The sequence below is a fragment of the Fodinibacter luteus genome, assembly GCF_039541575.1.
Classification (GTDB): domain Bacteria; phylum Actinomycetota; class Actinomycetes; order Actinomycetales; family Dermatophilaceae; genus Fodinibacter; species Fodinibacter luteus.
This window is the reverse complement of sequence record NZ_BAABGM010000015.1, coordinates 287290-344960: the sequence shown is the minus strand read 5'-3', so window position 1 is coordinate 344960 and position 57671 is coordinate 287290. Positions and strand designations below refer to the sequence as shown.

The window sequence follows — 57671 nt, the reverse complement described above, 5'->3', positions numbered from 1 at the left end:
GCCGGGCCGCAAACGCGGTGACGATCGGGATGATCGTGGCCGTCTCGGCCTTGTTGCCCTCAAAGCACCCGACCTGCAGCGGGAACCCGCCCCGGTCCACCAGGAGCCCGACCAGGACCTGTGGGTCGACCCGGCGTTCCTTGGAGTAGCCGACCTTGCGCAGGTCGTCCTCGTCCTCAGCTTCGAAGTACAGGGTCGTCACGTCGTACAGCACCAGCGATAGGTCCCCTGCGGTGGAGGCGTGTTCGTAACACGCGGCTGCGAGGGTGTCGCGGTACCCGCGGTCCTGGCAGCGCTTCAACGAGCGGAACATCGTGCGCAGCGAGGCGTGCTCGACACCGATCTCCTCCAAGACCCGCACCGAGTCAGCCTTCGACGTCGGCTCAACAATCCTGGCCAGCACCATCTGCTCGAACGCGTCATCACCCACCGCGTCAAACCCCAGCTCGCGATACCCGCCGGTGAGGACCTGCCACAGCAGCGCGCACCGCTTGCCGGTGATCACGCCACGGCCGACCCGGCCCGCGGGAAGCGTCAGCTCCAGCTCGCCCTGCCCGGGATGCAGCCGGGCCCGCGCGACCTCCAACAGGGCCACCAACTCCGCGGGCGTGCGGGCCGATCCCACGTGCTCAATCACGTTGTCGCGGTCCCCGACACGCTCCGCGATCTGCACCGCCGTGGCCCCCGAAGCTGTCGGGACTTTCCGCACAAACACCACGACCACCGACCCTATCGGCCCGATTAGTGTGTCAACCTCCACCCGGGCAAGCCGCTGACCAGCGCAAATGCTCGCAGCGACCCGGAATCACGCCGCGGTGGCACGAGTCAGGTCCTGGGTGCTGCTGGAGGGCATGCCTCGTTCTGCTGGACGGCATCCCGCGTGCTGGTGCACGGCATCCCGCGTGCTGGTGCACGGCAGAGATCCTGCCGGCCCAGAAGGCCGCCGTCAGCGCTCGAAGGCCCCGTGGACGTGCCGCTGCACAGCGACGTAGGTGGGGTGGTCGACGGCGACGACGACCCCGGGGCGCAGCGACCGCGGCGTGTACGGCGTGCCGTCGGGGTGCCCCACGGTGCCGCCGGCCTCGGTCACGAGGAGTGACCCCGGGACGTGGTCCCACGGGTTGGTGCGGCTGTAGAGGATGTAGTCCGCGGCCCCCTCGATGAGTCGCGGGTAGTCGACCCCGCAGCACACCCAGGACAGCCGCATCCGCGGCAGGCTGCCGAGCCGCTGGTCGCGCATCGACCAGATCGATGTCACCCCCTGCGGCTGCCCGTCGTTCGCGACGGGGGTGGTGTGCTGGCGCACCCCGTCGCGCCACGCGCCGGCTCCGCTCTCCGCGACCCAGCCGACGCCGTGCTCGGGCTGCCAGATCCACGCCCGCACCGGCTGGCCGGCGACGGTCTCCGCCACCATGACGGCGTGGTCGGGGGAGCCGTGGACAAAGTTCTTCGTGCCGTCGACGGGGTCGACGGTGAACGCGTGCTCGGCAGCGAGGTACCGGTCCATGAGCGCGTGGTCAGCGGCGTACGCCTCCTCGCCGAGGACGACGGCATCCGGGTAGGCGGCGGTGAGCCGCGCGGTGATGACGGACTCGGCCTCGCGGTCCGCGACCGTCACGAGGTCGCCGGGGTTCTTCTCCATGACCTCGCCTGCGGCGAGCGACCGGAAGCGAGGTGTGATCACCTCGGCGGAGACCTCACGCAGGAGGTCGAGAACGGCGTCTGTCGACAGGCCCGGCATGGGGTAACCGTCGCACACCCGTCGTGGTCGGCCAAACCCGCACCCGTCCGGGAGTGCGGCGTCCCCGGGATGGCGTGTATCGCCCGAGCCGGCGGGTCGGCGTGCTGGCATAGGGTCACCCGCATGCCGAGGTTGCGACGGGTGACGCCGCAGATGAAGGGGTGGACGCGGCGCCGCGCGGGGCGTGGCTTCGCCTACCTCGACGGCGACGGCGCCCGGCTCCCCGCGCAGGACGTCGAGCGGATCCGCTCCCTGGCCATCCCGCCGGCCTGGAAGGACGTCTGGATCTGCCCGTGGCCCAACGGCCACATCCAGGCGATCGGCACCGATGCGGCCGGCCGACGCCAGTACCTCTACCACCCGGTGTGGCGCGAGAAGCGCGACCAGCTGAAGTTCGACCGGGTCAAGGTGGCCGGTGCCCGGCTGGCCCGCGCCCGGGAGCGGATGATCGAGGACCTGCGGGCGGAGGGGATGCCGCTCGCGCGCGCCGCCGCGACCGCCACCCGCCTGCTCGACCTCGGCTACTTCCGGATCGGCAGCGACGCCTACGCCGATGCCAACGGCTCGTTCGGCCTGACGACCCTCGAGCGCCGGCACGTACGCCGCCGTGGCGCGGACCTCCTCTTCAGCTTCGTCGGCAAGTCCGGCATCGAGCACTCGATCACGATCAGCGACCCGCACGTCATCGAGTCGCTCAACCTCATGCGCCGGCGCCGCGGCGGGTCCGCCCGCCTGCTCGCCTACCGGGGGGAGGCCCGCTGGGCCGACCTCGACGCCTCGGCCGTCAACGCCTACATCGCGCAGATGGTCGCCGAGGACCTCACCGCCAAGGACTTCCGCACCTGGCACGCCACGGTGCTCGCCGCGGTCGCCCTCGCCGAGAGCCCGGAGAGGGGGACCACCAAGGCCTCGCAGAAGCGCGCGGTCAAGGCGGCGGTCGAGGAGGTCTCGGCCTACCTGGGCAACACCCCGACCATTGCGAAGAAGTCGTACATCGACCCGCGGGTCATCGACCAGTACGAGGCCGGGGTGACGATCGCGCCGACCCTGGCCCGCAGCTACCCCGACGAGGCGAAGCGGCAGGCGGCGATCGAGAAGGCCGTCGCCCGCCTCATCGACGGCGCCGACTGACCGCCGCGGGTCACGACCGACACCTGTCGCGGGGCACCGCTGGCTCTCCCGGGTCGGGACCGCCGCCACTCCCGGGTCAGGGCTGCCGGCCCTCGCGGGTCAGGGCTGCCGGCCCTCGCGGGTCAGGGCTGCCGGCCCTCAGTGCCAGCCCGCTGGTCCTCGCGGGTCAGGACCGCTGGCCCTCGCGGGTCAGCACGCGCCACAGCCAGCTCGAGGCGGCGGGCTCGTCGGACAGGCAGTACGCCGCCGAGGCGTCGACGTGCATCGTCGTCTCGAGCGCGCGGCGGGCCGCCGGCCTCCCGGCGAGCAGCAGGCGGTCGTCGTCGTGCAGCGGGTGGTCGTCGGGCGGCGCGAGCTGCGTGCCGTGCCCGCCCTCGACCATGAGGCACACGGCATCCAGCGGCTGGTCGCGGTCGAGCGGGTCGCGCAGGAGGTCCCCGAGCCGCACGTCGTGACCGCCCATCCGGCGCACGACGGCCGGCGCGTCGACGGCATCCAGGGTGACGTGCCACAGCTCGGGGGACCCCTCCCCGCACCGCTCGACGAGCCGGGCGAGCAGGGCCGCCGACCAGTCCTGCCCGAGGTGCGCCGAGGACTCGAGGAACTGCCACAGCATCGGGGCGCCGATGTGCGCGAGCGCCTCCTGCGCGACGACCGCGGTCGGCACGAGGAGCAGGTCGATCGGCAACGCCGCGAACAGGTCGGTGTTCGAGGGCTGGTTCTGGCGGGCCACGACGTACAGGCCCGGGTTGGCCCGCCGCGCCGCGCTGACGAGCGAGAGGTTCGTCGTGTCGTTGTCGGTACCGGCGACGAAGCCGACGGCGCGGTGGATGCCGGCACGGTCGAGCACGTCGTGGCTCGTGCCGTCGCCGACCATGACGTCCTCGACGCCGTCCGGGTCGTCGGGGTCGCCCGGCAGCCCCGCGTCCTTGTCGATGACGACGACCTCGAGGTCCTGGCGCCGCAGGTCGCGCGTCATCTCGCGCCCGAAGCGGCCGTAGCCGTAGATGACCCACAGGCCCGGCTCGACGGCGGGGTGGGCCGTCGGCAACGGGGCGCCCGGGGCGCGGGTCAGCCAGTTGGCCAGCTGCTCGGTGGCGGGGGAGCGCAGCGCGACGGCGAAGTGGTCGCCGAAGCGGTCGAAGGGGTCGATGACCGTGGGGGACCCGAACTGGCGCATCCGCGCGGTGATGCCCGGGGTCGCGCTACGGGCGATGACGGGCACGTCGGGGCGCAGCACCGAGGCGGCCATGGCGATGGCGAGGTTGGCCTCGTCGTCGTCGGTGAGGGCGAGGACCCCGGCGCAGCTCGGGTGGGTCAGCCCCGCCTGGACGAGCACCTGCGGGTTGCGGGCGTCCGCGACGAGGGCGGGGACGTCGGAGACGTACGAGCCGAGGTCGAGGTCGTCGACGGCCTGCTCCGCGCTGTCCACGACGACGAACCGACGACCCAGGTCGTCGAGCCAGGTGCCGAGCAGCTCACCGGTCTGGCCGTGCCCGGCCATGAGCCAGAACGGCTCGCGCAGCCGGGTGACCGAGCGGCGGAAGCGTTGCGCCGCGATCGCCAGCTTGAACGGGCGCGACTGGGCAAGCGAGAGCAGCGAGCCGATCGCGTACGCCCACCCGACGACGGTGAGGTAGATCGACAGGGTCACCCACAGCCGCTGGGCGTCGTTGTAGGCCTGCGGGATCTCGCCGTAGCCGATCGTCGTCGCGGTGTAGCTCATGAAGTAGAACGCCTCGAAGAAGCCCAGCCGCCACGGCCCGTCCTCGGAGCTCCCGGGGATGAGGGTCAGGCCGAGCACACTGACCGAGAAGATCGTGATGAGCACGATGAAGGGCACCCGCATCCGGCGCAGGACGAGGAAGACCGCCTCGGACGACTGCGGCCCGACGGCGGCGCGGACCTCGGCACTGCTCGGCGCCTGCTCCGACCAGGACATCGTGGCGGCCTAGCGGCGGCGGTACGAGACGGTCTCGATGACGAGCAGGACGACCGAGACGAGGTTGGCGAGCAGGGCGCCGCCGGACAGGGACACGACGCTCGCCGTCGACTCGGGCGTGAGGCCCGCTGCGCTGACGTTGTTCGCGTAGACGAGCACGACCGCCGCGGCGATGAGCTGCAGGTCGGCCACGAGGCTCGTCGCGAGGTGGACGGCGCCGATCTGGGTGCGGTCGCCGAACTTGAGCACCGTCGCGATGAGGTTGACGGCGACGGCCGCGAACAGCTCGTAGCGGTTGTGCAGGTTCGGGTCGGCGATGTCGCCGATGAAGAAGCCGAAGTTCAGCGTCGCCGCGAGCAGCACGAAGAAGCCGAAGATCACCTTCTCGAGGTTCACGGGCCTCACCCCTTCGCGCCGGCCGTCGCCCCGATGCTAGGGACGGTCCATCCGCAGGGGTGGGAGCCTCGCCGGGGGAGAGCCACCCCGTTCGGTCGGCTCACCCCAGCCCCACTCCTTGCAGATCACCCACGCCGACGGGCCCGGAACGGGCGGGTTCGGGTGGGAGATGTGCAAGGAGTCGGGGGTGCGGGAGGACGACCGACCGCGACCGGCCGGGACCGCACCCGCCGGTAGGCTCACGGGCGATGAACGAGCACCCGGACGCCGCGCCCACGGGCCCCGCCGACCACGACCCCGACACCGGCCGGGACTCCAGCCGTGACGCCGGCCACGAGGCCCTGCACGCCGCCCCGACCGAGAGGATCTCGGTGCGCCCGGGCGAGTCGGCGGGCCGCAGCGACGACCCCGCCGCACCGACCGAGCGGATCTCGGTGCGCCCGGGCCAGCCGGCGGGCCGCGGCGACGACCCGGCCCGCGCGGCACGCAGCGACGACCCGGCCGGCACGGCATCCGGCGTGAGCGCACCGGGTGCCCGCACCGGTCACCCGGCCTACCCCATCGAGGACGGCACCGCCGGTGCCGGCCCCGCGCCCTACGTGACGATCGTGCTGCCCTGCTACAACGAGGGCGCCCACGTGCTCGAGGAGATCGACCGGATCACCGCGGCGATGACGGCCAGCGAGCTCACGTACGAGCTGCTCTGCATCGACGACGCGAGCACCGACGACACCCTCGACGTGCTCCGCCACGCCCAGCAGCGCTACCCGCACCTGCGGATCCTGCCGTTCCGCCGCAACGGCGGCTCCGGCACCGCGCGGCGGATCGGCACCCAGCAGGCCCGCGGCGAGATCGTCGTGTGGACCGACGCCGACATGACCTACGAGAACGAGAAGATCCCCGACCTCGTGCGCATCCTGCGTGACGACGCCACCTACGACCAGGTCGTCGGCGCCCGCACGACGGAGCAGGGCACCCACAAGTGGGCCCGGGTGCCCGCGAAGTGGTTCATCCGCAAGATCGCCGAGTGGCTCACCAAGAGCCGGATCCCGGACCTCAACTCCGGCCTGCGCGCCTTCCGCCGCGACGTCTCCCTGCCCTACCTGCGCCTGCTGCCGGCCGGCTTCTCGTGCGTCACGACGATCACCATCGCGTTCCTGTCCAACCAGCACGACATCAAGTACGTCGACACGAGCTACGCCAAGCGCGCCGGGGTGAGCAAGTTCCACTTCGTCAACGACGCGTACCGCTACATCCTCCAGGTGCTGCGGATGGTCATGTACTTCGACCCGCTCAAGGTGCTCATGCCGCCCGCGCTGTGGATGGTCGTCATCGGGGTCGTCAAGGCGGTCGTCGACATGGTGCGCCACCCGTTCTACTTCCCGGCGAGCACGGTGCTGCTCATCGTCAGCGGCATCATGATCGCCAGCCTCGCGCTGCTCTCCGACCTCGTCGTGAGGTCGAGAGACGGTGTCTGACACCGCCTCGCTCAGGGTCGCTCTCGTCGGTCCGACCCACCCGTACAAGGGCGGCGTCGCGGCCCACACGACCACCCTCGCCCACGAGCTCGCCGAGGCCGGCCACGACGTCACCCTCGTGTCGTGGAGCCACCTCTACCCGTCGGCGCTCTACCCCGGCGAACAGGCGGTGCCGGGTGGCAGCCCCGACGTCGAGCCCTTCCCGCGCACCCTGCGGGTGCTGTCGTGGGCGCGCCCCGACACGTGGGTGCGCGCCGGGCGACGGCTGCGCGACGCCGACGTCGTCGTCGTCGTCCACGTCCTGCCCGCCGTCGTGCCCGCGCACCTCGCCCTCCTGCGCGCCGCCGGCGCCGGGCGCGCGACCCCGACGGGGCGCGGCCCCCGCAGCGTGCTCGTCGCGCACAACGTCCTCCCGCACGAGGGCCACCCCGGCGACCGCCGCCTCGTGCAGGCCCTCCTCGCCCGCGTCGACGCCGTCGTCGTGCACTCCGACGACCAGGCCCGCCTCGCCGCCTCGCTCGGCGCCGCCCACGTCCGCGAGCTCGAGCTCCCACCGCACCTGCCGGGCGGGGACCCCGAGCCCCGCCCCGAGCACGACGGCCCCGTGCGGCTGCTCTCGCTGGGCATCGTGCGCGACTACAAGGGCGTGGACCTCCTCGTCGACGCCATGCGCGAGGTCCCCGGCCTGACCCTCACCATCGCGGGCGAGCTCTGGGGGGATGCCGGTCGCAGGGTTCGCGAGCTGGCCGCCGATCCGCGCCTCGGCGGCCGCGTCGAGGTGCACCCCGGCTACGTGCCCGCCGACCGGATCGCGGGCCTGCTCGCCCGGCACGACGTCGTCGCGCTGACCTACCGGGCGGCGACGGCATCCCAGAACGCCCTCCTCGCGCTGCGCCACGGCGTGCCGGTGCTCGCGAGCGCCGTGGGCACGTTCCCGGAGCAGGTGCGCGACGGCGTCGACGGGCTCCTCGTGCCACCCTCGGACCGGGACGCCCTCGTGGCCGCGCTGCGCCGCCTCGCCGAACCCGGTGTCGCCGAGTCGCTCCGGGCCGCCGTCCGCCCCCCGGACCTGTCGGGACCGTGGGCGAACTACGTCGGCGGCATCGAGGCGCTCGCGGCGGCCCCCGTCGAGGGCGAGGAGGAGCCGCCGGCCGTGCCGCTCGGGCCGCTCGCCCGGGCCCGCGCGGGCATCGCCGGGCTGCGCGCCCGACGCGGCCCCGTCGTCGACCTGTCGCCCTCCGACATCCCCGAGTGGGTGCGCGCCACCGACCTGCTCGCCGTCGACGCCGACGCCCACGACGCCGTCGGTATCGCTCGCTTCCTCGGGCTCCCGCGGCCGGGGGAGCCCGTCGCCGCGTGGTCGGCGCTCGGCGCGCTCGCCGCGATCCTGCGGATCCGCGACGACGGCCAGCGCTCCTCGGTCGTCGTCGACGAGTCCGGCAGCGGCAGCCCGCTCGGCCGCTGGGCGCGGGCGGTGGGGTTCGCCCCCGTCGAGCTCGAGCTCACCGGGCGCCGGGCCGCCGTCGCGGCGCTCGACGTCGACACCGCGAGCCTCGACGTCATCACCCGACTCCACCCCGGCGGCTGCACGGCATCCGACGTCGACCTCGCGATCGGCCAGGCGTCGTGGGCACTGCGCTCCGGCGGCCTGCTCGTCGTGACGATCCCGATCGGCGACGACGACCCCGACTTCGCCGTCCGCCCGGCCGACGTGCGCGGCATTCTCGCGCGGGCCGACGACCTCGGGCTGCGGCTCGTCGGGGACGTCGACGGCGACGTCCTCGGCCGCATGCACGACGCCCGCCTCGAGGCGGCGGGCGGTGACGCCCCGGCCTACGCCGTGCTCCGGCTGACCTTCCGGCGCCGGTGAGGCGCCGGTGAACCGCTCGCGGGTGCTCGACGTGCTGCGCATCGTGCTGCTCGTCGTCATCCTCGTCGCGGTCGGCATCGCCCTGTGGACGAACTGGGAGGCGGTGAGCGGCGAGCTGCGGCGGCTGAGCTGGCCGGTGCTGCTCGGCGCGTTCGCCCTGACGACGGCTGCGCCCGTGCTCACCCTCATGGGCTGGCGCGTGCTCCTCGCCGACCTCGGGACCCACCTGCCCGCGGCGCCCGCGTCGAGCATCTTCTTCGTCGGGCAGCTCGGCAAGTACCTGCCCGGGTCGGTGTGGACCGTCGTCGCCCAGGCCGAGATGGGCGCGCGGCTCGCGGTGCCCCGGCGCCGGATGGCGGTCGTCGGGCTGCTGTCCATCGGGCTCGCCGTGCTCACCGGCTGCCTGCTCGGCATCCCCGCGGTGCCGCGACTGCTCGACCGCAGCGGCGAGAGCCTGTCGGTGTGGTGGGCCCTGCTCGCCGTCGCCCTCGGCGCGGTGCTGCTGTGGCCCCGGCTGCTCAACGCCCTCATCGCCCGGGGGCTGCGGCTGCTGCGCCGCGAACCGCTCGAGCACGAGCTGTCGGCGCGCGCGGTCGGGCTCACCTCGGCGTGGTTCGTCGCGGCGTGGGTGTCGACGGGTCTCGGCACGTTCGTCCTCGCCCGCAGCGTCGCGCCGGACGCCCCGGCCGGCGAGCTGCTCGTCGCCTGCGTCGGCGGGTTCGCGCTCGCGTCGGCGGCGGGGATGTTCAGCGTCCTCGTGCCGGCCGGCGTCGGGGTGCGCGACGGCATCCTCGCGCTGCTGCTCGTCACGCTCATGCCGCTCTCGGCCGCGACGGCCGTCGTCGTCGTCGCCCGCTTCCTCGCCGTGCTCGCCGACCTCGGCGTCGCGGCCTTCGGCTGGGCGTGGGGGCGGCGCCAGCACCTCCTAGGATCGACGGCGTGAGCGACGACCCGGGCACCCACGGCCGCGAGGAGCAGCTCGCCTACTCCGAGATCATGGCGAAGATGCTCGACGAGCAGGCCCGCCGCAAGAAGGCGGCCAAGATCATCGCCGTCGTCCGGCACGCCCTCGGGGTCGGCTCTCTCGACGGGCTCCGTGCGGTCGACGTCGGCTGCTCGGCCGGGTTCATCGCCGACGAGCTCGCCCTCGCGGGGGCGAGCACGAGCGGGGTCGACATCGACGAGCCGGGGCTCGAGAAGGCCCGGGCCCGCTTCGGTGAGCGCGTCGACTTCCGCCTCGCCCGGGGCGAGGACCTGCCCTTCGACGACGGGTCGGTCGACGTCGTCGTGCTCAACCACATCTACGAGCACGTCGTCGACCCCGAGGCGGTCGTCGCCGACATCCACCGGGTGCTGCGGCCCGGCGGGCTGCTCTACCTCGGCGTCGGGCACCGGTGGCAGGTCATCGAGCCGCACCACCGCCTGCCCTTCCTGTCGTGGCTACCTCGCGGCGCCGCCGACCGCTACCTGCGGGCGACGGGGAAGGGCGAGCACTACTACGAGCGCTACTACACCCCCGCGGGACTGCGCCGGCTCTTCGCCGACTACACGGTCTGGGACTACACGCTCCCGGTGCTCGCCGACCCGCGCACGTTCTCGGCCGACGACAACGTGCCGTCGTGGGTCGAGCGGGTTCCGACGCCGGTGCTCGCCGCCGCACGACCGCTCGCCCCGACGTACGTCTGGGCGGCCTTCGCGGGGGATGCCGTGCCGGCCGGCCCGCCGCTTCGGGTGCCGCCGCGCCGCGTCCACTGAGTCCGCACCACTCCCGCCCCCATGGCGCCGCCCCCGCCCCCGCGGGACGTCCGGCAGGTTGGGGCCTCAGGCCCCCAAGGTGCCGGACGCAAGCGAGGGGCCCGACGGCCAAGGCTCACCGCTGGTCGATGTCGCGGCGCAGGAAGCCGAGCGTGCCGGCGACGCCGAGCACGAGCGTGATGCCGAGCAGCACGATGAGCGGGGTCACCGCGAGGTCCTCGTAGGGCACCCGCGGGCTCGCCTCGATGGGGGAGAGGCTCATCGCCCACTCGGGCAGCTCGAGCAGCATCCCGAAGATCATCGCGAACAGCGCCCAGCTCACGAGGGCCCACGCGAGCATGACGAGCCGCGGCACGAGGCCGAACAGGGCCACGACGACCCCGACGAACACGAGCACGGCCGGCACCCCGACGAGCGAGTGCACGACGAGGTCGAGCGCCCCCGACCAGTCGCCGGTGTCGATGCCGAACCCGATGCCGAGCCCCAGGCCGCCGAGCACCTGGACGACGACCGTCGCGGCGGCGACGACCGCCACCCACGACAGCAGCCAGCGCAGCCGACCGGGCCCGTCGACGACCGCGACGGCGGCGGTCCCGGCATCCTCCTCGTGGTGCAGGTGCAGGGTCGCGGACACCGCGAAGGCCGCCGTGCCGACCGTGAAGTACGAGATCATCGCGGCGAGCAGGCTGTCGCGCACGGCACCGGGGTCGAGGGCCATCCAGTCCTGCATCATGGGCACGTCGGCCAGCGCCTGCTCCATCGTCGTCGTCAGCGCCCCGAAGAGGATGGCGAACGCCGCGAGGCCGGCGCCCCACGCGATGAGGTCGCCGCGCAGCTCGTGCGCCGCGAGGCCGGCCGGGGACGACAGCCAGGGCCGGGCGGTGCTCCGCCCGGCGCGAGAGGGCACGAGGCCGGCGCCGAGGTCGCGCCGTGCGCCGAGCACCGACGCGAGGCCGACGAGTCCCACCGCGGCGGCGAGGGTGAGGGCGAGCGGCCACCACCGCAGCTCGACCCACGGCCGCATCTGCTGCAGCCACGCGAGCGGCGACACCCACGACAGCCACGATCCGTCGACGGGGTCGCGCGCGTCGCCGATGCCGCGCAGCACGTACGACAGGCCGAGCACGGTGAGCGCCATCGCGCTCGCGGGGCGCGCGTGGTCGGCCACCTGGGCGGTGACGGCGGCGAGCGCACCGAAGACCACGCCGGCCGCCGCGATCGACAGGCTGAACGCGACGAGGTCGACCCCTGGCAGGCCGTGGCCCTGGAGCCCGAGGAACATGCCGGTCGCCACCGCGAGGTTGGCCACCGTCATCGAGCCGAGCGCGGCGACGGCCGGCGCGAAGCGGCCGTTCCCGAGCGCCCGGACGAGGTCGCTGCGCCCCGAGTCCTCCTCGGCCCGGGTGTGCCGCACGACGAGCAGGATGCTCATGACCCCGACGGCGAGGAAGGTCATCATCCCGAGCTCGCTCGCGATCATCGACCCGAGGGTGTCGTTGTCGGGTGCGAAGGTCGGGCCGTTGATGAGCACCGCGGCCGGGTTGCCCGCCACCGCGGCCCGCGCCTCCATGCCCTCCGCGCCCCCGTACGCGGACTCGACCGACGGCGCCGTGAACAGGGCCATGCTCGTGAGGCCGACGGTCCACAGCACGATGCGCAGCCGGTCCTCTCGCAGGGCGAGCCGCAGCAGCCGCCGCGACCCGGCATACGGATGCCGTGGGCTCCCGTGCGAGCCGCCCGTCCGGTCCCCGAGGAGGGCCGGACGAGGCGTGCGCCCCTCCGGTGCCCTGGTCCGGTGCGCCGCGGCGTGGCGACCGGGGGCGGGCTTGGTCCCCGAGACGATGCGGGTGCCGTGGGCCGTCATCGGGGGGCCGTCCCTCCGACCGTCGTGTAGTGCCGCAGGAAGAGGTCCTCGAGCGAGGCGCGTTCCCACGTGATGTCGGTGATGTCGAGCCACGTCAGGGCCGAGACGAGGTCGCGGATGTGCTCCGCGTCGGCCTCGAACGTCACGAGGTCGCCGTCGACCGAGAGGTCGTGGATGCCGGGTACCGCCGCGAGGCAGGCGAGCCCACCGGGGCGCCGGAGGTCGCAGCGGGTGCGCAGGGTCACCGTCGACCGGGTGAGGTGGCGCAGCTCGGCGAGGTTGCCGGCCTCGACCGCGCGCCCGTCGCGGATGATCGTCACCGTGTCGCACAGCCGCTCCACCTCGCCGAGGATGTGGCTGCTGAGCAGCACCGTCACGCCGCGGGTGCGCAGCGCGGCGACCTCGTCGCGGAAGGCGGCCTCCATGAGCGGGTCGAGCCCGGCGGTCGGCTCGTCGAGGAGGAAGAGCTCGGCGTCGGTCGACAGCGCCGCGACGAGGGCCACCTTCTGCCGGTTGCCGGTGGAGTAGGCGCGCACCTTCTTCGCCGGGTCGAGCTCGAAGCGCTCGACGAGCCGGTCCCGGCGCGCCGTGTCGACCCGGCCGTGCATGCGGGCGAGCAGGTCGAGCGTCTCACCTCCGGTGAGGCTCGGCCACAGTGCGACGTCGCCGGGCACGTAGGCGAGGCGGGGGTGCAGCTCGACGGCGTCCTGCCACGGGTCCTTCCCGAGCACCCTGGCCGTGCCCCCGTCGGCGCGGATCAGCCCGAGCAGGATCCGGATCGTGGTCGTCTTCCCGGCGCCGTTGGGGCCGAGGAACCCGGTGACCTCACCGGGCTGGACGACGAGGTCGAAGTGGTCGAGCGCCGTCGTGGCGCCGAAGGACTTCGTGAGCTGGTGGACCTCGATGGCGGGAGCGCTCATGGCGGAACTCCTCGGTGCGGCTGCCTCCATCGTCTCGCACCCGGGGCCTGTCGGCGCCGATCGGTGGGGGGAGTCACGCTGTCCGCTCACCCTGTCTGCCGGCCCGTCTACGCTCGTCGGGACGACCCCCGAGGAGATCGTCGGGACGACCCCCGAGGAGAGCCGTGACCGACCCCACCGCCGCTGGCCCCGGTGCCACGAGCGTCGCCGGTGCCGCGGGCGTCGCCGGTGCCATGGCGGATGCCGGTGGGTCCCGGGGCTCGGTGCGGCCTGCGCGTGCCGCGGGGGGCTCCACCCGGGTCGTGCGCACGTCGCGACCGGTGCCGCTCGGGGCGGTGCTCGGCGTCTTCCGGCGTGGGGCAGGCGACCCGACGAGCCACCGGGACGCCGCCGGGTGGTGGTTCGCGTGGCGCACGCCCGACGGCCCGGTCACCCTGCGCCTGTCGGCCCAGCCCACGGCGAGCGAGGTGACGGCCGACGCGTGGGGGCCCGGCGCGGCGTGGGCGCTCGAGCAGGTCCCCGCCCTCCTCGGCGAGCACGACGACCCCACCGGCTTCGCGCCCCACCACTCGCAGGTCGCGCAGGCCTGGCGGGCCCACGGCGGGTGGCGCGTCCCCCGTTCGGGCCTCGTGCTCCAGGCGCTCGTGCCGTCGGTCATCGAGCAGAAGGTCACCGGGCAGGAGGCGTTCGCCGGCTACCGGCGGCTCGTCCGGCGGTTCGGGGAGCCCGCCCCGGGTCCGGGTCGCGAGCTGCGCCTCGTGGTGCCGCCCGACGCGACCGGCTGGGCCGGCATCCCGTCGTGGGAGTGGCTCGCCGCCGGCGTCGACCCGCAGCGCTCGCGCACCGTCGTGCGGGCGGTCCGCCACGCGGGGCGACTCGAGGAGTGCGCCGACCTGCCCACCGACGCTGCGCGCGCCCGCCTCCGGGCGCTGCCCGGCATCGGGCGCTGGACGTGGGCCGAGGTCGCGCAGCGGGCGCTCGGGCTGCCCGACGAGGTGAGCTTCGGCGACTACCACGTCGCCAAGGACATCGGCTGGGCGCTCACCGGCACGCCCGTCGACGACGACGGCCTCGCCGAGCTCCTCGAGCCCTATGCCGGCCACCGCTACCGCGTCCAGCGCCTCCTCGAGCTGTCCGGCGCGTTCCGGCCGCGCCGGGGGCCGCGGATGGCTCCGCGCACGCACCTCCCGGTCCGGGGTCGCTGACCGGCGTGAGGCCCGCGGATGGCTCCGCGCACGCACCTCCCGGTCCGGGGTCGCTGACCGGCGTGAGGCCCGCGGATGGCGCCGCGCACGCACCTCCCGGTCCGGGGTCGCTGAGCGACCCGGGCGCGGTGATCCACGAGTGGTGAAGCCCTCGACGCCGAGCCGACCGTCACCCGCGGATGACCGCCGGCTCGCACCGGGTGCCCCCTCCGGCATCCGGTACGAGACGGCGTCACCGACGACATACGACCTGGCGGGTCGCCAGCACGACGAGGTCCCCCGTCGTCGTCGGGCCCATGCTCGACCCGCGACGGTCGCGGCCCTCGTGGACCGCGACGGATGAGACGCTAGCCGAGTCCGCGGCCCGCTCTCGACCCCGAAAGCCCCGGGCGCGAAACGGTGGCCGAACGGCCCATCCACACCCCCGCCGACCGGCTGATGGGGCGCTGACCTGCAGCGATTCGCTCACTACACCATCGCGCCGGCGCAGCGGACTTTCGCTGCACAACGAACCTGCGACGCCCCGGGGCTCAGCCCCGGGACAGGGCGACGGTGACCGAGCGGACCCCTCGCGCGGTCACCCGGGCACGCAGCCGCTCGCTGTGGGCCGCCACCTCGCAGCGCGTCACGAGCCGCCCGAGCTCGTAGTCGTCGGATGCCGCGAGCGTCACCTCGGCCCTCCCGCTCGCCTCGTCGACACCGACGTCCGCCGACCCCTCCGGCACGTCGTGCAGCGCGAGCGCCACGACCCGCCCGACCCGGGGCCCGAGGTCCTCCTCCGGTCGCGCCGGGACGACCCCGACCTCCGTCGACGCCGCCGACCCCGGTTCCACCCCGAGCGCGGCCCGCACCGCCTCGACGTCGCCGAGCGCGAACCAGTCGCCGGGGCCGGTCCGCACGAGCGAGCGAGCCCCCGGGGCCTCGTCCGCGAACCACCCGGCATCGAGCCCGCGCACCAGGGCCGCGGGGATGCCGTCCGCCTTCCCCTTGACGAGGTCGGCCGCGGCGGCCACCTCGTCCGCGACGGCCCGCACCGTGACCGCGAGCAGGCGGCCGTCGTGGTCGTGTGCACCCCGCAGGTCGTCGAGCACCCTCAGCCCGGCGCTGCCGAGCGCGAGGTCGGCCAGGCCGGCGCGCCACGGCCGCCCCGCGGTGTCGCTGAGCACGACCGCGAGCGGCGCGGACGCCTCGAGGCCGAGCCGGTCGAGCACCGCGCCCCGCAGCCGGGCCGCCTCGGCGTCCGGGTCGTCCGGCAGCACGAGTAGCGCATCCGTCGGGCCGGTGTTCGAGGCGTCGACCCCCGCCGCGGCCATGACCGGTCCGGCCACTGCCTCGACGACCCGGGTCACGTGACCCTCGCCCGCGCGCTCGGCGACGACGCGCACCGTGCCGGCCGCCACGGCATCCTCGCGACTGCCCGTCCACGTGAGCCCGAGCGCCTTCGAGACGACCTTGCTCGAGACGACGAGGCAGTCGCCCGGCTCGACCGCGACCTCCGCGCCGGCGAGGGCGTCGAGCAGCACGGACGCGAGGTCGTCACCCGGGACGACCTCCCCGACCCCGGTGACGGGCACGACGGTGAGGGTTCCCGGGAGCCGGTGCGCCGGCATCCGGGATGCCGTCACGCGCGCCCCGTCTCGGCGAGCCGCAGGGCGTGTGCCGCGATGCGCGCGCTCGCCTCGACGTCGGACATGAGGAGCGGGCCGTCGAAGACCTCGACCCGCGCCCGGCGCAGGGTCGTCGCCGCGTCGGCGGGGTCGACGAGCCAGCCGTCGAGGAAGTCCTCGTAGAGCCCGGCGACGGCCTGGGCGGTCTGCTCGACCCCGATCGCGGCGAGGCAGGCGTCGGCGTGCCCGCGCACCGGGCGTCCCGAGATGAGCGGCGAGACCCCGACGACGGGGGCGTTCGTGCCACGCAGCGCGTCGCGCACCCCCGGCACGCCGAGGACGATGCCGATCGACACGACGGGGTTGCTCGGGGGCAGGAGCACGACGTCGGCGCGGCGGATCGCGTCGAGCACCCCGGGCGCCGGCGTGGCCCGGTCGAGACCGGCGACGACGAACCGCCTGGCGTCGATCGCGGCCTGGTGGCGCACCCACCACTCCTGGAAGTGGATGGCCCGCTCGCTCCCCTCGCCGTCGTCGACGACGACGTGGGTCTCGACCGGCACGTCGGTCATCGGCAGCAGCTCGATGCGGCGCTCGGGCAGCCCCCAGCGGGCGGCGAGGTGGGCCGTCACCTCGCTCAGGGAGACGCCCTGCCCGAGCCACTGTGAGCGCACGACGTGGGTGGCGATGTCGAGGTCGCCGAGCGCGAACCACTGCGGCACCGCACCGTAGGCGGCGAGCTCCGCCTGCACGCGGTGGCTCTCGTCGGCGCGGCCCCAGCCCTGCCCCTCGTGCACGCCGTCGCCGAGCGTGTAGAGCAGCGTGTCGACGTCGGGACAGACCCGCAGGCCGAACAGGGTGATGTCGTCGCCGGTGTTCGCGACGACCGTGATCGTGGAGTCCGCGAGCCCCGGCGTCGTGTCGAGGTGGTGGCGCAGTCCGCGGACGAAGCGGGCGCCGCCGACGCCGCCGGCGATGGCCGTGATGTGCATGGCGGACAGTCTCCCAGCCGCGGCGAACGGGTGGGTGCCCGGGCGGGTGCCCGGGCGGCACCGGGGGTGGGTGAGCGGTGCTGCGAGCCCGAGCCCGCGGCGTCCCGCAGGTGCTCGCAGGAGGATGACTCGCCGACGACTCGCCGGGAAAAGCAAGGTATTTACACCATCCGGCTTGACTCGGAGCGTATGACACGCTTGTAATTCCATGCATGTGCTCCGGCTCTCCATCCGGCGGCACCGGGTCGAGGGTCGAGGAGGGAACGATGCACGAGCTGTATCTGATCGACGGTTTGCTGGACGACGAAGGTGGCGACGAGAGCGGCCTGTCGTGGCAGGAGCGCTCGCTGTGCGCCCAGACCGACCCGGAGGCGTTCTTCCCCGAGAAGGGGGGCTCCACCCGGGAGGCCAAGAAGGTCTGCGTCGGGTGCGAGGTGCGGGCCGAGTGCCTCGAGTACGCCCTCGAGAACGACGAGCGCTTCGGCATCTGGGGCGGCCTGTCCGAGCGCGAGCGTCGCAAGCTCAAGAAGCGTGCGGTGTGACGACGGGGACACCCGTCCACACCTGACCGCATGACTCTGGCTCCCGCGCGTCCCTCGCCAGCCCCGCCCGACCCCGGCGGGGCCGAGCCGTCGGTGACCGCGGTCGTCATCACCGCCCTCGACCCGGGCGGCCTCGCCGAGCTCCTCACCGCCGTCCTCGAGCAGTCCCTCACGCCGGATGCCGTCCTCGTCCTCGACCGCACGGCCGGCGCCACGTGTGCCCCGGCTGAGCCGGCCTCGCAGCAGGGTGCGCACTCGGCCTCGTCGGAGGGCGACGACACCGGCGGCTCCGGCACCGAGGTCCTGGACGTCGCCGCCGTCGTCGAGCAGGCCCGCCGCACCCATCGCGTCCCCATCACCGTCCAGGCCGCCGACCGCCGCGCCCCGTTGCGCGCCGTGGCCCACCGTGCCCTCCTCCCGCACGACCTCGACGGCATCCCCACGACCCTGGCCTGGCTGCTCCCCGTCGGAACCACCCCCGAGCCCGGCGCCCTCGTCGCGCTCGTGGACACGTGGCGGCGCTCGCGCTCCACCGGCCTCGTCGCCCCGAAGCACGTCGACGCCGAGCAGCCCCACCTGCTGCGCGCCATGTCGATCCGCACGACCCGCGGCGGACGCCTCCTGGGGCGCCCCACCCCCGGTGAGCCCGACCAGGGCCAGTACGACCGGATGACCGACGCCCTCGCCGCACCGTTCGCCGGGTCGCTCGTCGAGCGCGAGCTGCTCGTCGCCCTGCGCGGGTGGGAGACCTCGTTCGGCGACGTCGGCGCCGACCTCGACCTCGGCTGGCGCGCCCACAACGCCGGCCGGCGCGTCGTCGTCGTCCCGACGGCACGGATGCGCACCGCCCCCGGTGTGGCCGTCGGCGCCGCCTCGACCCCGGCCCGCCGTCGCGCCGCCCGCCGTGTCGCCCTGGCCCGGGCCCCGTGGTGGGCCGTGCCCTTCCTCGCCCTGTGGATCGCCGTCACCTCCGTCCTCGCCGCGGCCGGCCTGCTGCTCCTCAAGCGGCCGCGCGCCGCCTGGGCCGAGCTGTCGTCCATCGCCTCGCTCGACCCCTTCCGCGGCACCGCCTCGCGCTGGCGCACCCGGCACCGCCGCGAGGTCGGCCGTCGCGATCTGCGCCAGCTCTTCGAGCCACGTCGTGCCGTGCTCAGCGAGTGGGGGGATGCCGTCCACGACGCCCTCGTCTCGCCGCGCCCGCCGATCGGCGACGAGGCGCACGACCTCACCCCGCGCTCGTGGTTCGCCAAGGTCGTCCGGCACCCCGGGGTCTTCGCCGCCGCCGCCGCCACCCTCGTCGCCGCGGCATCTGGCCGTTCGCTCGGGGTCGGCGTGGTCACCGGTGCCGGCTCGGGCCTCAGCGGGGGCGAGCTCGTCGGCAACCGCGCCGACGCGAGCGTCCTGTGGCACGCCTGGACCGACGGCTGGACCGGCGCGGGCCTCGGCGGTCCCGACCCGGTGGGCCCGACGGCGGCCCTCCTCGCCGTTCCCGCCTGGCTCGTCGCCCACCTCCCTCTCGTCCCCGACCCCGCCTCGCCGGCTGGGCTCGTCGCCGCCCTCCTCGTCATCCTCGGGATGCCGCTCGCGGCCGTGAGCGCGTACCTCGCCCTCCGTCCGGTCGCCGCCGCCCGGTGGGTCCGTGGCGTCGCCGCGCTGGCCTGGGCGACGACGGGGGTGGCGTCGGCCGCGGTGGCGCAGGGCCGGCTCGGCGCCCTCGTCGCGCTCGTGCTCCTTCCGCCGCTCGCGTGCGGCCTGTGGCTGCTCGCCACCCGCCGCTCGACCGCGACGTCGGCGTTCGCGACGGCCCTCGCCGGGGTCGTGCTCGGGGCGTTCGCGCCGGTGCTCCTCGCGCTCTTCGTCGTCCTCGCGCTCGTCATCCTCGTCGTGCGGCGCGGGGCGCGCCTCCACGCCCTCGTCGTCGCCGTCGTGCCCGTCATGGTGCTCGGGCCGTGGCTCGTGCGCTCGGCCGAGGCGTCGTGGCCGGTGCTCGTCGCCGGGGCCGGGCTCGGGCAGTGGGGCGGCACCGTCCCGCAGCCGTGGGAGCTCGCGCTGCTCAACACCGGCGGCCCCGGGGCGCCCATCGTCTGGACCTCCGTCCCGCTCATCGCCGTCGCCACCCTCTCGCTCGTCCGCGGCCGGGCGTGGGGGAGCGCCTCCACCTCCCTCGCCGTGCTCGCGCCGCTCCTGCTCGCCCTCGCCCTCGTCGCGCCGTCGGTCCGGCTCGGCACCGTTCCCGCCGGCGTCGACGGAGCCGGCGAGCCGATCACCCTGTGGTCCGGCACGATGCTCCTCCCACTGGCCCTCGTCGTCGTCCTCGCGCTTACCCGCGGGCTCGACGGCATCCCACTGCGTCGGCCCCGGGCCGGCGGTCGGGTCCGCGCCCTCTCCCGCCGAGGGGCGGCGACGTTCGGGGTGCTCGCGGTGCTCGCCTCCGCCGGCGGGGTCGTCTGGGCCACCTTCGGAACCGAGCTCGCGCCGTGGCGTGACCCGCGGCCGGCGGTCTCGGTCGACCAGGCCGAGGGCGCCTTCGCCACCCGGGCGCTCTTCGTCTCCCCGGGAGAGCGGGGCGCCGGGTACCGCTTCGTCGGGCGCGAGGCGTCCGACGTCGTGCGCCCCCTGCCCGCGGTCGCCGACGCCGACGGCGCGCTCGCCGAGCGGGTGAGCACCGTGCTCGGCGACGCCTCCACCGGCTCCGCGCTGTTCGCCGACACCGCCACCGACCTGCTCGCGGTGCGCTCGGGCGTCGTCCCGGAGGTCACCCGCCGCCTCGACGCCACCGAGGGACTGCAGCGCATCGCCCCGCGCGACGGTTGGGAGATGTGGCGGGTCAGCCCCACCGGCGGTGACCAGGCGCTCGTCGCGCCGCCTCGCCTTCGGCTCGAGACCGATTCCGGTGCACCCTCGCTCGTGACGACCACCGGCCAGCACGCCGCGACCTCCACGACCGTCGACGCCCCCGAGGGCGGTCGCCTCGTCGTCGCCGAACCGCAGGGGTGGGCCGAGCACGCGGTCGTGACGGCCGACGGCGTCGTGCTCGCACCCGTCGCCGGGACCGCCACCCCCACGTTCGAGCTGCCCCCGGGCAGCAGTCGGCTCACGATCACCGTCGCCGACCCCGCGTTCTGGTGGCACGTGGGCCAGGTCGTGGCCGTCCTCGCCCTCGCCTTCCTCGCCGTCCCCTTCGGCCGTCGCGAGTCCCGGGTGGGTGCGCGATGAAGGGCCTGAACCGGGTGGGCGGAGCCCTCCGCCGGCTCAACGCTGCCGGACTCACCCGCGTCGTCCTCGCCTCGGGTGCCGCGGTCGGTGTCGTCGCCCTGGCTGCGGCGCACCCCCTCGACCTCGACCTCGTGTCCGCGAGCGGGGACGAGGACGTGTCGGTCGTCGGCTCCGCGCTCGCCACCCGGGTCGTCCAGGTCTGCCCGGGGCCCGAGCTGAGCGGCATCCCGGGCGTCGACGACGTCGAGGTGCCGGCCGCTCTGACCGCCGCCACGGGCCCCGAGGAGCTCCTCCCGTTGCCGGCCACGGGTGAGGGTGCCCTCGTCGCCGTGGCCGGGAAGGCCAAGGTGCTCACCGTCGACACGCGCCCCGGCGCAGCGACGGCCCCGCTCGAGGGTGCCGCCGCCGTCCGGCTCACGGGCACGGGCGCCCTTGCCCCCGCGGTCGCCGGCACCCAGGAGTGGCGGGCCGACGGCAAGGACCTCCGCGGGCTCGTCACCGTGCCCTGCGCCGCCGGCGGGTCCGACCTCTGGCTGCTCGGCGGCGGCGCGGGGCCGGGTCGCCAGGAGCGGCTCGTGCTCACCAACCCCGGCGACAACCCCGTGACGACCGACGTCACCGTCCACGGCGCCGCCGGACCGCTCGGTGCCCCCGTCGTCGAGACCGTCCCCCCGGGCGGGCGGGTCAGCCTGCTCCTCGACGCCCGGGCCGCTGCGGAGACCATGCCCGCGGTGCACGTGCGCGCCGACGGCGGCGGCATCCAGGCGACCCTCACCGACACCTGGATCGAGGGCAGCACCGCGCTCGGCGCCGAGACGACCGCGCCGATCGCGCAGCCCGCAACCGTGCAGGTCGTGCCCGCTGCGGTGGTCGGCGGCGGCGCGACGACCGTGCGGGTCGCCGTCCCCGGCGAGCAGGATGCCGTCGTCCGCGTCACCGTGCTCGGTGGCGACGGCCTCGTGCCGGCATCCGGCGACACCGTGCTGACCGCGGCCGCGGGCTCGGTCGGCGAGCTCACCCTCGAGGGTGTCCCCACCGGCACGTATGCCGTCATGCTGCGGTCGGACGTGCCGGTCGTCGGCTCGGTGCTGAGCCGGGTCGGGGACGGCTCCGCGCCGGGCGAGTTCGCGTGGTCGGGGGCCGTGGACGGGGTGCGCTCGCTGGCGGGTGCCGCGGTGGAGCCCGTCGCGGACGTCGACCGCAGCCTGCACCTCGTCGCGACGGGCGGGAACGTGACGGCCGAGGTCGTCACCGTCATCGACGGCACGCCGCGCACCCGCTCCGTCGACCTGCTGTCCGACCGGGTCGCGATCGTGCCGCTCGACGTCGCGGAGTCGGTCTGGGTGCGCCGGACCACTGGCAGCGGGGAGCTGCGCGGCACCGTGCTCAGCTCGCAGGGGAGCGGGCCGGAACGACTTCTCTCGTCGATGCCCTTGCAGGAGAGCGTCGTCACCTCCGCCGTGAGCCGCGCCTTCCCCCTGCCGTGAGCCGCGGGCGTCAGGTGTCGGGATCGATGCTCGGGTCGATCTCGTGCGGAGGAACCCCGAGGAGCGCGGCCACCTGCTCGGTGACGACCTCGCGGACGATGTCGGCCAGGTCGAGGTCGTCCTGGGCCCGCGCCTCCACGGGTCGCCGGTACACGACGACTCGGTGCGCCCTCGTGGCGGTGCCGCGCAGCAGCCGCCCGAGCGGTGCCGTCTGCTCCTCCCAGGGTGCGGGGTCCTGCGGTGGCACGTCCTCCACGGCGAACTCGAGCTCGGCGTAGCGGCTCCCGAGGTGCGGGCGCACCCGGTCGGCAGCGTCGAGCACGAGCGAGTCGAACCGGGAGCGGCGGCTCTCCATGATCGGCACGGCTGGCCAGGCCAACGGACCCCGCAGGCCGCGGCCATGGCGGTCTCGGCGTCGCGGGTGGGGCACGTCCGGAATGCTACGACGTGCGGCACGGGCCGAGCTCGCGATGGTGGGTGTGGTGGCTGACTCGCGTTGGCGGGGCGTGGTGGCTGACTTGCGTTGGCGGGGCGTGGTAGTTGACTCGCGTTGGCGGGGCGTGGTAGCTGACTCGCGAAGGTGAGGAGCGGCGACTGCGGCGTGCCTACGCCGGGCGGTCGGCAGCTCGGCCTAGAGTCGTTGGCGTGAACTTGTCGCGTCGGTGCTCCAAGACGGCCTGCCGCCAGCCCGCGGTGGCCACCTTGACCTACGTGTACTCCGACCGGGCGGCCGTCCTGGGCCCGTTGGCGACCTATGCGGAGCCCCACACCTACGACCTCTGCTCCGAGCACGCCACCCGCCTCACGGCCCCTCGGGGCTGGGACGTCGTGCGCCTCATCACCGACTACCCGGAGCCCCAGCCGAGCAGCGACGACCTCCTCGCCCTCGCGGATGCCGTGCGCGAGGCCGGGCGGCCCCGAACCGCGAGCCCCGAGCCCGTGGACTCGGCACCCGCTGTCGTCGCCGGTGAGGTCCGCCGCGGCCACCTGCGCGTGCTGCGCGGCAGCGCCGAGGGCTGAGAGAAGATCGCCCCGGACGCACCGCGCGGCCCAAGAGGGCGCCGAGCCCGTGGACTCGGCGCCCGCTGTCGTCGCCGGTGAGGTCCGCCGCGGCCACCTGCGCGTGCTGCGCGGCAGCGCCGAGGGCTGAGAGAAGATCGCCCCGGACGCACCGCGCGGCCCAGGAGGGCGCCGAGCCCGTGGACGCGGCGCCCGCTGTCGTCGTCGGTGAGGTCCGCCGCGGCCACCTGCGCGTGCTGCGCGGCAGCGCCGAGGGCTGAGAGAAGATCGCCCCGGACGCACCGCACGGCCCAGGAGGGCGCCGAAGCGGGCGAAGGCGTATCGCCGGAGGTGAGCTCGAGCGCTTGCCCGCGTCGCCCGACCCCCGCACGTCGAGGCGCGAACACCACACCCCGAACCGCCGACGGCCGCACCGCGAGCGCGAAGGCGGACTCCCGGAATCCGAGCGCGAAGGCCGACACCCGGACCCCGAGCGCGAAGGCCGACACCGGAAGGCCGAGGCGCGAAAGTCGAGGCACGATGGCGAAGACGCGGACGTTCGGCTCGAGCGCCCAGGCTCGGCCGACGTCGGAAGCGGGCGTGCGTCAGCAGCGGGGGAGGGGTCATGGCCGTCGGCGCAGCACGAGGGACTTGCGGCAGTCGGAACCCGTCCGGATCGTCGCCTCGTACCGGGGGTCGTGGGCTCGCCGATGGTGGAAGCCGCACAAGGGCACGGCGAGGTGGAGGTCGGTGCGGCCGCCCTTCGCCCACGGGTCCTCGTGGTGCAGCTCGCACCAGGCATATGGCCGGTCGCATCCCTCAGCGGCGCACTCCTCGTACGTCGTGGCGAGTGCAACCCGCTGTGCCTCACTGAAGAACCGGTTGACGCGCCCGAGGTCGAGCGGCAACGACGTCCCACCCAGCACCGCGGGCAGGATCCCCGCGGAGCAGGCCAATCGCCGGGCCTCGCTCGCCGACAGGTCATGGCCGGTGTCGAGGTGCGCGGCGCCGAGGCTCTCGATCAGCCGGTCGTGGTCGATGGTGACGACGACTGTCGCGGCCACCTTGCCGTTGAGTCGTTCGGTGTCGAGGTGCTCGAGCAGCTCGACGAACGCCTGCCCCTGTCGCTGGGCCCAGTCGAAGCCACCCCATCCTGTGGCGCTCTCACCGCGCCCGGATGCTGCACCGTCACGACGAGCGGTCTTCCCGAATGCCGCTCCGGCCGAGCTGCTCTCGGGCGGGAGGTCGCCCCGCCCACCCCCGGTGCCATCGAAGAGGTCGGACGCCGCGTCGGTGTCGGAGCCCGCCCCGGAAGGGCGCTCCTTCCCATCCCCGGAGCCGGAGCCGGAGCCGGAGCGAGAGCCACAGCCAGAGTCGGAGGCGGGCTGAGGCTCGGAGTCGGAGCCCGCCCCGGAGGAGCGCTCCTTCCCATCCCCGGAGCCGGAGCGAGAGCCACAGCCAGAGTCGGAGGCGGGCTGAGGCTCGGAGTCGGAGCCTGCCCCGCCGAACCCTCCGCCGGACGACGACGCGCCGCTCGAACACCCATCGCCCCGCCCGCCGGCGGCACCCGCCTCGGAGCCCGAACCGCCCGGCCCCTGCCGCCGAGGAGAGGCCATCTGCTGGATCACCTTGCGCAGGATCGACGCCGCCAGCGCCGGGACCGTGAAGTGACCGGTGACCGTGCCGTCCTGGTTGTCGTGCATCGTCAGCCGCACCCGCGCCTCGGCACGAGCCTCCTCGGACCGTAGCTCGCCGTCCTCGTGGGCCGCGGACTCCTCGGCTGATCGCTCCGCCGCGGCCAGGGCCCGACGCGCTTCCCGGCGCAGCCGAGCAGGGTCGACCCGCCGCGCCAGCGCCACGAGCGACGACTCCACCTTGTGCCGCTCCTCCTCGGTCATCGTCTCCGGCATGCGCGACACCGCCGACGCGATGACCGACGCGTGTGCCGTGCTCAAGGCACCCTCGGCGAGGGCCTGCTTGGTCAGCGGCAGCGACTCCTCGAGCGCGGTGGCGAGCGAGACGTCCGCCGCGGCCTTCCCGCCCCACGAGCGCGTGTGCGACGCGAGCCACGCGGGGGTGCCGGTCATGCCCGCCTGCGACGCGGCATCCTGCCGGTCCGCAGCGGCGACCAGCCTCAGACGCAGCGCCTCGAGCCGAGCGATCGCCCGGTCGGCCTCGGCGACGTCGTGCCCCGTCACGTGGCCCACCGCGCCGGTGCCGACGCCGTCGAGCACCTCGTGGACCCGCGCCACCCCGGCGACAACCGGCAGGGTGCCGGTGTCGGGGGAGAAGGCGATAACGGTGGCCATGAGAGGAGATTATTAGAACAAACGTACGAGCACAAGCCGGAGTTTGCCACTGTTTACGGTTGTTCGCTGACAGCAGAACCGCGAGGACGCCCGACCCCCACGGCATCCCTGCGACCTGCCCGCACCCTCCCGTAGGCTCACCTGCCGTGACCGCCACCTCCCTCGCCGACGTCGTCAAGGCCTACGACGTGCGCGGCACCGTCCCCGACCAGCTCGACGAACGCGTCACCCGCGCCTTGGGCGCCGCCTTCGCAGAGGTCGTCGTGCGCGCGGAGGGGGCACCCGGCATCGTCATCGGGCACGACATGCGCGACTCGAGCCCCGCCCTCAGCGCCGCCTTCGCCGACGGTGCCCGCAGCCGCGGCGTCGACGTCACCCTCATCGGCCTCGCGAGCACCGACGGCCTCTACTACGCGAGCGGCGCCCTCGACCTGCCCGGCGCCATGTTCACTGCCAGCCACAACCCCGCCGAGTACAACGGCATCAAGCTCTGCCGCGCCGGCGCCCGCCCGGTCGGGCAGGACACCGGGCTCGCCGACGTCCGAAGGCTCGCCGAGCAGATCCTCGACGGTGCCGCGACGGATGCCGTCCCCTCACCTGCCCCGGCTGCCGCCCCGTCACCTGCCCCGGCTGCCGTCCCGTCCCCCGCCGCGGATGCCGCGGGGTCGCCTCTCGCGGATGCCGCGGGGTCGCCTGCCGCGGATGCCGTCCCGTCACGGGCCTCGGCTGCCGCCGGGTCGCCTGCCGCGGATGCCGTCGCCTCGCCTGCCGCGGACGCCGTCCCGTCCGACGCAACCCACGCCCCCGGCATCCTCATCGAGCGCGACCTCCTCCGCGACTACGCCGCCTTCCTCCGCGGCCTCGTCGACCTCAGCGCCATCCGGCCCCTCAATATCGTGGTCGACGCCGGCAACGGCATGGGGGGCCTCACCGTCCCAGCCGTGCTCGGCACCGCCGCAGGCCTGGAGAAGCTCCCCCTCGACGTCGTCCCCCTCTACTTCGAGCTCGACGGCAGCTTCCCGAACCACGAGGCGAACCCGCTCGACCCGCGCAACCTCGTCGACCTCCAGCACGCCGTCCGACAGCACGGTGCCGACCTCGGGCTCGCCTTCGACGGTGACGCCGACCGGTGCTTCGTCGTCGACGAGCGCGGCGAACCGGTGAGCCCCAGCGCGATCACCGCCCTCATCGCCCGTCGCGAGGTGGCACGCGCGGTCGCAACCGGTGCCACGGCATCCGACGTCGCCGTCGTGCACAACGTCATCTGCTCCGCGCAGGTCCCCGAGGTCATCGCCGCCACCGGTGCCCGCGCCGTGCGCACCCGCGTGGGCCACTCCTTCATCAAGGCCGAGATGGCGCGGCACGACGCGGTGTTCGGCGGCGAGCACAGCGCGCACTACTACTTCCGCGACTTCTGGTTCGCCGACACCGGCATGCTCGCGGCGATGCACACGCTCGCGGCCCTCGGCGAGCAGGACGCACCGCTGAGCACCGTCATGGCCGACCTGCACCGGTACGCCGCGTCGGGCGAGATCAACTCGACCGTCACCGATTCCAGTGCCGCCACCGACGCCGTGCGCGGCTGGGCCGCCGACCAGGGCGTCACGACCGACGAGCTCGACGGCCTCACCCTCACCCACGCCGGCAGTGGCAGCGACAGTGACCCCATGTGGTGGCTCAACCTGCGCGCCTCCAACACCGAGCCGCTGCTGCGCCTCAACGTCGAGGCCGCCGACGCCGCCACGATGGAGCGGGTGCGCGACGCGGTGCTCGCCGTCATCCGCGCCTGAGGCGCCCTGTCCGGGCCGTCGGCCGGATGCCGTACCGCCTGCGGTCCTCGCCGCGGATGCCGTACCGGCCTGCGGTCCTCGCTGTGGATGCCGTGCGTCCTCGCCCACCCCAGGGCCGGCGATCCACCGTGTGGGAGGATCGGCAGCGACCACCGCGAGCCCCTCGGAAGGACCCCATGAGCGAGCAGGCCACCCCCGCTGCGCCGATCGAGCCGTGGCTCCGCGAGATCCTGCGCTGCCCCGCGTGCCGCAGCGAGCTGCGTGACGACACCGGCCCCACTGGCGATCCGGAGCTGGTCTGCACGTCGAGCGAGTGCGGGCTCGCCTACCGCATCGACGAGGGCGTGCCGGTGCTGCTCATCGACGAGGCCCGACGACCGGCCTGACCCGGCATCCCGGAGGCACGACGAAGGAGACGAGCACGATGGCGTGGGTCGACGAGAACCGCCTGGATGACCCTGAGGCCCTGCGCACCCTCGACTCCCGCGACTCGCTGAGGTCGCTCGCGTCCGCCGGCGCCCAGGTGCGGCGGGCGGTCGTGTCGGCCCAGGAGGCCGGCGTCCAGCGCGTCGCCGGTGGTGAGCGCCCGCGCTCGGTGCTGGTCGCGGCCCTCGGCGGATCGGCGCTCGTCTGCGACGTCCTCGAGCTGCTCGCCGAACCCGGTTCGCCCGTGCCCGTCGCGGTGCGCCGCGATGCCCCCCTTCCCGGCTGGGTCGGCCCCCTCGACCTCGTCATCGCCGTCTCGCAGTCGGGCCGCGCGTCGGGCCCGCTCGCGCTCGCCGCCGAGGCCGCCCGCCGCGGCGCCTCGCTGCTGACCGTCGGCGCCTCCGAGTCGCCCCTGGCCGACGTGTGCGCCCGCGCCCACGGGGTGCACGTGGACGTCGCCCTGCCCACCCCCTCGTCGCGTACGGCGCTGTGGTCCCTGCTCACCCCGGTGCTCCTCGCTGCCGACGTCCTCGGCCTCGTCCCCTGCCCGACCCCGACCCTAGAACGCGTCGCCGACATCCTCGACGAGGTCGCCGAGGAGTGCCGCCCGAGCTCGGAGTCGTTCGTCAACCCGGCCAAGGTGCTCGCGGTCGGTCTCGGCGGCACCGTGCCCGTGGTCCTCGGCGACGGCCCGCTCACCGGGGTCGCCGCGATGCGGGCCGCGTCCATGTTCGCCCGCACGGCTCGGGTGCCGACGACCCACGGTGCGCTGCCGGATGCCGCCTCCCAGGTCGTCGCGTGCCTCGACGGGCCCTTCGGCTCGGGCCCCGACGAGGCCGCCGGTCCGGCCGGGGGAGGCTCCGACATCTTCGCCGACCCCTACATCGACGGCCCGAGCTCACCACGCCTCGGCCTCCTCGCGCTCCGCGACCCGGACCTCCCACCGGATGCCGTCGCCCTCGCCGACGCCGTCGTCGCCTCGGCGCGCGAGACCGGCATCCCCGTGCTCGAGCAGCAGGCCCGCTCGGGGGCGGCCATCGAGCGGCTGGCCTCCCTCGTCGCCCTCACCGACTTCACGGCGACCTACCTCGCCCTCGCCCTCGGCCTCGACCCGTCGGTCTCCCGCCACGTCACCGAGCTGCGCGACCGTACGAGCTGAGGGCCCGCCCTCGCGGACGCTCAGCACCTCCTCGACACCGAGCTCCGGTGCCGCCGGTCGACGTCACCGGACGTCACCGGACGTCACCGGACGTCACCGGATGTCACCGTGCTGGTCCTGACCCGTGCGGCCCCGGCGCGGGCGCCCCGCCCGGGCCGACAGTATCCCGACGAGGAGCGCGACCGCGAGCACGGCCAGGAAGACGGTGAGCCCGTTGACGAACCTCAGCGCAAGGGCACCGGTCGCGGCGTAGGCGACAGCGGGCACGACGTTGCCGAGGGCTGCTGCGACGGTGACCTTCCACCAGGGCATCGTGGAGCTGGTGCCGGCGAGGATCCCGACCGTCTCGGCGAGCATCGGAACGGGTCGGGTGGCAACGATGGCCCACATACCGTGCCGCTCCAGGAGCCGAGCGCCCCGCTGCTGCTGCTCGTCGGTCACGAGCCGATCGACGAGCCCTCGGCTGCGCCCACCCACCACGTAGGCCGTGAGGGTGGCGCCGGTCCCACCCACCAGGGAGAGCAGGGCGCCGGGGACGAGCCCGAAGGCGGCGCCGTGCGCGATCATCACCCCGCTGGAAGGGACGGGGAGGGCGACGTCCGACACGAGGAGCAAGGTGCCGAGCAGCGCAGCCGGCCACGTCGCGGACTCCAGGTGGGGCAGCGGGTCGGAGACCAGCGGGATCCTCAGCTGTGCCGTGACGGCGAACATGGCGAGGAACAGCATGACGAGGGCCAGGCCCAGCACGAGGAAGCCGTGCCGGCGCGCCCAGGTGGCCCGTGGCGGCCGTGCCTCAGACGTCGAGGGGTTGGTACTCAAAGGAGAGGCCGGTCTGCTTGAGCGCCGTCACCGAAGGGTCCGCCCACTCCGCCGGTGTCGCGAGGACCTGCTGCGAGAGCAGCCGCAGCTCGAACATCAGGCCCATCGCGGCGTCCAGCTCCTCGGGGTGCCCGTTGAAGCTGCGGTGCAGGCTGTCCAGGAGCCGCGTGTACGAGGCGTTGAACTGGTCCGCCCGGTACCGCGAGAGGCTGCCGGCCCTGTACCTGGCCACCTTGGGGTCGTCGTCCATGTCCCAGACGTCCTGCTCGTCGAGGACGACACGATCGCCGCCGTACACGTAGGGCGGCGTCGCGCCGGGTCGCGGGACCAGACGACGTCCGGTGACGATCTCCTCGAACCGGTAGTAGTGGGCCGGTGCGCCGCTGCCGTCGAAGGGGTTGGTGGCGGTGCCTTCCCCCTGGTCGATGATGACGTCGATCGCCTGCACGGCAGTCCTGACGTCACTGATCGCGAACATCTCCTCGGGGTCCGGGAACCACCTCGACGCGACGACCTGGTGGGCGGGGTTCCCGACGAAGGCGCTGTCGCCCAAGGTCCGGATCTTGTCGGCGAGCGCGTGGTAGAACGCGCCGATGGTCTCGAACGCCGGTGCCGCGAGGCCCTCGTCCTCGGTGGCGACCGGGATGGTGATGGGGTGCTCGGGCTCCTCGATCGCCATGAAGACGTCCCGCACCTGCGCGACCGAGCACTTGCGCAGGTGCACCTGGAGGTGCTCCCCGATCCCCATCGGCAGTCCGCCCGGGTAGTCCGGGACGAATGACGGCCCGCTGAGGCTCGGACTGCCACCGAGGGAGACCATCAGGTTCGAGGCGATGACGAGGTGGAGCATCTCCTCGACCACGATGCTCCGGATGATCTGGCCCACGGCGGAGCCCGACCCGTTCCTCAGCGAGAAGTAGGCACACAGGTACGGCGGGATGGTGGCGTGCTCCAGCTCGATCGCGGCCTGGAGGAGCGGAACGAGGTCCTCGCCGGACGTCGCGTCGTGCACCTCCTCGACGTAGCGGCTGCTGATCCGGATCATGAGCCCTCCCCGTCCGGTGGCGAGAGTCGTGACCGCAGGTGGCTGCGCATCGCCGTCGTCTTGCCGTCGTAGCCGTCGCCGACCTCCCCGAGCATCCTCTCGACCACGGAGTCAGGGATGGCCTCGAGCGCCGGCATCCCCTCGGTCGTGGAGGGGCCGGCCGCCCCGGCTGTCTCGGGATGCCGCCGCTCCGCCCCTTCAGCCGCCGCCCCAACCGCCTCAGCCGCCCCAACCGCCCCAGCCGCTTGGGCCGTCTCGGTCGTCTCGATCGCCGCCGCCCCCTCCTCGGCCGGAGGATGGTCACCGAGGTACTGGGCCAACCACGCCAGCACCGCCCGGCGCTTCCCCTCGGAGAGGTCGCGGGTCACCGGCATGTGGTTGGGGTCGTCGATCCCGCGCTCGAAGGCGAAGGCGAGCAGCGCGGCGTGCTGCTTGGCGACGGCAGGGTCCGCAAGGCTGAACAGTCCCTTGCTCATGACCGGGTAGAGGTTGCCGAACTGCTTCATGAACGGGGCGATGTCGGTCTTCCAGACCGGTGTGGAGGGCGGGTCGTACGCGTCGCGGACGTGCAGGACGATCTGCTCGACGGGTGGAGGAGGGGACGCGCCTGCAACGGCCAGTCCGTACGTGATCCGGTAGATCTGCCCGTCCAGGTAGCCCCGGGGGTTCTTCGGGTCGGCTGCGGTGATCACGATCGTCGCCCAGCCATCCGCACCGGTCACCGCGCGGCCGTCGAAGGCCACCCGGTCCGCGGGGAAGTTGATGTCCGGTATCGGCGCCGTCGGCGGGGTCGGGTCCTGAGGGCTGCCCCCACCTCCCCCCGGCTGCCTGGGGTCGAGCCGGAAGCCCACGGTCCAGCCCTCAGCCGGCTTCCCCCACTGGGTGCATCGCACGCGGGCGGTGTCCGCCACCCGGCCGGTCGTCGGTGCATCCATGCGGAACTGGAACTGGTCCGCGCGCGCCCACAGGCCGCCCAGGGCCTCCCGGATGGCCACGACGTAGGTGCCGTCGGGGTTCGGCTGGACGAGCGCGATGGGGTGGTCGGTGATCAGGGTGGCAGCGTCCGGATCGAGCTCGCAGTCGACCACGCCGGAGGTGTCCTGGAACCACCCCTGCTCGAGGTACGGGATCTCGTCGAGCAGCTTGAGGTCGGCGGCCGGGACGGTCTCGCCCTCGCCGACCCCCGCGGACACCGCCGGCGCGGAGGCCGACCCAGGACCGACCACGGTGTCCGGTGTGCGCAGGATCGCCGGGAACAGCGGCCCCGTTCCGACACGGCTCGGCACGGCACCGGCTCCGGCCTGCAGGGGCAGCGCGTTGGACAGGTCGAGGGACAGCACCTCGCCGTGGACGTCGGCATCGAACCAGCCGATGCCGAGGGACGTGGCCATCCCACCGTCGGCGACGGCACAGCGCCGGCCGGAGAGGAACGTCTCCGGGTCCCCGTCCTCGTAGGCTCCGATGGACCCCGTCAGCGTTCCCATGGTCGTGCGGGCGGAGAACCCGACGGTCATGAGGGTGACCGCCAGACGGCGACCGTTGGCCTCGGCGGCTGCCTTCAACGCCTGCAGGGTGGCCGACCCCTCGGCCGCCGGCGTCCACGCGACGTCGGTGAGGATGGAGGTGAACCTGGCCGAGGCCGAGCCGCTACCTCCCGCCCCCGCCTTGCGTCCGAAGTAGATGTCGCGGAACGCCGCGCTTCGGAACGTGCCCCGCATGAACTCCCGGATGCCGTCGCTGAGCACGATCTCGAGGCCGAAGATCGTCGAGCCCATCTGGAACTGCGGGTCGAGGTCGACGAGCTTGGCGGAGGTCCGGTTGCTCTGGCCGTCGACGAAGAGACCGTGCGCGAGATCGCTCGTCCCGTCCCCGCCCGCGGTGGTCAGGGCCCGGTTGACCCGCACGCCGGCCAGCCGGAAGGCCCCGGTGCCCTCGGGGTTCCACCATCCGTTGAGCGAGGCGCCCGACTGCGGTTCCTGGAAGCGCCCCTCGAACGACTGGTCGTCGTAGTGACGGACGTCGTTGTTGACGGTCGACACGTCGGCCTGGAACTGACCGGAGAACGTGAGGCGCGGAAGCGTGCAGTGACTCATGGGTGCGCTCCAGGGTCGGAGAACGACGGAGGGAGAGGCAGGTGAGGCCGACGGGCCCGGGAGGATGTCAACCGTCCCGCTGACACCCACCGCTGTCAACCGGAGCGGCCGGTCCTCGACGAGGCCGGGATGCCGGTCGCGTTCCATGGCCGTTGACGGGTCCACCGCAGGCCGTCATTCTGGGGTGGATCCTCGACGGGGGCGTGTTCCGAGCGAAGGACATGGCGATGCCCGCATCCGCAAGCACCGACGTCCGCCCACCGCCGCTGCGCAGCGAGCTGAGCGTGAACGACCTGGCCGCCGTCGGCGACGACCTGTTCGCCGTGGGCATGAAGGGCGCGCCGGCGCCGGCGCGGGTCGCGCACACCAAGGGCGGGACCCCGTGGCTCGTCGTGGCGTACTCGAGCTCGGACGGCGCCGTGCACACCCAGCTCGCCGGGGTGCACGCCATCGCCGGCGACGACGTGTGGGCTGTCGGCTGGCGAGGGCTGTTCCAGTCGCACACCGAGCACACCCACATCACGCACGGCGACGGGGCGTCCTGGCACCCGGTGGAGAGCCCCGACTTCGGTGACGGCAGCCACCTGTCCGGCGTTGCCGCCTGGGGTCCCGACGACGCTCTCGCGGTCGGTGCGCGGTCCTCCCACTCGTTGCCTGCCGGCGGCCCGGTCGGCCTGTCGCCGGTCGCCCTGTGGGAGGCGCTCGGGGTCTTGTGGGACGGCGCCCGGTGGTCCGCCGTGCCCGGCCCCGGTCGCGGGACGTTGCACGACGTCTGCGCCGTCGGCCCCGGCTCCTACTGGGCGGTCGGCTCGAGGGTGCACCCCGAGCGTGCGGGCAACGTTCCCCTGGTGGCCCTCTACACCGGCGGAGCCTGGCAGCAGGTCGGCGCCGCGGGGGTGGGGCCGCTGTTCGACGTCGCAGCCACCGGCCCCGACGACGTCTGGGCGGTCGGCCAGGACCAGGACCCCGGCCATGCCGGCGGGGCGTTGGTCCTGCACCACGACGGCCGGGACTGGGAGCAGGTCGAGACCGGGGTGACCGGTCAGGCCTGGCTGAGCGGCGTGGCCTGCGCGCGGCGCGACGACGTCTGGGCGGTGGGGACCCGACAGCGGGAGGACGGCGCCTTCGGCCCGCTCATCCTGCACTTCGACGGCACCGCGTGGGCCGCGGTCGAGCCGCCCGCGACCGCGGCGCCCCAGGGCCTGAGCGCCGTCGCCGCCCTCCCCGGTGGAGGGGCGTGGGCCGCTGGTGGGTTCAGCGCCACGGGTGAGACCGGCTTCACCATCCTGCCGGCCGCGACCACCCCCGGAGGCCCGTGAGATGCGCCTGCTCCTTCCCGCACCCGGGTTGCGGCCGCTGTTCTACGAGGTCAACGTCTCGGAGGAACCCGCCGCGCTGTCGATCACGGGGTTCAACCACTCCCACGGCGTCGTGTCCCAGGCCGACGTGGTGCCGGACGGCGAGTTCGGCGTGACGTCGACGTTGATCCTGGGCGAGGATGCGGTCGCGGTCCGAATCGCCCTGTCCCAGTCGGGCGGAGGCTTGGCGGCCATGGAGGGCACCATCAGCGGCCAGCCCTTCGCGTTCGTCAACACGCCCTCCCGTCGGCCGCAGGTGGCCCGGGCACCGACGTTGGGCGAGTCCGACACGGCAGTCCTCGGGCACTGGCAGCCTGTGGCGAGGGGCCTGCGGATCCTCGCCTTCGCCCTGCGCAGCTACGAGTCGATCGACGAGGGGTGGAGCGCCTCCCCGTGCCGGCTGGTTCTGGGCGCGATCGCCGTCGGCGCCTCGGCGTTCCGGACCGCCGACACCGACCCCCAGGCCCTGGACGACTACCGCGAGGCGATCCGGGCTGCCGACGCCTGGCTCGTCCAGGGCAACTGCGTCGACCGCGTGGCCCCGCTCTCGCACCTCGAACCCACCTGACCGGGCTCGGCGGACGAGGACGCGCCGCCAAGGCCGAAGCCCCGACGGCGCGCCCCCCACTTCGGGCCGGGCCGCCAGCAGCAGGCCCGTACGCGAGGGTGTCTCAGCCCAGGAAAGTGTTGACCCAGTCGAGTGCCCACGAGCGGTCCATGCGGAACACCCCGCCGGTGCCGCCGCACGTGCTGTTCATGCCGAACGACGTGACGCCCGCGACGACGTTGGTGTTGCCCAGGAAGTTCGGGCCGCCGGAGTCGCCGAAGCACGTGCCGCCGGTGTTGGCGTTGTTCGACAGCAGCATCGAGAAGTCACCGGTGAAGCCGGGGGCGTTGAGCTGGATGAGCCGCGGGGTGGCGACCATCCGGATCTTCAGGGCGCTCTCCTTCCACGCCGCCGCATCCGGGAACGACTTCTGCAGCCCGTAGCCGACCGACGTGAAGGTCTGCTTCGTCAGGCCGCGCTTGGTCTTCAGCGCGTCGAGGCTGTCGAGCCTCGGCAGGGCGCCGTACGTGACCTTGTCGACCGGCTTGTCCAGCACGACGACACCGAGGTCGCGCACGAAGAACGCGTCGGGGTTGTAGTCCGGGTGGGTGTAGGTCGTACCCGTCGCGTCGTAGCCGCTGTTCGGGTAGCCGGCCAACGACTGGACGTCGGCGGCGAAGTAGATGACGGCCGACTTGGCGGGGGCCTCGGTGCAGTGACCGGCGGTCAGATACACATTTGCCGAGATGAGCGTGCCGGAGCAGCGCCACAGCGGGGCGCCGGAGGCATCCCGGGCGACCATGAGCCCGACGTAGGGGTGACCGTCACCGTCGAGGGCGCCGTCGGTGACGGCGTTCGCGGGTGCGGCGGACAGTGCGGCGAGCAGGCCGGCGGCGAGGGTTGCCACGCCCATGGCCCAGCGGCGACGTGGGCGACGTGAACTGCGCATGCGGTTCTCTTTTCGGTGATGGGGGTCCGACGTTTCGACAGTAGGCCTGGTCACCGACGCTGTCCCCGGGTCTACGGAGCCACACGCCGGATGCCGTGTGAGGCCTGTCACCGTCGCCCCACCTCCCAGCGTTGGAGCGGAGGAGGACACGGGCTGACCGCGCGCCAGCCCTCCCGCTCAGCCCGCCGTAGGTTCCCCCACGAAGTCAGCCCAGCGGCTGGGCCAGGGCGAGGTGCTCGGCTCCCGGCAGCCCCAGCAGGTCGGCCCCGGTGAGCAGCAGCTTGCTGCGCCGTAGCCCCGACCCGACGACGACCTCCCCGGCATCGACGACGGCCTCGTCGACGAGCACCGGCCACTCGTCGGGCAGCCCGAGCGGTGTGATGCCGCCGAATTCCATCCCGGTGAGCCCGACGGCATCCTCGTGGGGTGCGAACGAGATCTTCCGGGCGCCGAGGTGGCGGCGCACGATGCCGTTGACGTCGGCGCGATGGGTGGCGAGCACCATGACCGCGGCGTAGGTCGTCACCTCGCCGCGGCGGCCGGCGACGACGACGCAGTTCGCGCTCGCGGCGGGCGCCACGTCGTAGGCCGCGCAGAAGGATGCCGTGTCGGCGAGTGTCGGGTCGATCGGCGCGACGAGGGCGTCGGGCACCGCACCGACCGCCGACGCGACCGGGGGCGCGAGCAGCTCGGGGTGCGTCGCGGCAGGCGACCAGGGGAGCGTTCCACGGGCGGAGGGCATACGCACGACGGTAGCCGTCGCGGCGGGCGCATCACGAGGGCAGCGCTCGTGCCCGATACCGCTCCTCCCGCGCCCAGTCGGGGCCGCGGGACGTGACCGACGGGTCACTCGCAGCACTGGGCACCGCTCGAGCGCGGCGCCTACGATGAGGTCAGGTGCAGGGGGCAGCAACTGGGGGTGCGATGTCCAGCAACGACCAAGCGTTGACGCCTCAGGACGAGCAGGACCTCGTGCGCCTGCTCGCCCACCAGGTGGTCCAGGTGACCGCTCCGGAAGAGCTGCTCGTCTTCGACGAGACGGCGGAGGAGTACTTCGCCGACCCGCACGGCGTGCTCGCCGCCACGGGCCGTGACGAGGCTGTGGGGTTCGGCGTCGACATGGCGCTGCTCACCCCGTACATCCTCGCGGTGGCGACACCGGTCATCCAGCTGCTGGCGTCGATGGTGGGGGACGCCCTCAAGAAGGAGGGGCAGCCCTCGGTCCACGCGTTCGTGCGGCGCCTGCTCCGCCGCGACGAGGGCACGCAGCCCGCCCCCGCCGCTGCGCGGCCGGAGCCCCTCACCCCCGACCAGCTCGCCCGGGTGCGCCAGGTCGCGACCGAACGGGGGAGGGCCGTCGGCCTCCCGCAGGACCAGGCCGACCTGCTCGCCGACGCGATCGCCGGCGGCATCTCGGTGACGCCGACGACGTGAGGGGCGGCGACTGCGATGGCCACCCCGCTCGCCAGCGACACCCCGCTCGTGACTACCCGCGCGCGTCCGAACGTGCTCGCGATGCCGTCGTCGACGGTCTCGCGCTTCGTCCTGCTCGTGGCCGCACTCCTCAGCTCAGGGTTGTTCGTGGGCACGTGGATCCACAACGAGACGGCAGCCTTCGGGGACTGGCTGGCCAGGGTGCGGGAGTGCGAGGCGCTGCGACCGCCGGTGGCACCGGGTGCGAGCGCCTCCGAGGTGCTGCTCGCCGAGCAGGTGGTCCTCCAGTGCCTCGAGGGCGCTCAGCAGCGGCTCGCCTGGTTCGCCGTCGGTGGCGTCGTGCTGACCCTCCTCGCCGCGTGCGTCGTGCTCGCGGTGGTGCCCGCCGTCATCATCCGCCGGCGCCGGCTCCGGCCCGCGGGGCCTGAGCTCGCCGCCGCGTCCGAGCGGCTCACGGCCCTCGCGGGCGAGTGCGGCCTGCGTCGCGCTCCCCAGACGATGGTGGGCTCGGCCAGGCTGCGCGACGCCTTCAGCCTCGGCCTCCCGGGCCGGTACCGGGTGGCGCTGCCGCCCGCCCTGGCGGTCCGCAGCACCGGCCGGGCCTTCGAGCCGATGGTCCGGCACGAACTGGCGCACGTGGCCCGGCACGACGTGACGATCGCGTGGTCGGCTCGCGCCCTCTGGTACGTGGTGGGGGTCCTGCTGCTGCTCCCCGTCGTCGTCGCGATCGCACAGGCCGACGTGAGCCTCCTGCCGGCGTACCTGTGGCGGGCCACGCTGCTGCTGGCCGCCACCGTGCTGGCCTCGGCCGGCATCCTGCGCTCGCGGGAGTACGACGCAGACCTCGGCTCCGCCACGACGAGTGCGCGTCGTGAGGCGCTCACCTCGGTGCTCGGCACGTCTGGGCGGGCGCCCGCCACCGGGTGGAGGCGCCTGCTGGCCCACCACCCCGCTGCCTCGCAACGCCTGTCTGAGCTCGCGGACCCGGGCCCGCTGGCGCGCCCCTCGGCGGTCGACGGTGCGGTCGCAGGCTTCCTCGCCGGCGTGACCGTCCCGATGCTCGTCGCGCTCATGGCGACGGTTCCCTCCGTGACCCGGTGGGCGTACGTCCTGCCCGCTGCGCTCGTCGGGCCGATGCTCGGGGCCACGGTGGGCCTGGCGCTGGGACGCCCGGCAGTCGTCGACGTCGTCACGGGCTCCCGGATGCTGCCGCCCTCCTCGCGCGTCGTGGCGGCCGCCCTGGCGGCGGGCTACCTCGTCGGCCAGGCCGCGTCGCTGGCAGCCGTCGGGAGCGAGACCGTCACGGGTTCGACGACCCCGCTGCCTCCGCTGCTCGGCGCACTGGCCTTGGCCGGAACCACCTTCGTCGTGGCCGGACTGGCCGCCCTGGCCGCCGACCGCTCCGCGCACCTGTCGGCCCGCGGCTACACGACCGCCACCATCATTGTGTCCGCGGTGCTCTTCGCCTTCGTGCTGTGGGCTGCCACGACGCTGACGAGCGCGCTCGACCTCGGCGGGTGGTCGCTGGCCACCCAGGTGGCTGCGACGCTGCTGAGCCGACCTCCCGCCGTCGCCCTCGTCGTCGCCCTCGCCGTGACGGTGCTCCTTCTCGTGGCCCGTCGCGAGTCGCATCCCCCGAGGTGGGCCGTGGAGGGTGAGCTCGAGACGGTGCAGGCGGCCGGCGGACCCTCGGTCCGCCCTTGGCAGGCGCTGCTCGTGGCGCTCGTTGCCGGGACGGTCGGCGCGTCGACGATCCTCGCCTTCCGGCTCGCGGCCGGAGCGGCCCAGGGCGAGGACGAGCAGTTGCAGCGGTTCGAGGTGTACACGTACGTGTTCGCCGCCGTGGGAGCAGCAGCGGGACTGACCCTCCTCGTGCTCCACGGGTTGCGCGGCACGGGCCTCGGCCTGCTCGCGGCGCCCGCCGGCTCGGCCGTGGCAGCCCTCGGCTTCGTCGTCGTCAACACCGCCTTCGGAGGGGCGCCGACACCGGCCTTCGTCCTCGAGGTCGTCGGTCGCGGGCTGCCCGTCGGCGTGCTGCTCTTCGTCGTGGGCTCCCTCATGTGCCTCGTCGTGCCCGAGCAGGCCGGCCGCCGGCCGGTGTGGCTCCTCGTCGGGGTCGCCGCGCTCCTCGCCTTCGTCGCCGCCGTCGCCCCCATCGCCGCCCGCGACGCGATCAGCCCACTGTCCCGGGCCTCCGCCCCCGGTACGGCGGTCGAGGAGTACGTCGTCGGCTACGCCGCGTCCGTGACCGCTCGGCTCTCTGCCGTCGACCGGGCCACCACGGCGATCGACGCCGACGTCGGCCTGACCGGTCCGGAGCGGGCCCAGCGGATCCGGGACGAGCTCGTCGCCCCCGTCGACCAGCTGCTCGTCGAGGCCGCGGCGGTCGCCCCCGCGGACGAGGGCCTGGCACGCGCCCACGCGCTCCTCGTCCAAGGTCTGGAGGGCACGAGTGCGGCGTTCGTGGGCTTCGCACGCGCCTTCGAGACCGACGACCCCGCCCTGTTCCAGCAGGCCCAGGCGGACCGGGCCGCGGCTCAGCAACTGCTCGGGGCGTGGCTCGAGGAGGTGGGCGGGCGGCAGGCCGAGTGATGGCGGAAGCCACGGAGTTTCAGAGACGAGAGAGTCAGGGGGAGCTGCCATGAAGCGCAAGGCGACGCGCGACGGCATCCGGAGGGTGCGTTCAGGATCGGTGTCGCTGGGCAGGTTGCTGGGCGTCGCCGCCCTGGCCGGCGCAGTGCTCATCGCCGGCTGCGGGACGAGCATGGACACGCCGGCCGGCGACGACGTCACCAGCGACGGCACGCAGACCTGGGCGCCGACCGAGGACCTCCCCGCGGACGACGGGACGCCCACCGTCCACCCCTCGCCTGCCCCCGAACCGTCCCTGCTGGAGCCCCCAGAGGCGCAGGGCGACTCCGCCTGGTTCGCTGCCGCGGACAACGCGTGCGGCCTGGCCATCGACATGTACCGCTCCTGGAAGGCGCAGGCGGGCTCCGACGCGGCACCCGAGGTGCTGGCGCTCGGTGCGGCATCGGCCGCGACGCAGGCCGCCGACACCATCGACGCGATGCCGCAGCCGATGTCCGCGGAGGCCCTGGACCTCCGCGAGTCGGTCGTGGCCTGGGCCACCGCCTACCGGGACCTGGCCCTGGCCATGGACAGCGGAACGTACTCGGAGGTCATCGCCGCGGGGGACGACATCGAGGTCGCCGCGGACGGGGTCCGCGGCGGCGCGGGCACCGCCGCGCCGTCCTGCCTGGCGATGATCCACGACGTGTAGCCGCGAACACGAGCAGGCCGGCACCGAGCCGCCGCACCCCCCTGCGGGTACAGCGGCCCGGCAGCCTGTGCAGGCGCCGAGCACGGCACGGACTCCTGGGTGGCGTGGTGGGGGCTCCGGTCGCCGGCGGCGCGTGCGGCCCCTCCAGCGCATCGTCGACGGCGGGCGGGTGGCCCCCACCGATCGCCTCGCCGTCCTCTACAGCGCCGTGCCGCAACGACCCAAGGGTGCGCGGCATCCCGCATATTCAACCTCAACTCGCACCGGCTCGGCAGCCACATCGAGAATCTGGGCGGATCCCGTGGGAAGCCAGCGTCCAAGGTGACCAGCGGGTTCGTGGGCTCACCGCCCCACTGCGGTATTCTGGCCCTCTGCCGGCGCGGGTGATAACCCTCCACGCACGTGCGGCCCAGAAGGGCGACGCCGGGTCAACTCACCTTCTGACTCCGAGGAGCTCACGCATGTCCGTTGACCACAAGGTCCGCGACCTCACCCTGGCCGAGGCCGGCCGCCACCAGATCCGACTCGCCGAGCACGAGATGCCGGGCCTCATGGCCCTGCGCGCCGAGTTCGGCGACTCCCAGCCCCTCAAGGGCGCCCGCATCGCCGGCTCGCTGCACATGACCGTGCAGACCGCGGTGCTCATCGAGACGCTCACCGCGCTCGGCGCCGAGGTCCGCTGGGCCTCGTGCAACATCTACTCCACCCAGGACGAGGCGGCCGCCGCCGTCGTCGTCGGGCCGAACGGCACCCCCGAGGACCCGCAGGGCGTTCCGGTCTTCGCCTGGAAGGGCGAGACCCTCGAGGAGTACTGGGACTGCACCGAGCAGATCCTGACCTGGCCCGGCGGTCCGGGCGAGGGCGCGAACATGATCCTCGACGACGGTGGCGACGCCACGATGCTCGTCCACAAGGGCAAGGAGTGGGAGGCCGCCGGCCAGGTGCCCCCCACGACCGAGGAGGACTCCGAGGAGTTCGGCGTCTTCAAGGCGCTCGTGCGCCGCACCCTCGCGCAGGACCCGCAGAAGTGGACCACGGTCGCCGCCGGCATCAAGGGCGTCACCGAGGAGACGACGACCGGCGTGCACCGCCTCTACCAGCTGGCCGAGGCCGGCGAGTTGCTCTTCCCGGCGATCAACGTCAACGACTCGGTCACCAAGAGCAAGTTCGACAACAAGTACGGCTGCCGCCACTCCCTCATCGACGGCCTGAACCGGGCAACCGACGTGCTCATCGGCGGCAAGGTCGCCGTCGTCGCGGGCTACGGCGACGTCGGCAAGGGCTGCGCGGAGTCGCTGCGCGGCCAGGGCGCCCGGGTCATCGTCACCGAGATCGACCCGATCTGCGCGCTGCAGGCCGCGATGGACGGCTACCAGGTCGCCCGGCTCGACTCGGTCGTCGACCAGGCCGACATCATCATCACCTCGACCGGCTGCTTCAACGTCGTCACGGCCGAGCACATGCAGCAGATGAAGAACAAGGCGATCCTGGCCAACATCGGCCACTTCGACAACGAGATCGACATGGCCGGGCTGGCCCGCGTCCCCGGGATCACCAAGACCGAGATCAAGCCGCAGGTGCACGAGTGGACCTTCGAGGACGGTGAGTCGATCATCGTGCTGTCCGAGGGGCGCCTCATGAACCTCGGCAACGCCACGGGGCACCCGAGCTTCGTCATGTCGAACTCGTTCTCGAACCAGACGATCGCGCAGATCGAGCTGTTCACCAAGACGGACGAGTACGTCGACGAGGAGGGCGCCCCGACGGTCGAGACGCTGCCCAAGCACCTCGACGAGAAGGTCGCGCAGCTGCACCTGGACGCGCTCGGGGTCGAGCTCACCGAGCTGACCAAGGAGCAGGCCGAGTACCTCGGCGTCGACGTCGCCGGCCCGTACAAGCCGGAGCACTACCGCTACTGACTTCCCGTCACGCGCGCAGGTGAGCGCCCGGCGTCCTGCATCGGATGCCGGGCGCTGACGTCCTGAGTTGGGTCAATCGGTTTAGTGCCTTGAGGCCGGGTGGTGCAGGGCGTTGAGGATGGTGGCCTCGTCGGGTCCGAGCGCGGGCGGGATGGTGGTGATCACGCCGTTGATCTCGACGGTGGCTGAGCGCAGTGGGCCCAGGGTGCGCAGGACCCGTCGTAAGGACAGCCCGGTGCGGTTCTGCACGACGCGGGAGATCGCCAAGGCGGCGAACACGATGGTCAGGTGGGCCTCGATCGCGTCGCGGGTTCTGGCGAACATGGGCCTGGCGCGTAGGTCGGTCTTGGACATGCGGAAGGACTGCTCGACCTGCCAGAGGTCGTGGTAGCTGGCGATGACCTCACCGGCGGGCATCACGTGCGCGCGGATGTTGGTGACGTAGCCCTTGAGCCCGACCAGGGCGCGAGCTCGGGCCAAGGCGGTGTCGTCCAGGGAGCGCGAGCCGTTGGTGGTCTTGACGAACCGCGGCGTGCGGGCGGCCTTCTCACCGGCGACCACGGCCTTGGCCCGGTTCTCCTGCAACGTCAAGGTGACGCTGTCGCGGGCAGCGCGTTTGCTCGAGTAGGCCCACACCGCCCGCCACGACCCCGGATGCTCTTGCGGGTTCCAGGCCGGTTCGGCCTTGACCAGCCGGTCGTTCTCCGGTCGTCGACCGGCGTGCCGGGGGGTCAGGGTGTCGATGATCTGCCCGTCGGTGAACGCGTCGCCGTGCCAGCGGAAGTGCGACGCCAGGTCCTTGGGTGCCTTGGTCACCCGCGACCCGACGATGAACCGCAGCCCAGCCTCGTCCAGCGCTTTGAGGTTGGCTGAGGACAGCATCCCGGCGTCAGCGACCACGACCATGTCGGCCAGGCCGTGGCGGGCCTGGAAGGCCTTGACGATCGGCACGATCGTGGCCGTCTCTGCCTTGTTGCCTTCGTAGCAGCCGATCTCCAATGGGAACCCTTGGCGGTCCACCAGCAGCCCGACCACGATCTGCGGGTCGACCCGCCGCTCCTTGGAGTAGCCGACCTTGCGCAGGTCGTCCTCCTTCTCCGCCTCGAAGTACAGGGTGGTGACGTCGTAGAGCACCAACGACACATCCCCCGCGGTCCACGCGTGCTCGAAGCAGGCCGCGGCGATCTGCTCCCGGTACGAACCCCGGTGGCAGCGACGCAGCGTCCGCTTGCGCGTCGACAGGCTCACCGCGCGCCGTCCCAACCCCGCCAGGACACGGTCGATGTCGAGCAGGCTGGTCGGCTCCACGATCCGGGCGATCACCAGATCGCGGAAACTGTCATCGCCCACGACGTCGAACCCCAAGCTGGTGTACACCCCGGCCAACGCCTCGTACAGCACCCCCGAGGACGTCTTGAGCACCCGCGACCGCGGCACCATCACCCGGGCCGGCGACGGCGACGCCGGGTCCGCGAACAACCCCGGCAACCCAGGCGGGGCCACCATCACCGCCTTCGCCGCCATCGGCGTGAGCCCCAGATCCAGCACCCCCTGCCGGTCATCGGCCAGCAGACGCCGCGCCTGCTCCATCAGCAGCCCCAGCTCAGCCTCGTCCCGCGCGGAGCCGACATGCCGCACGATCCGACGCCGACCACCGACCGACTCAGCGATCTGCACCGCCGTGGCACCCGAGGCCGTCCGCACCCGCCGAACCCACGCCACCGCCCGATCCTACCCACCCGATTAGTGCCTTGGAGACACACTAAGGAATCGCATCACTGCAGGTCAGCGCGATCCGGCCGTCACGAAATCGCTCACGTGACCCAAGTCAGGCCGGGCGCTGACGTCACCGCCGTCGCAGCCAGCCGCGCGCCCTCATGTGGTCGCAGGCAGACCACCCTCACGTTCCCAGACGGCCCACTCTAGGGGATCAATCAGAAGTGCTCGTCTCCCGAGGGAGTGGCACGTGCAGTATCCGCAGTGCCGGCGGTCCGGAGGTGATCCCCCCGCGGTCCGACAGCGAGGGAGAGGCTACGGCGTGGCTGCCATCGGCCACCGATGCGCCCTTGGTAGCTCGGAACGCCACTCTAATCCGGGGCTCATCCCAAACGAAGGTGTAGTTGGGGTCTGAAGCCACCGGTCTCGAGTAGGGATCTGGCGATGTAGTTGGTCAGGTTGCGGAACCCCAGAGCGGAGCCGCGCAAGTGCTCCAAGCGCCCGTTGAGCGCCTCGGTCGGACCGTTGCTTGTGCCGGGTCGGTCGAAGTAGGCCAGCACGTCGCCGGCGCGCTGGGTCGGGGTCCATCCTAGCCGCCGCAGCTCGGTCAGCGCGGCGGGGACGCCCTCGCGCAGGCAGTCGATCAGGGCGGTCATCGCCGCACGGGCTCGGGCGCGGTCGGGGTCGCGGTACGCGGCGATCATCCGCTGATAGACACCCCAGGTGGCCTCGACCTCCACGTGCTCGGCGTCGGCGAACAGGACCATCAGGCGTTCGCGTTGCCGGTCGGTGAGCAGCTCCTCACCGGGGTGCAGGGTCCGCCGGGCCCGGTACAGCGGGTCCCCGGCCAGGCCGCGGTGGCCGTGCAGCTCCTGCTGCACCCGGCGCCGGCACCGGTTCACAGCGTCCCCGGCCAACCGCACGAAGTGAAACGGGTTATGCCGACTTCGGCATAACCCGTTCCACCTGGTGCGCCTGGCCAACGACATGCCCACCCAGGTCCGCCAGCACGCGACCCGCCACGTGCGCGGACGCCGTGGTCGCAAGCGCGACCCCGAGTGGGCCGGCCGGCGCAAGCTGCTCATCGGCCACGAACGCCTCGACGAGGGCGCGTTCGCGAAGGTGTGGAACGCCCTCATGAACGGCGGCGACCCCGGAATCGAGATCCTGCACGCGTACACCGTCAAGGAACGCCAACGCGCCCTGCTGGCGCTGTCCGGGACCAACCCCGACCGCACCCTCATCGGCGAGCGGCTCTGGGCGTTGCACGAGCAAGCCGCGACCACGTCCTCCCCGGAGGTGCACCGCTTCGCCGCGACCATCGAGCAGTGTGGCCGGCCATCGAGGCCGCGATCATCACCGACTACTCCAACGCCCGATCCGAGGGCTACAACCGCCTGGCGAAACACCAAGGCCGCAACGCCTTCGGCTACCGCAACGTCCACAATCACCGCCGCGTCATACGCTGGGCCTGCACTCGTCAACACCGACGAGCCTCAGCTGCGATCAGCGAGGTGCCCGGTCAAGTTCGATGAGCCAGTCAACCGCTATTGGTGATCGGCCCGGCGGGCTGGTTGCGCGGGTCGGGGCCTCGCTCACAGGGCATGGCCGACCGGGTCTGCGGTCAGGTCAGCTCCAACTCGCCCTGCCCCGGATGAAGCCGGGCCTGCGCGACCTCCCAGCAGGTCGACCGGCTCAGCCGGCCTGCTGAGAATTCCGCCGGGGCGAAAAGGAGAACTACGTGGTGTTCGGGCGCCGTGGCGGCTCATTGCTTCGCTCGCGGCATGCGGTGATTCAGTCCGTGTGCCTGACCGAGATGACGGCCGAGATTGAATCAGCCTCGTCTGCAAGCCTGACTCCGCATGAGCAAACCAGCTGCGGGTAGTCGAAGGTGGTGGAACCACAGCGGTAACAGGACAGTGGTAGCGTCGCGCGACGGTACAGTTCGATCGAATCAATCTGATCAAACAGTGTACGCACGTCAGACGGAGTGAAGAGGGAGCGCCTCGATAGTGCATCCACCAGGCCGTCGCTGAGGCTACCTCCGGTGCTCTGTATGTGCTCAAATGCCAACAGCAGTTGATAGCTGTTGGTCGACCGTCGGTCCTGACGGCTCATCGACGGGTGGGCCGGATGCGACGTATGGAGGTCCTCAAGGATGTACACTCCACCGTCGCGGACAAATGGCAGGGCTGCCACGAGACAATTGCGTTGATGTTGCGGTAGGTGGCTGCCATCGTCTATGACGAGATCATAAGGCCCCGGCCGCTGCTCGAAGAGGCGATGGAGTTGGCTTGAGTCCCCTTGGTCTACGCGCACGTAGTCGATGCGCTCGGACCTAGGCCAATCGTCCTGCGTGGGCAGGATGTCGCAGCCCACGATTATTGCCGCGGGATAGCGCTCGGCGAGGTATCGGAGGGAGGCGCCGTGAAAGACACCGAACTCCAAGACCCTCTGTGCTCCGGTCAACCGCTTGAGGTGCGGCTCGTAGAAGTCGATGTACCGGTGCCATGTCATCTTGTCTGAACTGGCGAGGTGAGCGGCTGCAGTCACAGACCCAGAGTGGCATAGGTAGGTCCAACATGGGCGCATTCCGGCAACGAGCGGTGGGGCGACGGGGCTGACCGTCGAGCCTGGTCTGCTCGCGACACCTCAGCGATGCACCCTGCAACACAGCGTCATCTTGAGCTTTCGTTGTTCGCTTGACTATGTTCCGAGAATGCCCCTTGCCCGCTCGCGGTCGTTCTCCCCGACCTGCTCCTCAGTTCCCACTTCCAGGAGGAGGCGCTGCTTGCTGAATACGAGAGTCCGGTATGTGAGCATGAGCACTAGTAGAGACAAGCCTCGCCAGCCGTCGCGCCAGATGCCGTCACGGACAGCACGATTGACGAATTCGCCCGCCAGATCCCTTGCGAGCCGTGGAAGCGACGGCAGCACCCCCGCAGTGTCACGTTCTTGAGCCTCCACAGTTGTGTATCGGTTCATCTTCGACACAAACTGTTCCCAACTCACGTAGTTGAAGTGATGGACCACTCCCGCATCTTCGCCGAGCCGTAGCAATCGCGCTGGGTCCTCAGCGCAGATTCCTCCGTGAACGTCAGGGCTCATGCGCACTCGATCTTTGCGGAAGAAGCGGACGTGTCTTTCGCGATTTGGGGACCAGCCGGTACCGCGTAGTCGCTTCCCCATCATGTAGGTGTGAAACGTCATCTCGACTACATCGAAGTCTTGGCTGTACGAGGCAGCGTCGAGTGCGCGAGATAGCGCGGGATCGACTACCTCGTCCGGATCCAGAAGTAGCACCCATTCTGCGGTAGCTTGGGCGACGAGGGTCGGCCGCAGCATCTCGACCGCGTCCGCCCGCGGCAGGTTGACAACCCGGGCACCGTACCGGCGAGCAACTTCGGGGCTGCCGTCGTCGCTACCCAGGTCCGCCACCAAGATCTCCGTGGCGAGGTTCTGGACCGAGGATAGTGACTCGGCAAGCAGTCGGCGCTCGTTGAGTGTCACCATGACCACACTGATTGAAGTCATACCCGTATCCCTCTTGCGGCGTCAAGGACCATCGTGCGCACGCTACGGCGTGCCAGCATGAAACCGGCGTAGGCCATGAGCATTATCAGCAGAGCGCTGAGTAGACGCCACAAGCTGGGGCCGGGCATGATGGCGTACGCCGTCCTGCCTATGGCGGCGGCGGCCACGGCCATGCACCACGGAACGACGGCAGTGCGAATCCAAGGGAACTCAACGCGGCGGGTCACCACGCGAAAGAGCAGCAGGTTGGTCACTTGCACGAGGAGGTTCGCGACCCCGAAGCCGATGAACCCCAGCCACGCTATGAGCGGGACGCCGAGGGCCCAAGTGGCAACCATCCAAACCACGGCAAAGACAAACGTCGTCCGCGATTCTCCAAGGGCGTTCAGAGCCGCCATCCCTACAGCGGCAGCCGGGACTAGGATGTTGGCAGCCCAGAGCCACCAGAAGACAGGCAGTCCGGGTGCCCACTGTTCACCGAAGACGTCTTGGACGATGGGCTCGGAGAACACGAGTATAGCCATGGCGAGGGGGGCGACCAATCCATAGGCGGCGAATAACGATGTGCGGACCGCGGTGCGAAGATCATCGTGCTCGAACTGGAGGCGGGCGAACCAGGTCAGAAGCAGACGTTGCATTGCGAACAATGCGAAGAGCGCGAACGCAGCGAACCGCTGGGCCCACTCGACAAGGCCCACCTGTGTGGCACCAGCTATAAGACCGATCATGAGTGGATTAATGCTGTCCTTCGCCACTGAAATTAGCGCGATGCCCTGGTAAGGAAGGCCGAATCGCAGGTGGTGGCGCAGTCTCTTGGTGCTCAAATACAGCCTCGGTCGCCAGGGTGACGCGACAAGTAGCCAGCCAGTGCCAACCAGGGTGCCGGCTACAATGCCGAAGCCGAGGCTTATGGTGCCCCGCCCCATTCCTGCCATGGCGACCGCCACGAGGTTGAACGTAATCACTTCAGCTACGCTGGCCGCACCAATCGGCCCAAATTGAAGTTGACGTTCGAGCCGGACGATGGGCACAGTCCTCAGTGCCGCGATGAGAGGGGCGACAAGGGCAAGAGCGACCACCTGCGTTCCATCTGGGGAGAGTGAAAGCGCGACGCCAAGGCGTGGGATGGCAAACCAAGCCGCGGCAGCGAGAGTCAGACTGACTGCTAGTTGAAAAGTGAAGGCTAGTCTTAAGTCGGGGGTGCTGGGAGGCTCGGACTCGCGAATAAGACTGGCTCCGATCCCACCTTCGCTGATCACCATCGAAAGCGAGACGGCGAGCGCGGCGAATGCATAGTAGCCAAAGTCCGCTGGCTGGAGGAGGCGGGCAAGGGCGATCCCGCCGAGGAGCATGGCGGCGCTGACCAAGACTTGTCGTGCACCCAATACCAAGGCGCCGGCGAAGGCACGCCTAGTGAGATCCGGAATGGCCGGCAGCGGTCCCTCAGGGCCCATCAGCAAGCCGCACGCAGAGGCGGCTTAAGCGCCAAAGCGGATACGTAACTGCCCCGACAACGCATGTGCCAAAGAGATCGCGACTCACCTGCACACAACGCGCTCAGAGTTGAGGCATCCATGTTCCCTCGACCGTGCGGGCGGGAAGTCGCTGGTGTCCGGCTGTGGCGGTCATGCCAGCGGGCCCACGGAAGTGCTTGTTGGCGGTGAGGGCGGCTGCCGCCCGAGAAAAGGGTGGTGATGACACCCGAAAAAGTAGATGCCATGCGTTGTTTCGAGGGCCGCCTGCGCCGCTTTGTCGTCGCCAGCCGCAGATTGAAGAACCTCGGAGCCCCGGGCGCATGGAGTTGACAGTGCCCGCAGGGGGCAGGAGCACCAGCCGCATCACCCCATTCCGCGAAGCCTGGTCGCCTCCACTCGTCGTTCTGCAGGATCGGGTGGAATTGGAGGTAGAAGGCAAAAGAATGTTGATGGGGTGCATTCGTCATGTCGCCGTATCCCGCGCTGCCGTTGGCCTTTCCTCCCACCCCGGTGAGTAGCCGGCCACGCGTTCAGCGCCGGGTTCTACCGGCTGCTTCGTCCGTCGTAGCGCAGCGTAACCCGCAAGCAGCCCTCGGACCCCTGCCGCCACGTTGTCCCATTCACGACCTTTGGCAGCGATCGCCATGGCGCGAAGAAGGAAGTAGGGAGGAGCGAGAATCCGCGATAGTGCCGTGCCGTGCGCCCCTTGAAAAAGAACCACATTCCTGCTTGCCCAGTAGGCGGGCATCCCGGCCGAGTGTTGATGTGCAGACGCTTGAAGCGCTGTGACGACGCGCCACCCATTTGCCCGCAAGCGACAATGCAATTCGGTCTCCTCGAAGTAGAGGAAGAAGTCTTCTCGAAAGGGTTGAGATTCCAGGGCCTCAATGCGATACGCAACGCAGGCTCCATCCAGCCAGTCCACATCGCGAACAGCCGCCGCCGATGAGGGCCCGTCGAGAATGTGGCGAGGGAGGCGGAGTAGCCGTGTCAGTTCGCCCCCCTCAGACCAGATCCGGCCGGCGCTTGTCGTGAGCCGACCGGGCCCGACTGCGGCGATGCGAGGATCTTCGCCAAGAGCGGCCACCATCGTGTGAAGTGATGCTGCATCAATCAGCGCCTCGTGTGTGAGGACGAGCACGACCTTGGAACCCGACGTGACGGAAACCCCCCGGTTTACAGCGGCCCCATATCCGCGGTTACGCATCGAATGGACGTGCCATCCCTCGCTCGTCCGATTGAGCGCCGACCGAATCCCCTTGTCCTCACTGTTGTCCACAACCACGACAGACTCCGCACGAACTCCAGCGGAGATCACTGCTTTCACTGTTTGGAGTACGTCCGGGAATCGTCGATGGTGCACCACAACCGCACACACGGAATTGAGCAGGTTCCGTTGCGGGTCGATCGCCGGGGTGACGGAGACCCGCGGGTCACTCGATGGCGGCTCCTGCCCGAACATGACCTTGAGTGTAGGTGCCGGCGGGTCCGGGGCTAGGCCGCCGACTCTCGGTACCACTGTTGTGCACGGCGATGAGCGGCTGACCCCGGGCATCGATGAACGGATCTGCGTCGGCTCGGCTCGAGCCTGGGCGGTTCGTGGCGTGCTCAGCCCACGGGACGGTCGTAGGGCCTGACTTGGCTCATTCCGTTAGTACGTGAGGATCGTGCGATCCGGGCCCCTGGCGCCGATCGACGGCGTCGAAGGGGCACCCTCGGACCCCTTGGTGGGCTCTGTATGTCCGTGGCCATGGAAAAGTCCCCGGTAGTGGCCAAGTAGAGGTCCCCGGTGGTGGCCGTGTGAAAGTCCCCACTCCTTGCTCGTCGTGTCGATCCGGAGCGTGAAGCCCTGAGCGGTGGAGTAGCGGTGTCTAGCCAGCTACGCCACCGCCCAGGAGGGCTCCATTGTGATGTCTGCGAGGGAACGAATGAGCATCATCTCCGCCTACCAGCAGGTGGGCACTTACCGTGGGGCCGCAGCGATCTGCGGGACCACGCACAAGACGGTCAAGCGGGTCGTGCAGCGTGCGGAGGCCGGTGACGAGCCGCCGGTGCGTGAGCGGCGGCCGTCGAACTACGAGGGTGTGCGCGCTTTGGTCGGCCAGGCGGTGACGAGCACGCAGGGGCGGATCAGCGCGAAGCGGTTGCTGCCGCGGGCCCGCGCCCAGGGGTACACCGGCTCGGACCGGAACTTCCGTCGTCTGGTCGCGCAGGAGAAGAAGGCGTGGCGTCGTGAGAACGGTCGGGGCCGGCGGCCGGCGGTGTGGAGCCCGGGTGAGCACCTGGTCATCGACTGGGGCGTCATCGCCGGGGTCCACGTCTTCTGCGCGGTGCTGGCGTGGTCGCGGGTGCGGTTCGTGCGGTTCGCAGCCGATGAGAAGGCGGCCACGACGCTGGCGCTGCTCGCGCAGTGCTTCGAAGCCCTTGGTGGGGTGCCGAAGGTCGTGCTGGCCGACCGGATGGGGTGCCTCAAGGGTGGCGTGGTCGCCAACCGGGTGGTCCCCACGGCCGAGTACGTCCGGTTCGCCACGCACTACCGGTTCCGGCCGGACTTCTGCGAGGCGGCCGACCCACAGTCCAAGGGCATCGTGGAGAACCTCGTCGGGTACGGCAAGGAGGACCTGCTGCGCCCGCTGCTGCTCGAGCACACCTTGGACGCCGACGGCGAGGCGACCGGTGGTAGTCAGTCCCGCGCTGCCGCAGCGGTTTTGGCTGACCTGGCCGTGGCGAACGAGCACGCCCGGGCGTGGTGTGCGCAGGTCAACGCCGCTGTTCACTCCCAGACGTGCGCGGTCCCGGCGCAGCGGCTGGCCGTCGAGGCCGAGCTGCTCACACCGTTGCCGTCGCTGCGCCCTCATATCGGGCCGCCGCCGATCATGCGCAAGGTCGACAAGCTGGCCACGGTGCGGGTCGGCTCGGCCCGCTACTCGGTACCGGTGGCGCTGTGCGGGAGCGCGGTGGCGGTGCTCGTGGACGGGCCGCGGGTGCTGATCCTGGACCCGGGCAGCGGGGTCGTGCATGCGCAGCACCCGCTCAAGGCTCCCGGGGAGGCCTCCATCCTTGACGAGCACTACGGCGGCCCGCGGCCGGCACCGGCCAGGGCGATCCGCCCGAAAACCGCTGCGGAGAAACAGTTCTGCTCGCTCGGTGAGGTCGCGCACGCGTTCATCGCCGGCGCCGCCGCAGCGGGGCACACCCGCCTGGGGCCCGAGCTGGCCGAGCTGAACACCCTGGCCGCGGCCCACGGGGAGCAGGCCTTCACCGCGGCCCTGGAGCGGGCGGTCGCGTTCCGCCGATGGAAGGCCAGCGATGTGCGCTCGATCCTGGCCGCGGGGGCCGGTACCCCGCACCCGCGCCACGCTGGGGACGCGCTGATCATCGACCTGCCCACCAGCACGGGACGGTCCCTGACCGAGTACGCCCCCACCAACCACGCTGGAAGCGAGCCGGATTCACCGGGCACAGGCATAGCGGCCGGTGCCGGGCGGGTGGTGTCCTCATGACCGCGACGAGCCCGCCGCCGCTGGCGGCGGACCTGACCGCTGGGCTTCGCCGGCTCAAGCTCGCCACGATCCGCGAGGTCGCCCCCGAGCTGCTGCTCACCGCCAAGACCCAACGGTGGGCCCCCGAGGAGGTCCTACGGGCCCTGGTCGAACGGGAGATCGCCGCCCGCGACGCCTCCAACCAGCGCGCCCGGCTCAAAGCCGCTGGGTTCCCCGTCGTCAAGACCATTGAGGAGTTCGACCTGGCCGCGTCCTCGATCCCGGCCCCGACCTGGGCGTACCTGACCAGCCTGGAATGGATCGCCGCCAAGGAGAACCTCGCCCTGATCGGCCCAGCCGGCACGGGCAAGTCCCACACCCTGATCGCGCTCGGCCACGCCGCCGTCACCGCCGGCCACAAGGTCAAGTACCTCACCGCCGCCGACCTCATCGAGAACCTCTATCGAGGCCTGGCCGACAACACCGTCGGCAAGACCATCGAGGGCCTCCTGCGCCACGACCTCCTCCTGGTCGACGAAGTCGGCTTCGCCCCGCTCGACGACACCGGCGCACAACTACTGTTCCGCGTCATCGCCGCCGCCTACGAACGCCGCTCCCTGGGCATCGCCTCACACTTCTCCTTCGAGGACTGGGGCCGGTTCCTGCCCGAACACACCACCGCCGTGTCCATGCTCGACCGGCTCCTGCACCACGCCACCACCGTGGTCACCAGCGGCCAGTCCTACCGCATGCTCCAGGCCCGAACCCGGACAGGAGGGCGCCCCACCACGAGCTGAACAACCCGCAAGGAGTGGGGACTTCTACTTGGCCACCAGCGGTGACCTAGGACTGGCCATTGACACTGTAGCTGGATGGCGGCCCCTCCTCGCATGGAATTGGTCCTCGCTCGCTCGATGTGGACCGAGGGAGGCCCTGTCGCGGATCCACAGGGGGATGAGCTCGCCTCGTTCCCACAAGAATGGACCCACATCGGGAAGATTCGCGCTTCGCGCCGCCTATCCGGGGACCGAACGGCCGTGGCGACGCCCCCAGATCGCGACCGGGGCGTTGTCGCCGCCCTCCTGTTAGTGCGTGAAATCGCGCAGTTCTGAAGGAGTCGCCGCAGGTCACAGCCTTACGGCCCATGCGGAACAAGGAACGTGAGCCAAGCCGGGTGGGCGGTTCGTGGCGTGCTCGGCCCACGGGACGGTCGTAGGGAGTTCGTGGTGCATTTGAGCCAACAGCGCCGGGTACGCTGCCGGTGTGGAGGCTGCAGTCGCCTGGGAGGCGCGTGATGACTCCCGGGGCACAAACAGATTGTGGGCGTCGAACCGAGAGGTTTCGAGCTCGAACAGGCGCTTGACTGCGGACGAGCTCGCGCAGGTCCGAATTTGACCCCCGACGGCCCGTCTCTCGTTCCCCTAAGTGTGGGGGTCTCCGCTCTGACGCTGGTTGAAAGTGCGATGGGCGGCACTGAGGCGTACTTCTCTGGCCTTGTGTCCGCTCTGGCTCGTTCGGACGTCCGGATGGTCGTGCACGCCCCTTGGGGCGCCGGCACTGTGAACGGCGTGCCGACCGTGGTCCACGCGTCGCGGGCCTCTGAACGGGTAATTGATCGATTGCTTCACCTGGCCAGGCTCAGCGTTCACCCTGGTTGGCTAGTCAAGGGCGGCCGCGTCGATGTGATCCATTACCCGTTCACCGTTCCGCTGCCAAGCAGTAGGGGGATCCCTCACGTGGTCACCCTGCATGACGTTCAGCACCTCGCCCTGGGACACAACTTCACCCGGCCTGAGCTGGCCTATCGATCCATCGCCTACGACCGTTCTGCACGGAGGGCCGATGCAGTGATCACTGACAGCGAGTTCAGCAAAGGCGAAATAGTCAAGTACTTGGGGATCCCTCCTGAGAAGGTGCACGTGGTGCACCTCGGACTAGAGGCGGACCTCACGCCTGCGCCGCGCTCCCGTGAACAGTTCGTGCTGTACCCCGCGCGACGGTGGCCTCACAAGAACCACGGCCGGCTCCTGGACGCAGTCGCACTGCTGCGAGAGGACCGGCCTTCGTTGCGGCTGGTACTCACCGGAGGGGGGAAGCTTCTCGCTGATGCGCCGCCCTGGGTGGACCAGTTGGGGGTGGTTCCCCGGGAGACGCTGCTCGAGCTGTATCGCAGGGCGGCATGTTTAGCATTCCCGAGCCTGTATGAGGGCTTCGGGATGCCGCCCCTCGAGGCGATGGCGGTACGGTGCCCGGCTGCTGTGTCCACACGGGGATCGCTCCCAGAGGTGTGTGGGGACGAGGTCGAGTACTTTGACCCGCTCGACGTGGGAAGCATTGCTGGCGCGGTAGATCGAGCCATGGCCGCCACGCCGGCCCGGGTGGACGCGGCGGAGGCCCACGCCCGTCAGTTCACATGGGAGCGAGCAGCAGCCGAGCACATCCGCATCTTTCGTGAGGTGGCCCTTCAGTGAGCAAGGTTGTCTGGTGCCACCCGAGGCCCTGGGGGCCGGCGAGGCACGGTGGGGACCTTCGCACCCGTGGCCTCGTGATGACCGCCCTCAAGGCCGGGCACGACGTCACCATCGTGACACCGTGGGGGGCCGAGCTGCTCCACGAGACCGCACCACGCGTGGTCCCCTTCCGACAACCCCACCCCTATCCGCTCCTTGCCGCCATGAAAGTGGTTTCCCGCCACCCGCTCCGTTCGCCTCGCATCGGTCCGAGGGCTCGGCATGAGGTCCTGCGGGCCGTCGACGCGTTCGAGCCGGACGTTGCGGTCGTCTCGGAGATCATGAGCTGGAGCTTCGCGCAGAGGCTGATCCCCCCTGGAGTGCGTCTTGTGTACGACGCACAGAACGTGGAAGGGGCGCTATTTCGTGACATGACGGCGCTTGCCAGGACCAGACTGGATCGCCTCACCTTCGCGGTGGATACAAGAAGGGTGGCCAGAGCGGAGCGGCAGCTGGCCAAGAGCGCCGAGCAGGTTCTGTGCGTCTCGGGTGACGACGCGCAGATCCTCGCTTCGATCGCAGGTCACGACCGCGTACGCGTAGTACCCAACTCGGTGCCCACACCCGACTCCGCGACTGATGTCGAGTCCACGGAGGGTCGGGCCTTGTTCGTCGGCACGCTGGACTATCCCCCCAACGTCGCCGCCGTCACGGAGCTCGTTGAACACATCTGGCCTGCGGTGCTGCGCGCGAGTCCGAACTCTGAACTACACGTGGTGGGCCGAAGGCCGACTCCGGCTCTTCGTCGTCTCGTCGAGGCCGCCCCCAACGTTACGCTGCACATTGACATCGCCGACCTCACGCCGCATTACCACTCGACGCGAGTCGTCGTTACCCCCATCCGGAGAGGCGGTGGAACCAAGCTCAAGGTCTTCGAGGCGCTCTCGTTCGGTGTCCCCGTGGTGGCGACGAGCGAGGCGCTGAACGGCATCCCCGTGGATGCATCTGAGGTGGCACGCGCTGACAGCGTGGAGGAGATCGTTGACGCGCTCGCCACTCTGCTGACCGACCGGGTGACGGCCTCTGCCCTCGGTCGGCGGGCACGAAACGCCTTTGTCGATCGGCTCAGTTGGGAGGCAGCTGCCCTGCCCCCGTTGGACAAGGCGCTGGCACGTCCATGGGGGTGCTGAGGGGCCTTGGCATGGCCCGACGGTGTTGCTGACCCCCTCCCGAGCACGTCGTCGCACTCGATCCTGCCCTAGCCTGTGCAGGTGCTTAGGCCAGCAGAGAACGGGACTCGATGACCCGGGCCCTTGTGACCGGAGTCGCCGGGCAGGATGGGTGGTACCTCGCTCGTCGGCTCCTCAGCTCCGGCATCGAGGTGCACGGTGTCGTTCGGGATGCGGCGAAGGTCGCCGCGGTCAGTACAGAGCATCCAGGGATCGTTGTGCACGTCGCGGACCTCTCAACCGAGGAAGCGGTACGGGACGCCGTCGAGGCGAGCGAGCCCCACCACATCTACAACCTGGCGGGCAGCACGTCTGTCGCCGCCTCTTGGCAGCAGCCGGTCCTGACCGCCGACATCGTCGGTGTGGGACCGGTGCGGCTCCTGCGCGCCGCCTGGGAACTGCAGGAGCGGCTGGGCCGCGAGGTCAGGTTCGTCCAGGCGTCGAGCGCAGAGGTGTTCGGCGACCCTTCGCAGGTTCCGCAGGACGAGAACACGCCTCATGCCCCGGTCACCCCATACGGAGCCGCGAAGGACATGGCCCACCAGATGGTGGCCGTCTACCGTCGCCGAGGGCTGTTCGCGACGAACGCCATCCTCTACAACCATGAGTCCCCACGCCGCCCGCCGACCTTCGTCGCCCGGAAGATCACACGGGGCGTCGCCGCGGTCGCGCGCGGGGAGCGGACGCACCTGACCCTGGGCAACGTCGACGTGCGGCGCGACTGGGGCTTCGCCCAGGACCACGTCGGCGCGATGGTCCTCCTTATGCAGGCCGCCGCGCCGGGCGACTTCGTCGTCGCGACGGGTGACGCGCACACGGTCAGGGACTTCGTGAAGGAGGCGTTCGCGGTGGTCGGCATCGACGACTACGAACGGCACCTTCGCATCGACCCTGCGCTCTATCGCCCCGCTGACCCCAGTGCGCTGGTGGGGAATGCCGGTCGCCTGCTGGCCCTGGGGTGGACGCCGAGCGTGACGTTCAGCGAACTGGTCGCACTGATGGTGGCGGCCGAGTTGGAATCGGTGTGATCTGCCCGCAGATACGATGTCGGACCGCGGAGCCACGTAGAGCGCGGGCATCGCGAGCACTACAGACGGGGCTGAGGCAGAAGTGACCAAGCGGGCGTTCATCACCGGCATCACCGGCCAGGACGGGTCGTACCTCGCCGAGCTGCTCCTCACCAAGGGCTACGAGGTCCACGGGCTGATCCGACGCGCCTCGACGTTCAACACCTCCCGCATCGACCACCTGTACGTCGATCCGCACGACGAGGCGGTGCGGCTGTTCCTCCACTACGGCGACATCACCGACGGGTCACGGCTCGTCACGCTGCTCAACCAAGTTGCTCCCGACGAGGTCTACCACCTGGCGGCCCAGTCGCACGTGCGCGTCAGCTTCGACGAACCGGAGTACACCGGCGACACGACGGGGCTCGGCACCATCCGTCTGCTTGAGGCAATCCGCATGATCGGCCTCGAGTGCCGGTTCTACCAGGCCTCGAGCTCCGAG

46 protein-coding genes and 2 pseudogenes (2 of these 48 only partly in view) are annotated in these 57671 nt (G+C 72.0%); 26 read left to right on the top strand and 22 right to left on the bottom strand.

Going from position 1 to position 57671, the window contains the following annotated elements; all coding sequences use genetic code 11:
- Both ABD899_RS13385 and ABD899_RS13380 read right to left on the bottom strand, forming a co-directional pair.
- Nucleotides 1-718, bottom strand: partial view of an IS1634 family transposase gene (locus tag ABD899_RS13385; protein ID WP_425474966.1) — the start only. The gene continues 836 nt to the left of window position 1, outside the view; the window shows 718 of its 1554 coding nt (coding positions 1-718); it begins with the start codon at nt 716-718; the stop codon falls past the left edge of the window.
- A gap of 228 nt (nt 719-946) precedes the next feature.
- Nucleotides 947-1741, bottom strand: a complete 795-nt coding sequence (locus ABD899_RS13380) for an inositol monophosphatase family protein (RefSeq protein WP_345206806.1) — start codon at nt 1739-1741, stop codon at nt 947-949.
- Between the two features lie 141 nt (nt 1742-1882).
- Between ABD899_RS13380 and ABD899_RS13375 the strand changes: the two genes are divergently transcribed.
- Entirely contained in the window at nt 1883-2872 is a 990-nt protein-coding gene (locus ABD899_RS13375) for a DNA topoisomerase IB (protein WP_345206804.1), read from the top strand.
- 166 nt (nt 2873-3038) lie between these two features.
- On the opposite strand, the gene ABD899_RS13370 is transcribed toward ABD899_RS13375, so the two are convergent.
- Nucleotides 3039-4814 (bottom strand): potassium channel family protein, encoded by a 1776-nt coding sequence (locus ABD899_RS13370; protein WP_345206802.1) that lies wholly within the window; start codon nt 4812-4814, stop codon nt 3039-3041.
- A gap of 9 nt (nt 4815-4823) precedes the next feature.
- On the bottom strand, nt 4824-5210 hold the full coding sequence (locus tag ABD899_RS13365) for a DUF6394 family protein (RefSeq protein ID WP_345206800.1): 387 nt from the start codon (nt 5208-5210) through the stop codon (nt 4824-4826).
- A gap of 248 nt (nt 5211-5458) precedes the next feature.
- On the opposite strand from ABD899_RS13365, the gene ABD899_RS13360 reads away from it, so the two are divergent.
- The 4 genes from ABD899_RS13360 to ABD899_RS13345 are packed head-to-tail and all read left to right on the top strand — an operon-like array spanning nt 5459 to nt 10313.
- On the top strand, nt 5459-6688 hold the full coding sequence (locus tag ABD899_RS13360) for a glycosyltransferase family 2 protein (protein WP_345206798.1): 1230 nt from the start codon (nt 5459-5461) through the stop codon (nt 6686-6688).
- On the top strand, nt 6681-8558 hold the full coding sequence (locus ABD899_RS13355) for a glycosyltransferase (protein ID WP_345206796.1): 1878 nt from the start codon (nt 6681-6683) through the stop codon (nt 8556-8558). Before ABD899_RS13360 ends, ABD899_RS13355 begins: the two co-directional genes overlap by 8 nt.
- A gap of 7 nt (nt 8559-8565) precedes the next feature.
- The gene (locus tag ABD899_RS13350) at nt 8566-9501 is read left to right on the top strand and encodes a lysylphosphatidylglycerol synthase domain-containing protein (RefSeq protein WP_345206794.1); all 936 of its coding nucleotides are present in this window, start codon (nt 8566-8568) and stop codon (nt 9499-9501) included.
- On the top strand, nt 9498-10313 hold the full coding sequence (locus ABD899_RS13345) for a class I SAM-dependent methyltransferase (RefSeq protein WP_345206792.1): 816 nt from the start codon (nt 9498-9500) through the stop codon (nt 10311-10313). The genes ABD899_RS13350 and ABD899_RS13345 overlap by 4 nt, the downstream gene beginning before the upstream one ends.
- A gap of 115 nt (nt 10314-10428) precedes the next feature.
- On the opposite strand, the gene ABD899_RS13340 is transcribed toward ABD899_RS13345, so the two are convergent.
- Nucleotides 10429-12177 carry an ABC transporter permease gene (locus ABD899_RS13340; RefSeq protein ID WP_345206790.1) on the bottom strand — a complete coding sequence of 583 codons (1749 nt, stop codon included), beginning with the start codon at nt 12175-12177 and terminating at the stop codon, nt 10429-10431.
- Nucleotides 12174-13097, bottom strand: a complete 924-nt coding sequence (locus ABD899_RS13335; RefSeq protein ID WP_345206788.1) for an ABC transporter ATP-binding protein — start codon at nt 13095-13097, stop codon at nt 12174-12176. Before ABD899_RS13335 ends, ABD899_RS13340 begins: the two co-directional genes overlap by 4 nt.
- A 164-nt stretch (nt 13098-13261) precedes the next feature.
- Between ABD899_RS13335 and ABD899_RS13330 the strand changes: the two genes are divergently transcribed.
- Nucleotides 13262-14302 (top strand): DNA-3-methyladenine glycosylase family protein, encoded by a 1041-nt coding sequence (locus ABD899_RS13330; RefSeq protein WP_345206786.1) that lies wholly within the window; start codon nt 13262-13264, stop codon nt 14300-14302.
- 530 nt (nt 14303-14832) lie between these two features.
- Here the strand turns inward: ABD899_RS13330 and ABD899_RS13325 are convergent.
- Together ABD899_RS13325 and cofD are read right to left on the bottom strand one after the other, a co-directional pair.
- Entirely contained in the window at nt 14833-15927 is a 1095-nt protein-coding gene (locus ABD899_RS13325; RefSeq protein WP_345206784.1) for a coenzyme F420-0:L-glutamate ligase, read from the bottom strand.
- Complete coding sequence (gene cofD, locus ABD899_RS13320; RefSeq protein WP_345206782.1) at nt 15924-16901, bottom strand: 2-phospho-L-lactate transferase; 978 nt, start codon at nt 16899-16901, stop codon at nt 15924-15926. The genes ABD899_RS13325 and cofD overlap by 4 nt, the downstream gene beginning before the upstream one ends.
- Nucleotides 16902-17167: 266 nt before the next feature.
- Here cofD and ABD899_RS13315 point away from each other — a divergent pair, with 266 nt between their 5' ends.
- Genes ABD899_RS13315 through ABD899_RS13305 form a run of 3 tightly spaced genes read left to right on the top strand, consistent with a single transcriptional unit; the run spans nt 17168 to nt 22146 of the window.
- Nucleotides 17168-17443, top strand: coding sequence for a WhiB family transcriptional regulator (locus ABD899_RS13315; protein WP_345206780.1), 276 nt, complete (start codon nt 17168-17170; stop codon nt 17441-17443).
- 30 nt (nt 17444-17473) lie between these two features.
- Nucleotides 17474-20659 (top strand): hypothetical protein, encoded by a 3186-nt coding sequence (locus tag ABD899_RS13310; RefSeq protein ID WP_345206778.1) that lies wholly within the window; start codon nt 17474-17476, stop codon nt 20657-20659.
- Entirely contained in the window at nt 20656-22146 is a 1491-nt protein-coding gene (locus tag ABD899_RS13305; RefSeq protein ID WP_345206777.1) for a DUF5719 family protein, read from the top strand. Before ABD899_RS13310 ends, ABD899_RS13305 begins: the two co-directional genes overlap by 4 nt.
- A gap of 10 nt (nt 22147-22156) precedes the next feature.
- On the opposite strand, the gene ABD899_RS13300 is transcribed toward ABD899_RS13305, so the two are convergent.
- Nucleotides 22157-22501 (bottom strand): metallopeptidase family protein, encoded by a 345-nt coding sequence (locus ABD899_RS13300; RefSeq protein WP_345206823.1) that lies wholly within the window; start codon nt 22499-22501, stop codon nt 22157-22159.
- 290 nt (nt 22502-22791) lie between these two features.
- On the opposite strand from ABD899_RS13300, the gene ABD899_RS13295 reads away from it, so the two are divergent.
- Nucleotides 22792-23166 (top strand): DUF3499 domain-containing protein, encoded by a 375-nt coding sequence (locus tag ABD899_RS13295; RefSeq protein WP_345206775.1) that lies wholly within the window; start codon nt 22792-22794, stop codon nt 23164-23166.
- A 602-nt stretch (nt 23167-23768) separates the two neighbouring features.
- Here the strand turns inward: ABD899_RS13295 and ABD899_RS13290 are convergent.
- Nucleotides 23769-25454 carry an HNH endonuclease signature motif containing protein gene (locus tag ABD899_RS13290; protein ID WP_345206773.1) on the bottom strand — a complete coding sequence of 562 codons (1686 nt, stop codon included), beginning with the start codon at nt 25452-25454 and terminating at the stop codon, nt 23769-23771.
- A gap of 146 nt (nt 25455-25600) precedes the next feature.
- On the opposite strand from ABD899_RS13290, the gene ABD899_RS13285 reads away from it, so the two are divergent.
- From ABD899_RS13285 to ABD899_RS13275, 3 genes are all read left to right on the top strand, one after another.
- Nucleotides 25601-27244 carry a phosphohexomutase domain-containing protein gene (locus tag ABD899_RS13285; protein ID WP_345206771.1) on the top strand — a complete coding sequence of 548 codons (1644 nt, stop codon included), beginning with the start codon at nt 25601-25603 and terminating at the stop codon, nt 27242-27244.
- Nucleotides 27245-27420: 176 nt separating this feature from the next.
- Nucleotides 27421-27630 carry a Trm112 family protein gene (locus ABD899_RS13280; protein WP_345206769.1) on the top strand — a complete coding sequence of 70 codons (210 nt, stop codon included), beginning with the start codon at nt 27421-27423 and terminating at the stop codon, nt 27628-27630.
- Nucleotides 27631-27668: 38 nt separating this feature from the next.
- Nucleotides 27669-28829 carry an SIS domain-containing protein gene (locus tag ABD899_RS13275; protein ID WP_345206767.1) on the top strand — a complete coding sequence of 387 codons (1161 nt, stop codon included), beginning with the start codon at nt 27669-27671 and terminating at the stop codon, nt 28827-28829.
- 93 nt (nt 28830-28922) lie between these two features.
- Here the strand turns inward: ABD899_RS13275 and ABD899_RS13270 are convergent, their stop codons facing one another.
- The 3 genes from ABD899_RS13270 to ABD899_RS13260 are packed head-to-tail and all read right to left on the bottom strand — an operon-like array spanning nt 28923 to nt 32786.
- On the bottom strand, nt 28923-29576 hold the full coding sequence (locus ABD899_RS13270; RefSeq protein ID WP_345206765.1) for a TVP38/TMEM64 family protein: 654 nt from the start codon (nt 29574-29576) through the stop codon (nt 28923-28925).
- Nucleotides 29577-29622: 46 nt separating this feature from the next.
- The gene (locus ABD899_RS13265) at nt 29623-30693 is read right to left on the bottom strand and encodes a ferritin-like domain-containing protein (RefSeq protein WP_345206763.1); all 1071 of its coding nucleotides are present in this window, start codon (nt 30691-30693) and stop codon (nt 29623-29625) included.
- A complete protein-coding gene (locus tag ABD899_RS13260; protein WP_345206761.1) occupies nt 30690-32786 on the bottom strand; it encodes a hypothetical protein in 2097 nt (698 codons plus the stop codon). Before ABD899_RS13260 ends, ABD899_RS13265 begins: the two co-directional genes overlap by 4 nt.
- A 227-nt stretch (nt 32787-33013) precedes the next feature.
- Here ABD899_RS13260 and ABD899_RS13255 point away from each other — a divergent pair, with 227 nt between their 5' ends.
- Both ABD899_RS13255 and ABD899_RS13250 read left to right on the top strand, forming a co-directional pair.
- On the top strand, nt 33014-34105 hold the full coding sequence (locus ABD899_RS13255; protein ID WP_345206759.1) for a hypothetical protein: 1092 nt from the start codon (nt 33014-33016) through the stop codon (nt 34103-34105).
- A gap of 1 nt (nt 34106) precedes the next feature.
- Nucleotides 34107-34712 carry a hypothetical protein gene (locus tag ABD899_RS13250; RefSeq protein ID WP_345206757.1) on the top strand — a complete coding sequence of 202 codons (606 nt, stop codon included), beginning with the start codon at nt 34107-34109 and terminating at the stop codon, nt 34710-34712.
- 103 nt (nt 34713-34815) lie between these two features.
- Here ABD899_RS13250 and ABD899_RS13245 read toward each other — a convergent pair whose 3' ends face one another.
- Entirely contained in the window at nt 34816-35640 is an 825-nt protein-coding gene (locus ABD899_RS13245; protein ID WP_345206755.1) for a trypsin-like serine protease, read from the bottom strand.
- 205 nt (nt 35641-35845) lie between these two features.
- Nucleotides 35846-36382, bottom strand: a complete 537-nt coding sequence (locus ABD899_RS13240) for a YbaK/EbsC family protein (protein ID WP_345206753.1) — start codon at nt 36380-36382, stop codon at nt 35846-35848.
- A gap of 203 nt (nt 36383-36585) precedes the next feature.
- Here ABD899_RS13240 and ABD899_RS13235 point away from each other — a divergent pair, with 203 nt between their 5' ends.
- The 4 genes from ABD899_RS13235 to ahcY all read left to right on the top strand — a co-directional run bounded on the left by ABD899_RS13235 (nt 36586) and on the right by ahcY (nt 42276).
- Entirely contained in the window at nt 36586-37074 is a 489-nt protein-coding gene (locus tag ABD899_RS13235; RefSeq protein ID WP_345206751.1) for a hypothetical protein, read from the top strand.
- A 15-nt stretch (nt 37075-37089) separates the two neighbouring features.
- Nucleotides 37090-39666, top strand: coding sequence for a M48 family metalloprotease (locus ABD899_RS13230; RefSeq protein ID WP_345206749.1), 2577 nt, complete (start codon nt 37090-37092; stop codon nt 39664-39666).
- A 49-nt stretch (nt 39667-39715) separates the two neighbouring features.
- Nucleotides 39716-40357: a hypothetical protein gene (locus ABD899_RS13225; RefSeq protein ID WP_345206747.1), complete on the top strand. Its 642-nt coding sequence runs from the start codon at nt 39716-39718 to the stop codon at nt 40355-40357.
- Between the two features lie 461 nt (nt 40358-40818).
- Nucleotides 40819-42276, top strand: coding sequence for an adenosylhomocysteinase (ahcY, locus tag ABD899_RS13220; RefSeq protein WP_345206745.1), 1458 nt, complete (start codon nt 40819-40821; stop codon nt 42274-42276).
- Nucleotides 42277-42357: 81 nt separating this feature from the next.
- Here the strand turns inward: ahcY and ABD899_RS13215 are convergent, their stop codons facing one another.
- Nucleotides 42358-43998, bottom strand: a complete 1641-nt coding sequence (locus tag ABD899_RS13215; protein WP_345206743.1) for an IS1634 family transposase — start codon at nt 43996-43998, stop codon at nt 42358-42360.
- Between the two features lie 377 nt (nt 43999-44375).
- A pseudogene (locus tag ABD899_RS13210) lies at nt 44376-44930 on the bottom strand (ISL3 family transposase); the annotation flags it as partial.
- Nucleotides 44931-44979: 49 nt separating this feature from the next.
- On the opposite strand from ABD899_RS13210, the pseudogene ABD899_RS13205 reads away from it, so the two are divergent.
- Nucleotides 44980-45527 (top strand): annotated as a pseudogene (locus ABD899_RS13205) (transposase).
- Between the two features lie 259 nt (nt 45528-45786).
- Here the strand turns inward: ABD899_RS13205 and ABD899_RS13200 are convergent.
- The 5 genes from ABD899_RS13200 to ABD899_RS13185 all read right to left on the bottom strand — a co-directional run bounded on the left by ABD899_RS13200 (nt 45787) and on the right by ABD899_RS13185 (nt 50463).
- Nucleotides 45787-46545, bottom strand: a complete 759-nt coding sequence (locus ABD899_RS13200) for a class I SAM-dependent methyltransferase (protein WP_345206739.1) — start codon at nt 46543-46545, stop codon at nt 45787-45789.
- Between the two features lie 153 nt (nt 46546-46698).
- Nucleotides 46699-47505 carry a glycosyltransferase family 2 protein gene (locus tag ABD899_RS13195; protein ID WP_345206737.1) on the bottom strand — a complete coding sequence of 269 codons (807 nt, stop codon included), beginning with the start codon at nt 47503-47505 and terminating at the stop codon, nt 46699-46701.
- Between the two features lie 17 nt (nt 47506-47522).
- Complete coding sequence (locus tag ABD899_RS13190; RefSeq protein ID WP_345206735.1) at nt 47523-48980, bottom strand: oligosaccharide flippase family protein; 1458 nt, start codon at nt 48978-48980, stop codon at nt 47523-47525.
- On the bottom strand, nt 48980-49468 hold the full coding sequence (locus ABD899_RS18955) for a glycoside hydrolase family 99-like domain-containing protein (RefSeq protein WP_425474965.1): 489 nt from the start codon (nt 49466-49468) through the stop codon (nt 48980-48982). Before ABD899_RS18955 ends, ABD899_RS13190 begins: the two co-directional genes overlap by 1 nt.
- Entirely contained in the window at nt 49465-50463 is a 999-nt protein-coding gene (locus tag ABD899_RS13185) for a glycosyltransferase (protein ID WP_345206733.1), read from the bottom strand. The genes ABD899_RS18955 and ABD899_RS13185 overlap by 4 nt, the downstream gene beginning before the upstream one ends.
- A 445-nt stretch (nt 50464-50908) precedes the next feature.
- On the opposite strand from ABD899_RS13185, the gene istA reads away from it, so the two are divergent.
- The 6 genes from istA to gmd form a co-directional block, all read left to right on the top strand.
- Complete coding sequence (gene istA / locus ABD899_RS13180; protein WP_345206731.1) at nt 50909-52504, top strand: IS21 family transposase; 1596 nt, start codon at nt 50909-50911, stop codon at nt 52502-52504.
- On the top strand, nt 52501-53280 hold the full coding sequence (istB, locus tag ABD899_RS13175; RefSeq protein ID WP_345206729.1) for an IS21-like element helper ATPase IstB: 780 nt from the start codon (nt 52501-52503) through the stop codon (nt 53278-53280). The genes istA and istB overlap by 4 nt, the downstream gene beginning before the upstream one ends.
- A 666-nt stretch (nt 53281-53946) precedes the next feature.
- Complete coding sequence (locus ABD899_RS13170) at nt 53947-54954, top strand: glycosyltransferase family 4 protein (RefSeq protein WP_345206727.1); 1008 nt, start codon at nt 53947-53949, stop codon at nt 54952-54954.
- A 77-nt stretch (nt 54955-55031) separates the two neighbouring features.
- On the top strand, nt 55032-56123 hold the full coding sequence (locus tag ABD899_RS13165) for a glycosyltransferase family 4 protein (RefSeq protein WP_345206725.1): 1092 nt from the start codon (nt 55032-55034) through the stop codon (nt 56121-56123).
- A 110-nt stretch (nt 56124-56233) separates the two neighbouring features.
- Nucleotides 56234-57190 (top strand): GDP-mannose 4,6-dehydratase, encoded by a 957-nt coding sequence (locus tag ABD899_RS13160; protein WP_345206723.1) that lies wholly within the window; start codon nt 56234-56236, stop codon nt 57188-57190.
- A gap of 82 nt (nt 57191-57272) precedes the next feature.
- On the top strand, nt 57273-57671 hold the start of the coding sequence (gene gmd, locus ABD899_RS13155; RefSeq protein ID WP_345206721.1) for a GDP-mannose 4,6-dehydratase. Its footprint extends 618 nt past the window's final position; the window shows 399 of its 1017 coding nt (coding positions 1-399); it begins with the start codon at nt 57273-57275; its stop codon lies beyond the right edge, outside the window.

Excerpts from the sequence above, each read along its gene's own strand:
- ABD899_RS13250 (WP_345206757.1), top strand. The coding sequence starts at position 34,107 with ATGCGCCTGCTCCTTCCCGCACCCGGGTTGCGGCCGCTGTTCTACGAG.
- ABD899_RS13255 (WP_345206759.1), top strand. The coding sequence starts at position 33,014 with ATGCCCGCATCCGCAAGCACCGACGTCCGCCCACCGCCGCTGCGCAGC.
- ahcY (WP_345206745.1), top strand. The coding sequence starts at position 40,819 with ATGTCCGTTGACCACAAGGTCCGCGACCTCACCCTGGCCGAGGCCGGC.
- istB (WP_345206729.1), top strand. The coding sequence starts at position 52,501 with ATGACCGCGACGAGCCCGCCGCCGCTGGCGGCGGACCTGACCGCTGGG.
- ABD899_RS13335 (WP_345206788.1), bottom strand. The coding sequence starts at position 13,097 with ATGAGCGCTCCCGCCATCGAGGTCCACCAGCTCACGAAGTCCTTCGGC.
- ABD899_RS13230 (WP_345206749.1), top strand. The coding sequence starts at position 37,090 with ATGGCCACCCCGCTCGCCAGCGACACCCCGCTCGTGACTACCCGCGCG.
- ABD899_RS13190 (WP_345206735.1), bottom strand. The coding sequence starts at position 48,980 with ATGGGCCCTGAGGGACCGCTGCCGGCCATTCCGGATCTCACTAGGCGT.
- ABD899_RS13240 (WP_345206753.1), bottom strand. The coding sequence starts at position 36,382 with ATGCCCTCCGCCCGTGGAACGCTCCCCTGGTCGCCTGCCGCGACGCAC.
- ABD899_RS13165 (WP_345206725.1), top strand. The coding sequence starts at position 55,032 with ATGACCGCCCTCAAGGCCGGGCACGACGTCACCATCGTGACACCGTGG.
- ABD899_RS13260 (WP_345206761.1), bottom strand. The coding sequence starts at position 32,786 with ATGAGTCACTGCACGCTTCCGCGCCTCACGTTCTCCGGTCAGTTCCAG.
- ABD899_RS13290 (WP_345206773.1), bottom strand. The coding sequence starts at position 25,454 with ATGGCCACCGTTATCGCCTTCTCCCCCGACACCGGCACCCTGCCGGTT.
- ABD899_RS13225 (WP_345206747.1), top strand. The coding sequence starts at position 39,716 with ATGAAGCGCAAGGCGACGCGCGACGGCATCCGGAGGGTGCGTTCAGGA.
- ABD899_RS13275 (WP_345206767.1), top strand. The coding sequence starts at position 27,669 with ATGGCGTGGGTCGACGAGAACCGCCTGGATGACCCTGAGGCCCTGCGC.
- ABD899_RS13300 (WP_345206823.1), bottom strand. The coding sequence starts at position 22,501 with ATGGAGAGCCGCCGCTCCCGGTTCGACTCGCTCGTGCTCGACGCTGCC.
- ABD899_RS13185 (WP_345206733.1), bottom strand. The coding sequence starts at position 50,463 with ATGTTCGGGCAGGAGCCGCCATCGAGTGACCCGCGGGTCTCCGTCACC.
- ABD899_RS13195 (WP_345206737.1), bottom strand. The coding sequence starts at position 47,505 with ATGGTGACACTCAACGAGCGCCGACTGCTTGCCGAGTCACTATCCTCG.
- ABD899_RS13265 (WP_345206763.1), bottom strand. The coding sequence starts at position 30,693 with ATGATCCGGATCAGCAGCCGCTACGTCGAGGAGGTGCACGACGCGACG.
- ABD899_RS13310 (WP_345206778.1), top strand. The coding sequence starts at position 17,474 with ATGACTCTGGCTCCCGCGCGTCCCTCGCCAGCCCCGCCCGACCCCGGC.
- ABD899_RS13245 (WP_345206755.1), bottom strand. The coding sequence starts at position 35,640 with ATGCGCAGTTCACGTCGCCCACGTCGCCGCTGGGCCATGGGCGTGGCA.
- ABD899_RS13360 (WP_345206798.1), top strand. The coding sequence starts at position 5,459 with ATGAACGAGCACCCGGACGCCGCGCCCACGGGCCCCGCCGACCACGAC.
- ABD899_RS13370 (WP_345206802.1), bottom strand. The coding sequence starts at position 4,814 with ATGTCCTGGTCGGAGCAGGCGCCGAGCAGTGCCGAGGTCCGCGCCGCC.
- ABD899_RS13380 (WP_345206806.1), bottom strand. The coding sequence starts at position 1,741 with ATGCCGGGCCTGTCGACAGACGCCGTTCTCGACCTCCTGCGTGAGGTC.
- ABD899_RS13170 (WP_345206727.1), top strand. The coding sequence starts at position 53,947 with ATGGGCGGCACTGAGGCGTACTTCTCTGGCCTTGTGTCCGCTCTGGCT.
- ABD899_RS13340 (WP_345206790.1), bottom strand. The coding sequence starts at position 12,177 with ATGACGGCCCACGGCACCCGCATCGTCTCGGGGACCAAGCCCGCCCCC.
- ABD899_RS18955 (WP_425474965.1), bottom strand. The coding sequence starts at position 49,468 with ATGACGAATGCACCCCATCAACATTCTTTTGCCTTCTACCTCCAATTC.
- ABD899_RS13315 (WP_345206780.1), top strand. The coding sequence starts at position 17,168 with ATGCACGAGCTGTATCTGATCGACGGTTTGCTGGACGACGAAGGTGGC.
- cofD (WP_345206782.1), bottom strand. The coding sequence starts at position 16,901 with ATGCACATCACGGCCATCGCCGGCGGCGTCGGCGGCGCCCGCTTCGTC.
- ABD899_RS13305 (WP_345206777.1), top strand. The coding sequence starts at position 20,656 with ATGAAGGGCCTGAACCGGGTGGGCGGAGCCCTCCGCCGGCTCAACGCT.
- ABD899_RS13280 (WP_345206769.1), top strand. The coding sequence starts at position 27,421 with ATGAGCGAGCAGGCCACCCCCGCTGCGCCGATCGAGCCGTGGCTCCGC.
- ABD899_RS13160 (WP_345206723.1), top strand. The coding sequence starts at position 56,234 with ATGACCCGGGCCCTTGTGACCGGAGTCGCCGGGCAGGATGGGTGGTAC.